Origin of the sequence: Sinorhizobium sp. 22678 (assembly GCF_052044265.1) — a bacterium.
GTDB classification, from domain to species: Bacteria; Pseudomonadota; Alphaproteobacteria; order Rhizobiales; family Rhizobiaceae; genus Sinorhizobium; species Sinorhizobium meliloti_A.
The window spans coordinates 54,851-109,926 of the sequence record NZ_JBQEMS010000009.1; the positions used below are offsets into that span (position 1 = coordinate 54,851).

Sequence of the window (55,076 nt, forward strand, 5' to 3'; positions counted from 1 at the left end):
CCGGAGCCGAAGAATTCGACGAACTTGGAGACGACGCCCTTCTTGCGCAGCATCTGCACGACGGTAAGCACGAGGTCGGTCGCGGTCACGCCTTCCTTGAGCCTGCCGGTGAGCTTGAAGCCGATGACTTCCGGCAGGAGCATGGAAACCGGCTGGCCGAGCATCGCCGCTTCGGCTTCGATGCCGCCGACGCCCCAACCGAGCACGCCCAGCCCATTGATCATCGTCGTGTGGCTGTCCGTGCCGACGCAGGTATCCGGATAGGCGGTGACTTCGCCGTCCTCTTCCCTGGTCCAGACGGCCTGGCCCAGATATTCGAGATTGACCTGGTGACAGATGCCGGTGCCGGGCGGCACGACGCGGAAGTTCTTGAAGGCCTGCTGGCCCCATTTGAGGAAGCGGTAGCGCTCGCCGTTGCGCTGGTATTCAAGCTCGACATTGCGGGCAAAGGCGGTCGGCGTGCCGAATTCGTCGACGATCACCGAGTGGTCGATCACGAGATCGACGGGAACGAGCGGATTGATCTTTTCCGGGTCGCCGCCGAGCGAAACCATCGCGTCGCGCATTGCCGCGAGGTCGACGACGGCCGGAACGCCGGTGAAGTCCTGCATCAGCACGCGCGCCGGGCGATAGGCGATCTCGTTCTCGGCCGTGCCCTTGTCGCCGAGCCATGCGGCGATGTTTTCGATGTCCTTCTTGGTGACCGAGCGTCCATCTTCATTGCGCAACAGGTTTTCCAGCAGAACCTTCATCGAATAGGGAAGCTTCGAGATGCCGGCGAGGCCGTTCGCCTCCGCCTTCGGCAGGCTGTAGTAGACATAGTCCACGCCGTTGACCGTGAGCGTGGAGCGACAATTGAAGCTGTCTAGGGATTTGGACACTGGATGATACCCCGTTCCGTCTGATCGCCAAAAACTGACGTACGAACGCCCGAGCACCTGTGAGGCGCGAAGTGGGATGCGGGTACGGTCATTTCCGCTGTCCGTACGTGGAAGCTCGTTCCATGTTCGGCGCTAGGATGAAATTCACGCCGACCGCTGGCGTGTTGGCCGCCTTATAGATAATTTCTCCAAATCGTGCCAGACCAACCAAGGTTCAATCGGAACTTTTTTTGCTCCGCGAAAAGACACGTCAAGGGAAGCTGGAAATTCATGCGCCTCATGGCTGAAGGTTTGAGTGCGAGGCGCGGCGAGGACCTGATTTTCAACGATATTTCGTTCGCGCTGGCTGCCGGCGAGGCGCTTGTGGTAACGGGTCCGAACGGTGCCGGCAAGTCGACCCTCCTGCGCGTCCTGGCGGGGCTCCTCGAGCCGGAATCGGGCCGCGTCCGGCTGGAGGACGGCCCATCGGGATACGAACATCCGCGCGAACTCAGCCACTATCTCGGCCACCGCAACGCGATGAAGCGCGAGCTGACGGTGGAGGAAAACCTCACCTTCTGGCAACGCTTCCTTGGCGATTCGCCGGGCGGCTCCGGCATCGGCCTCGTCGAAGCGGCGGAGGCAGTGGGGCTCGCCGACATCATTCATCTGCCCTTCGGCTATCTTTCCGCCGGCCAGCAGCGGCGCATGGCCATGGCGAAGCTCATTGTCGCCTTCCGGCCCATCTGGCTTCTCGACGAGCCGACGGCGGCGCTCGACGTCAGCGCCGACAGGCTTTTTGCCGGACTGGTCGCCGCCCATCTCGCCCGCGGCGGCGTCGTCGTCGCGGCCACCCACCAGCCGCTTGGATTCGCGGGGGCGAAAAGCCTTGAAATGACGGGATTCGTCCATTGATCGCGCTCTACTTCCGGGATCTCAAGCTTTCGGTGCGCGCCGGCGGCGGCGCGATGATCGGCGTGCTTTTCTTCATGACGGTCGTCGCGGTCATCCCCTTCGGCGTCGGCCCCGATCTGAACCTGCTCGCCCGCATCGGCCCGGCGATCCTCTGGATCGGCGCGCTGCTCGCGTCGCTGCTCGGCCTCGACAGGCTCTTTCAGGCGGAGCGCGAGGACGGTTCGCTCGACCTCATCATGATGCAGGAGACGCCCTTGCTCCTGGCCGTTCTCGTCAAGTGCGCCGCTCATTGGACCGCCACCGGCCTGCCGCTGGTGATCGCCTCGCCCTTTCTCGGACTGTTCATGAACATGGACGAAGGCGCCATCGGAGCCACCATGGTCACCCTGCTCGCGGGGACGCCGGCGATAACCTTCATCGGCGCGGTCGGCGCTGCTGTCGCGGTGGCGCTGCCGCGCGGCGGGCTGCTCGTCTCGATCCTCGTCCTGCCGCTTGCCATACCGGTGCTCATCTTCGGCGTCAGCGCGGTCTATGCGGCGATCGAGGATCCGGCCCCGTTTCTGCCGCCTTTCATGATATTGATGGCGATAACCCTGTTCTTCGCGGTGATCGGACCAGTGGCGGCCGCGGCGGCACTCAGGCACTCGGCCGACTGAGGAGACCCGGCACCTTAGGATGAATTGCGGAAGCCGGCCTTCCGCGTTAAAGAACCGTCATGAGTGAAAGCAGCCTGGCCATTCGGAAATTCAGCGATCTCGCCAACCCTACCCGGTTCCTGGCGCTGACGGATCGCGTGCTGCCCTGGCTTGCTGCTCTCACGCTGCTCGTCTTTGCGGCCGGGCTCTGGCTCTCCTTCACCACCGAAGGCGACTACCAGCAGGGCGAGACGGTGCGCATCATGTATGTGCATGTGCCTTCGGCCTGGCTTTCCATGATGTGCTACACGGTCATGGCGATCTCCGCTCTCGGCACGCTCGTCTGGCGTCATCCGCTCGCCGACGTCTCGGCAAGAGCCGCAGCGCCGATCGGCGCCTGCTTCACCTTTCTGGCTCTCGTCACCGGCTCGCTCTGGGGCAAGCCGATGTGGGGCACCTGGTGGGTCTGGGATGCGCGGCTGACCTCGGTCTTCGTGCTCTTCCTCATGTATCTAGGGCTGATCGCGCTGAACCGCGCCATGGATGAGCCGAGCCGATCGGCGCGCGTCTCGGCCGTGCTTATCCTCGTCGGTTTCGTCAACATCCCGATCATCAAGTTCTCGGTCGAATGGTGGAACACGCTGCATCAGCCTGCAAGCGTCATGCGCCTCGACGGGCCGACGATCGATCCGGAGTTCCTGCGGCCGCTCATCGTCATGGCGATCGCCTTCACGCTCCTGTTCTTCACCCTGCATATCGCCGCCATGCGCAACGAGATCTGGCGCCGTCGCGTGGCCTCGCTCAGACGCCAGGCGGCGCGCAATGCCGGCCGGGAGCAGCTTACGCCATGATGAGTCATGCCGCCTATGTCATTGCCAGCTACGCGGTTGCCGCCGCCACGGTAGCCGGACTCATCCTTTGGGTCCTCACCGACGGCCGCGCCCGCAGGCGCGAATTGCAGCAGCTCGAGGCCGCCGGGATCCGCCGCCGCTCCGCGGAACTGCCGGCCGGAGGGGCCAAATGACGAACGCTGAGACGCCGCAGGACGAGCGCAGGCCCGGAGCCCTCCGCTATCTCATGGCGGCGCTTCCGCTCCTCATCTTCGCGGTGCTCGCACTCATCTTCTGGAGCCAGTTGAACTCCGGCAAGGACGTCAGCGAAATTCCCTCGGCGCTGATCGGCACCAAGGCGCCGATGCTCGCCATGCCGCCGCTCGAAGGGGCTGCAACGCCATCGGGCGAACCCATGCCGGCTCTCGACGACACGGCAGTCAAGGGCAGGCTCACGCTCGTCAATGTCTGGGCTTCCTGGTGCGTGCCCTGTCGGCAGGAGCATCCGATCATTCTTCAGCTGTCGAAAGACCCGCGCCTCACCGTCGTCGGCATCAACTACAAGGACCGGAACGAAAACGCGCTGCGCTTCCTCGGCGAACTCGGCAACCCTTTCTCTGCAATCGGCGTCGATCCGAACGGAAAGGCGGCGATAGACTGGGGCGTCTACGGCATCCCGGAATCCTTCCTCGTCGCCGCCGACGGCACGATCCTCTACAAGCGTGCCGGCCCCTTCGACGAAAAGAGCCTCAGGGAAGGGCTGCTGCCGGCGATCGAGAAGGCGCTTGCGGGCTCGTAGGCCGCGACCGCCCTCATCCGGCCTGCCGGCCACCTTCTCCCCGCAAGCGGGGCGAAGGAGACTCGCGACACCTCACTTCCCTATCGAAGGAGCGGCTAAACGCCCGCCTGCCAAGCCTTCACCGCATCGAGCGGCCAGACCAGCATCAGCACGTTGAGCGTCAGGTTGTCGCGCACCATATAGCCGGTGAAGAGTTCGAAAACGATGGCGATCGCGACCGTGGCTGCGACCGGCAGCCGCAAGGCGATGAGAAAGCCGACAGCCATGGCGAGCGTATCCATGGCCGAATTCAGGATGCTGTCGCCGAAATAATCGAGCGAGATCGTCGCGGCCCGGTAACGGTTGATGACCACCGGCGTGTTCTCTGCGATCTCCCAGGCGGACTCGATCACGGTCGCGAGAAGCAGGCGGGCGCTCCAGGGTTTGCCGCGCATGAGAAGGTGACCGAGGCCGTAGAAGAGAAAGCCGTGGATGACATGGGACGGCGTGTACCAGTCGGAAAGGTGCTGGGAGTTGCCGCTGGATTTGACGACGCCTTCCCAGAGCTTGATGTAGCCGCATTCGCAGATCCATAACCGCCCCATCAGGTGCTGCACGAGGACCTGGATTGCCAGCACGCCGAGGCAGGCAAGCAACCAGAGCGCCGCTCGTCGCTGCTTGTCCTCCGAGGCGGCCGCGATCGTCACTCCGCGCTATCCTGTTCGAGCGAATGCTTCATGATCAGCGGCATCTGGGCGAGCGTGAAGAGGATGGTGATCGGCATGGTGCCCCAGACCTTGAAAGCCACCCAGAAGTCCGTCGAGAAGGAGCGCCAGATCACCTCGTTGAGCACGGCGAGAAACAGGAAGAACACGCCCCAGCGGATCGTCAGCTTCCGCCATCCCTCCTCGTCCAGCTTGAAGGCGGCGTGGAAGACGTAGCCGAGCAGCGATTTGCCGAAGAGGAGGCCGCCGAGCAGGATCGCGCCGAAGAGCGTGTTGACGATGGTCGGCTTCATCTTGATGAAGGTGTCGTTCTGCAGCCAGAGCGTCAGCGCGCCGAAGACGAAGACGACGATGCCGGAGACGAGCGGCATCATCGGCAGCGTGCGGGTCATGATCCAGGAAGCAATCAGCGCCGCCGCCGTTGCCGCCATGAACAGGCCGGTCGCGATGAAGATCGGCCCGCCGAGCTCGGCCAGCGCGGGAAAACGGCCAGCCAGCCACTCGCCCCGCGAATTGGCGAAGAAGAAGACCATCAGGGGGCCGAGTTCCAGCACGAGCTTGAGCAGCGGGCTTACCTCTGTCTTCGGCTTGGCGGCCTCGATCGTCGACATGTGCGGATCCTGTTCTGTCATCTTCTGCCGCTCATAGCATCAGGATTGCGGCAAAACCATATCAACCGCGGTTTTGGCGCAAACCTCCGCTTGGTCAAGGAGCAGCAACGCCGGCGATCGCCTCGGCGAAGTCCTTGGCTTCGAACGGTTCGAGGTCGTCGATCCCTTCGCCGACGCCGATGAAGTAAACCGGCAGCTTGTGCTTGGCGGAGATCGCCACCAGAATGCCGCCGCGTGCGGTGCCGTCGAGCTTGGTCATGATCAAGCCGCTGACGCCGGCGACGTTGCGGAATATTTCGACCTGCTGCAGGGCGTTCTGCCCTGTCGTCGCGTCGAGCGTCTGCAGCACCGTATGCGGCGCGTCCGGATCGAGTTTTCCGAGAACGCGCACGATCTTTTCGAGCTCCGCCATCAGTTCGGCCTTGTTCTGCAGCCGTCCGGCGGTGTCGATGATCAGCACGTCCGCCTTCTGCTCGCGGGCACGCTGGAACGCCTCGTAGGCAAGCCCGGCCGCATCGGCGCCGAGCTTCGAAGAGACGATTTCGGATTTCGTCCGTTCGGCCCAGATCTTCAGCTGCTCGATCGCCGCCGCCCGGAAAGTATCGCCGGCGGCCAGCATGACCTTAAGTCCCGCGCCGGAAAGCTTTGCCGCAAGCTTGCCGATCGTCGTCGTCTTGCCGGTTCCGTTGACGCCGACGACGAGGATCACGTGCGGCTTGTGGCTGAGATCGAGTTCCAGCGGCTTGGCGACCGGCGCCAGCACCTTGGTGATCTCGCCGGCCATGATGCGCGAAACGTCCTCGCCGGACACATCCTTGCCATAGCGCTCCGAGGCGAGCGTATCGGTGATGCGCATCGCCGTCTCGACGCCGAGGTCCGCCTGGATCAGCAGGTCCTCGAGGTCCTGCAGCGTCGCCTCGTCGAGCTTGCGCTTGGTGAAGAGGCTGGCGATCTGGCCGGTGAGTTGCGACGAGGTGCGCGCAAGGCCCAGGCGAAGGCGCTGGTACCAGTTGAGCTTGGCTGGCGGGGCGGGCGCTTCTTCCCTGGGGCGCCTCTCGGCGGCGGCGAAGCCTTTGGGAAGGCTGGGTGCGAGGGGCTCGGATGGAGGCTCACCCCCCTCTGCCCTCCCCGGCATCTCCCCCTCGAGGGGGAGGATTGGGAGAGGCACGCTCTCGTCCTCCGACGCTGCCGTTTCATCTGCCGAAGAGCCTGCGCCTTCCGCACGGTCGTCTGCGTCAATCTCCGCCTCTTCGACGTCGGCTGCGGCGGCGGCTTCGCGCTCCTCCTGCTCTCCACCCTTGCGGGGGAGATGTCCCGAAGGGACAGAGGCGGGTGCCGAGAGCTCGTCGACAGTCGTCGGGTGTTCGGAAGGCGGCTCACCCTCCTCTGCCCTGCCGGGCATCTCCCCCGCAAGGGGAGAGATCGGATGAGGGACGCTCTCGCCCTGCTCCACAGTGTTTTCATCTGCGGTGGCAGCAGTGCTTACTGGCTCTTCCTCACGCGTGGTTTCGGTCGTTGGCGTGTCTGGCGCGAAGGAAACATCGCGATCGTCCGTGCTAGCTTCCGTTGCCTCGGCTGCACTACGATCTTCCTCGACCGGTGCCTGGGTACCGCCCTGTTCTCCCGAAGGGACAGGGGGGGTTACCGCGACCTCATCGGCAGCGGCCGTCTCCTGCGGCGGCGCCGGTTTCTCTTCGACGGCATCCTTGCCGAAGGAGAAGATCTTCTTGATGAAACCAATCGCCATGGGAATGTCCGCTGTCAGGCCGCAGCCATCTGTTTGCGCTCGATCGTCAGATGCTTGCCATTGTGGCCGGTGATTCCGACCGTCACAAGCGACCGCGGCTCAAGGCCGGCCGCATCTACGAGCGTGAAGTTTTCCGTATGGGCCAGACCGTTCATTTCCACAAGGATCGTCTGGCTGCTGCCGATCATGCCCTCGAGGTGGCCCGCATGAAGCTCCGCCCCCTTCGCACGCAGGCGCGCGGCACGCTCCTTGACAAGCGCGCGGTCGAGTTGCGGCATGCGGGCGGCCGGTGTGCCGGGGCGCGGGCTATAGGGGAAGACGTGAAGATGCGCGATGCCGCAATCCTCGGCGAGCCGCATGGCGTTCTCGAACATCGGCTCGGTTTCGGTCGGAAATCCGGCGATCATGTCCGCACCTAAGCTGATCTCGGGGCGCAGGCGCCGGACCTCGTCGCAGAAGGCGCGCGCATCGGCGCTCGAATGCCGCCGCTTCATGCGCTTCAGGATCAGGTCGTCGCCGTGCTGCAGAGAAAGATGCAGATGCGGCATGAAGCGCGGCTCCTCGGCGATGAGGTCGAGGAGGTGGCCGTCCGCCTCGATGCTGTCGATGGAGGAAAGCCGCAGGCGCAGGATTTCCGGCACCTGTTTCAGCAGGGTCTTCCCGAGAAGCCCGAGGGTCGGCGTTCCGGGCAGATCGGCGCCGTAGCTCGTGGCATCGACCCCGGTCAGAACGATCTCGCGATAGCCGCTTTCGGCAAGGCGTCTCGCCTGGTCGACGACGGCACCCATCGGCACGGAGCGCGAATTACCGCGGCCATAGGGAATGATGCAGAAGGTGCAGCGGTGATCGCAGCCGTTCTGCACCTGGATGAAGGCGCGCACGTGCCCGTCTATGTGCTTCACCATCTGCGGTGCGGTGGCGCGCACGCTCATGATGTCGTTGACACGGAGTTTCTCTTCGGCCGAGACGCCGAAATCCGGCAGCGAGCGATAGGAGGCGCTCCTGAGCTTCTCCTCGTTGCCGAGCACCGCGTCCACCTCCGCCATTTCGGCGAAGGTTTCCTTCTCGGTCTGGGCGGCGCAGCCGGTGACGATGATACGGGCGTGCGGATTTTCGCGCCGCGCCCGGCGGATCGCCTGTCGGGCCTGGCGCACGGCCTCGGCGGTGACGGCGCAGGTATTGACGAGGATGGCGTTGTTCAGTCCCGCCTTTTCGGCCTCCGCCCGCATCACTTCCGACTCATAGGTGTTTAGCCGGCAGCCGAAGGTTATGACCTCGACCCCGCTCAAAGGGCTCTCGCTCCGTTGTCGCCGCTCTCCGGCTCATTGCGTGCAAAGATGCCGGTGACGGGATCGACGGTGCCGGACCATTCCCATTCGGCCGGCCCCGTCATGATGACGTGGTCGTCGCGCTCGCGCCATTCGATCTTGAGCGGACCGCCGGGCACGTTCACGGTAACCATCCGCTCCGTCCGGCCGGTTCTCGCACCGCTGACGGCGGCGGCACAGGCGGCCGAGCCGCAGGCAAGCGTCAGGCCGGCGCCGCGCTCCCAGGTCCGCAGGTCCATCTCCTGGCGGGAGCGGATGCGCGCGATCGAGATATTGGCGCGCTCAGGGAAGATCGGATGGTTCTCGAGCAGTGGTCCGAACCGGTCGAGCTCGTAGCTCCACACATCGTTCTCGACCCAGAAGATCGCATGCGGATTGCCCATGGATGCGACCGAGGGAGAGTGCAGCACGGGCGCATCGATCGGCCCGATCTGCAGCTCGATGCGCCGCGTGTCGTGGAATTCCTCCGCGAGCGGGATCTGGTCCCAGCCGAAACGGGGCTTGCCCATATCGACCGAGATCGTGCCGTCGTCGTGTTCCTTGGCTTCGAGAAGGCCCGCGACCGTATGGAAGAGGAAGGCTTTCCTGCCGGTCTCGGCCGCAAGCGCCTGGACGACGCAGCGGGTGCCGTTGCCGCAGGCCTGGGCCATCGACCCGTCGGAATTGACGATGTCGATCCAGGCATCGGTCCCGGCAGACTTCGGGTCGTGAATTGCCATGATCTGGTCGAACTCGGTCGCCGGGTCGGCATTGAGCGCGATCGCCGCCTGCGGCGTCACGCGGTCCTTGCGCCCGCGCATGTCGACCACCAGGATCTTGTTTCCAAGCCCGTTCATCCTGGCAAATTGCACCTGATCGGCCATGTCGCGACTGTCCAAACCCTGGCCCCCGCTTCGGAGGCGCCCTTCATTCGGGCTGTATATGGCGGAGAAGCCCGGAAATTACCAGTGCCGGCGTCATTCCCGTGCCGTCGGCGGGAGCGGGACGTCGAAGACTTCCCCCGGTCGCAGCGCCCGGAAACGGTTTCGATCGATACCGTGCTTGGCGAGCGCAGTCTCCAGCGCCCGGAGCGGCTCCTCGACCCCCTCGTTGGTCAACCGGAAGGTGCCCCAATGGTGACCCGCCGCGTATTCGGCGCCGCATGCGACCATGCCCAGGACCGCCTCTTCCGGATTCTGGTGCTGAGAGGCCATGAACCAGCGTGGCTCGTAGCTGCCGAAGGGCAGGTTGGCGAGGCGGAAGCATCCGTGTTTTTCGCGCGCCGCACGATAATTGATGCCGTCGTGAAAACCTGTGTCGCCGACATGATAGATCTTGCCGGCCGGCGTCTCGATGACGAAGGCGGCCCAGAGCGCCATGCGCCGGTCGTTCGAGCGGCGAGCCGACCAATGGTGGCATGGCTCCGCATGGATGACGACGCCATCACCGAGGTCGAGCCGGTCGCCCCAGTCGACGACGGAAATCTCGGCACCCGCGACGGCGCGGCGAATGATCGTGTCGTTGCCGAGCGGCGTTACGAGATGCGGCGCGTGCTTGGTGTGGAGCGAGCCGAGCGTGGCGAGATCGAGGTGGTCGTAGTGGTTATGGGTGACGAGCACGATATCGATCCGCGGCAGGTCGTCCATGAGAATGCCTGGCGGGTTGCGGCGGCGGGGTCCGGCAAACGTAAAGGGGCTGGCGCGATGCGACCAGACCGGGTCGGTCAGGATGTTGAGGCCCGCGACCTGGATCAGCAGCGTTGCGTGACCGACCATGGTGACGCGCAGCCGCTCGCCGTCGACACTGATATCCGGCCTCGCCTGCGGAAAGGGGCTGTCATAGTGGCGCGGCCATTGCTCGCGTCCACCGCCGGACTGCCAGCGCAGGAGGTCGGCGAAGCCGCGCGGCGGTGTGCCGCCCGGATTGTAGAAGCGAATGCCGTCGAAGTGGTCCGAAACGGGCCCGCTATAGTAGGGATTGCCGCTTTTCTTCATCACTGCCTCGGTTGAGGGACACCTGCAGAGAAATAGGCGCATTTGCCGCCGGATCACAGGGCTCGGGCAGGAGCGGCCGACAATTTCCTGATGATGCGACCGGACGGAGGTGGTGGTCCTGCTCGCGTGTGGGATCATAGGTGGAGCCCGAGCGCAGCGTCTCCGCGGTCGATCCTTGACTTTTCTCCCGGTTTCCTGTTTATCGCGACGAATTCCTTCGCAAGTGATGACTTCCGAAGCCACCGACCGGGCCCCGCAAAGGTATAAAGAGAGCCCGGAGGTCAACACCCGACAGCGCGCTGCGCCCTCGGGTGGTTTTTGGCTTTGCGCCTTGTTTTCCGCGCGAAGGGACCCACGTTTCCGGACGAGCCGATCTATCGCAATCCGGAGACAAGAAGGAAGAGAATATGTTCGAGAGCCTCCAGGACCGTCTTGGTTCCATATTGAATGGACTGACCGGCCGCGGCGCCCTGTCGGAAGCCGATGTTTCCGCAGCGCTTCGGGAGGTTCGCCGTGCGCTGCTCGAAGCGGACGTGGCGCTCGATGTGGTGCGGTCCTTCACGGAGAAGGTTCGCGAAAAGGCGGTCGGCGCCGAAATCGTAAAGTCGATCAAGCCCGGCCAAATGGTCGTCAAGATCGTTCATGACGAGCTCATAGCGATGCTCGGCTCCGAGGGCGTCACGATCGATCTCAATGCGGCGGCTCCGGTCGTCATCATGATGGTCGGCCTGCAGGGCTCGGGCAAGACGACGACGACCGGCAAGATCGCCAAGCGGCTGACCTCGCGGGACAAGAAGAAGGTCCTGATGGCCTCGCTCGATACCCGCCGCCCGGCCGCGCAGGAACAGTTGCGCCAGCTCGGCGTGCAGACCGGCGTCGACACGCTTCCGATCATCGCCGGCCAGTCGCCGACCGATATCGCTGCGCGCGCCGTGCAGGCGGCCAAGCTCGGCGGCCACGACATCGTCATCCTCGACACCGCAGGCCGCACCCATATCGACGAGCCGCTGATGATCGAGATGGCGGAGATCAAGCGGAAATCCAACCCGCATGAGATCCTGCTGGTCGCCGATGCGCTGACCGGACAGGACGCCGTCAACCTCGCCCGCAACTTCGACGAACGCGTCGGCATCACCGGCCTGGTGCTCACGCGCATGGACGGCGACGGCCGCGGCGGTGCGGCGCTTTCCATGCGCGCCGTCACGGGCAAGCCGATCAAGCTTATCGGCGTCGGCGAGAAGATGGACGAACTCGAGGAGTTCCATCCGCGCCGCGTCGCCGACCGCATCCTCGGCATGGGCGACATCGTCTCGCTCGTCGAAAAGGCGGCGGAGAACATCGACGCCGAAAAGGCGGCCGCCATGGCCGCCAAGATGGCCAAGGGCAAGTTCGATCTCAACGACCTCGCCGATCAGCTGCAGCAGATGCAGAAGATGGGCGGCATGGGCGGCATCATGGGTCTGATGCCCGGCATGGCCGGCATGAAGGACAAGATGTCCGCCGCCGGCCTGGATGACTCGCTCTTCAAGCGCCAGCTCGCGATCATCTCCTCGATGACCAGGGCGGAGCGCGCCAATCCGGATATTCTCAAGCATTCGCGCAAGAAGCGCATCGCCAGCGGCTCCGGCACCGATGCCTCCGACATCAACAAGCTTCTGAAAATGCACCGCCAGATGGCGGACATGATGAAGATGATGGGCGGCAAGGGCAAAGGCGGCATGATGAAGCAGATGATGGGCGGCCTCGCCGGCAAGATGGGCCTCGGCGGCCTGGGCGGCGGAATGCCCGATCTTTCGAAAATGGATCCGAAGCAGCTCGAGGCCCTGCAGAAGCAGGCCCAAGCCGCCGGTCTCGGCAAGCCCGGCGGCGGCCTGCCTGGCCTTGGCGGTGGTTTGCCCGGTCTGGGCGGCGGTTTTCCCGGCCTCCCCGGCCTACCGAAGAAGAAGTGAGGATCGCGACGAATGCTTGATCCCGAGATCAAAGAGGAATTGGCGAGCTACCGGCAGTCGATCGACAATATCGATGCCGCGCTCGTCCACATGCTGGCCGAACGCTTCCGCTGCACCAAGGCGGTTGGCGTGCTCAAGGCCAAGCACCAGCTGCCGCCGGCCGATCCGGCGCGCGAAGAATACCAGATAGAACGCCTCCGCCACCTGGCGAAAGACGCCAATCTGGATCCGGATTTCGCCGAGAAGTTCCTGAACTTCATCATCAAGGAAGTCATCCGGCATCATGAAGCCATCGCCGCCGATTGCTCGCAGAACGCGGGCAGCGCCGGCACCACCCATTCCGCTTGAGTCAAGCGGTCAAGAAAGCCTGCAAGGAGTAAATTGAAATGGCACTGAAAATTCGTCTCGCCCGCGGCGGTTCCAAGAAGCGTCCCTATTACCAGATCGTCGTTGCCGACGCGCGCAGCCCGCGTGACGGCCGCTTCCTCGAAAAGCTCGGCTCCTGGAACCCGATGCTTGCCAAGGATGACGAAAAGCGCATCGAACTGAACGCCGAGCGCGTTCAGCACTGGATCGCCCAGGGCGCCCAGCCGACCGACCGCGTCATGCGCTTCCTCGACCAGGCCGGCCTTGCAAAGCGTCCGGCCCGCAACAACCCGACCAAGGCGCTGCCCGGCAAGAAGGCACAGGAACGTGCCGCTGAAGCCAAGCAGAAGGCGGAAGAAGCAGCCGCCGCGGCTGCGGAAGCTGCCGCGGAATAATTTCCGGCGGAATGGCATTGAGAACGGGCGGCATTTCCATGCCGCCCGTTTTGCTTTATGTGCACCGGAAAATCGCATGTTCTCATCCCGATGTGGTTCGGGAAACATGCAGCAAGTTCACCCTGGATCCCCGACGATGACACAGCTGAAGAACCCTGTCCTGATGGCGACGATCGGCGCGGCGCAAGGGCTGCGCGGCGAGGTGCGGGTCAAGTCCTTCACCGACGATCCGGCCGCACTCGGCGACTATGGCAAGCTCCACAGCGAGGACGGCCGCGTCTTCGAGGTGCTTGAAATCCGCGAGGCCAAGAACGTCGTCGTCGTGCGGTTTCGGGGCATCAATGATCGGACTGCTGCCGAAGCGCTCAACGGTCTCGAACTCTTCATCGAGCGCGACAATCTCCCCGACGACGATCTCGACGAGGACGAATTCTTCTACGCAGACCTCGAGGGCCTGGAAGCGGTCGATCGCACCGGAAAGAGCTATGGTTCGGTGACCGGCGTCTTCGATTTCGGCGCTGGCGATCTCCTCGAACTGAAAGGCCCGGGCCTCAGGCCGGTGCTTATTCCCTTCACGGAATGGTCGGTACTCGAAATCGATCTCGAAGCGGGCAAGCTCGTCATCGACCCGACCGCCGCCGGGCTCGTCGACGACGAGAAGAGCGGGCCTGGCAAGCCCTTTCCGACCAAGCGCAAGTGAGCCCACGGCAATGCCCTATCGCGCGACCGTCCTGACGCTCTATCCGGAGATGTTTCCGGGGCACCTCGGCGTTTCGCTCGCCGGAAAGGCGCTGGAGCGCGGAGACTGGTCGATGGAGGCCGTGCAGATTCGCGACTTTGCCGGTGACAAGCACCGCACCGTCGACGATACGCCGGCGGGCGGCGGTGCCGGAATGGTATTGAAGCCCGACGTTCTTGCCCGCGCCATCGATCATGTCGCTGCAGACGACGGGCGGCCGCGGCTTCTGATGAGCCCGCGCGGACGGCCGCTGACACAGGAACGGGTGCGGGCGCTGGCCGCCTGTCCCGGCGCTGTCATCGTTTGCGGACGTTTCGAGGGCGTCGACCAGCGGGTCATCGACACGCGTGGACTCGAGGAAGTCTCGATCGGCGACTACATTCTTTCCGGCGGCGAGCCGGCAGCGCTCGTTCTGCTCGACGCCGTGGTGCGTATCCTGCCGGGCGTGATGGGCAATCAGCTGTCAGGCGTCCACGAGAGCTTCGAGGGAGGGCTCCTCGAACACCCCCACTACACGCGTCCCCAGATCTTCGAAGGTCACGAAATCCCGGCCGTCCTCACCTCCGGCAACCACGCGGCCATTGCGCAATGGCGGGAAGCGGCGGCGCGCCGGCTGACGGCGGAACGCCGGCCGGATCTTCTGGAGCGTGATCCGGCTCAGCCCGTGAAGAAATAATAGGCCGCGAGCAACAGACCCACCGCCACCACCACGGCTCGGATGACCGCCTGCGGGACGCGTCGTGCCGCCCAGACGCCCATGTAGCCGCCAAGCGCTGCGCCCGGCACCATGATTGCCGCGTGCAGCCAGGAGACGACGCCGCCCGCAGCGAAAACCACGATGGCGATTGCGGCGATGACGATGGAGATGAAGTTCTTGAGTGCATTCAGCCGGTGATAGCCGCCGCCGGTGGCAAGTCCGAGCACGGCGAGCATCATGATGCCCATGCCGGCGCCGAAAAAGCCGCCATAGACGGAGGTCGCCAGCTGACTCGCAACGCCCAGCGGTCCGATGCGATGCTCGTCACTGCGCGCCTTCGGCTTCAGGAGGGGGCCGGCGGCGAAGATCGCCGTTGCCGCGATCAGCAACCAGGGCACCATCGCACGGAAGGCCGGATTGGAGAGCGACAGAAGCAGGAGGGCGCCGGCGAGCCCGCCGATCGCCGAAATGATGCCAAGGACGATGGCGTTCTTCCGGTCGGCGCGGATCTCCTTGGCATAGGCAAGCGTCGACGTGACATAGCCGGGGAACTGGATGATGGACGAGGTCGCGTTGGCGACGATCGGCGGGAGCCCGCCAAGCGTCATCGCTCCGAAAGTCAGAAAGGTGCCGCCACCGGCAATGGCATTGACGACGCCGGACAGGAAGCCGGCGACGAAGAGCAAAAAGGCCTGGAGCAACGTCATGGCTTTCTCCCGAAACGTGTGAATCGGGATAGCCGGTGGCGCGGTCGACCGCAAGTCCGTAGGGAGGGGCATTCTTGAGGCGGGAGCGCGACAAAATCCGCTTTCGGGGATGACAAGGCCGGCCATATGGTGTATGTGCCGGCCCGGTTCGGGTTCCTTGCCCGTCGACCGTCAACAAAGAATGGCGAATACGCTCCTGCCGCAAATGCGGCAAGGCCTGAAGGAAAGTCCGACAGGCCGATAGAGAGCGCTCTGGCTGTTTCAGAAAAACGCAAAGGTTAGACCGATGAACATCATCCAGCAGCTGGAAGCCGAACAGGCCGCCAAGATCGCCGCAAAGCGCACCCTTCCCGAATTCTCCCCGGGCGACACCGTCCGCGTCAATGTACGCGTTGTCGAAGGCAACCGCACCCGCGTACAGGCTTACGAAGGCGTCTGCATCGCCCGCTCCGGCGGCGGCATCAACGAGAGCTTCACCGTTCGCAAGATTTCCTACGGTGAAGGCGTCGAACGCGTATTCCCCGTCTACTCCCCGCTCGTCGAGAGCGTCGACGTGGTTCGCCGCGGTAAGGTCCGCCGCGCCAAGCTCTACTATCTGCGCGACCGCCGCGGCAAGTCGGCTCGTATCGTCGAGAACACCGGCACCCGCGCCCGCAAGCTGAACGACGCCGAGCGTCAGGCCGTTGTCGAGGAGAAGGCACGCATCGAGGCTGAAAAGGTCGCAGCCGCCCAGGCTCTGGCCGCCGAGAAGGCAGCAGCCGAAGCCGCTGAGGCAAAGGCGGCGGAAGAGGCAAAAGCTGCGGAAGCTGCAGCAGAATAAGTTTTCAACTCTTCAGAGTTGTGCGGAAAGGCGGCCCTCGGGCCGCCTTTCTTTTTGGTTATCGGCCGCTTGTGTTCCCCATAGATTTTATGACATTTTCTGTCGCCACAATCTGGGAGTTCCTCAATGACAATTCTTCGCCGCGTGCTTGCGGGCATTGCCGCAGTTCTTGCCGTTCCATTCGCAGTCCCGGCGCCCGTTTTCGCCAGCGACCTGCCCGACCTCGGTGGCAAGACGGTCGTCGTGGTGACGGAAAACGCCTATCCGCCGCTGCAGTTCGTCGATCCGAAATCCGGCCAGGCCATCGGTTGGGAATATGACGCGATGAACGAAATCGCCAAGCGCTTGAATTTCAAGGTCGAGTATCAGAACACGAGCTGGGACGCGATGATCCAGGCGGTTTCCGACAGCCAATACCAGATCGGCATGACCGGAATCACCATCAAGGACGATCGCAAGGAGAAGGTCGATTTTTCGGATCCCTATATGCGCTCGCAGCAGTTCATGCTGGTGCGCGGCGACGAGACCCGGTTCGACGACGCCAAGAGCTTCGCAGCGCTCGAAAGCGGTCTGGTCGGCGCCCAGCCCGGCACTTCGCCTTTCTACACGGCCGTCTACGAGGTTCTCGACGGCAACGAGCAGAACCCGCGCATCAAGCTGTTCGAAACCTTCGGTGCGACGGTGCAGGCGCTGAAGGCCGGCGACGTCGATCTGGTCTTAACCGACAGTGTCGCGGCCAAGGGTTATGTCGACTCCTCCGACGGCCAGCTCAAGGTGGTCGGCGAGCCGCTCGGCACCGAGGATTTCGGCTTCATCTTCCCGAAGGGATCGGAACTGGTGGCGCCGGTCAATGCCGCCATAAAGGCGCTCAAGGAGGACGGCACCTTCGAGGCGCTCAACAAGAAGTGGTTCCTCGACTACAAGATGGGCGGCTGACCGCGGAACGGGATAAACACATGGGCGGCTTTCCGCCCATGTCCCGCTTCCCCTTATTGGAATTGCAATGACGCCGATCCAATCATCCGACACTTCCGGGAAGGGCGATTATCCTTGGTGGCTTATCGCCCTTCTCGTGATCGCTGCGGCACTGGCCGTGGTCATCGCCGCCAATGATATCTTCACGCAGGTGTTCACCGTCGTCCTGAAGGGTTTGGGCGTCACCGTTTTCGTCACTCTCGTCGGATTCGTGCTCGCAACGGTGCTCGGCCTCGGCGTGGCCCTGATGGCGCTTTCCGAGCACGTGGTCCTGCGTCAGATCGCGCGCTTCTATACGGAAGTCATCCGCGGCGTACCGATCCTCGTGCTGCTGTTCTATATCGCCTTCGTCGGCGCGCCTGCCCTGGTGACGATCGCGAATTTCCTGTCGGCGCCGCTGATTTCGGCTGGCTGGATCGAGCCGTTCGTCGTTCGCGACGTGTCGCTGATGTGGCGGGCGATCATGGCGCTGATGATCGGCTATTCGGCCTTCATCGCCGAAGTCTTCCGCGCCGGCATCCAGTCGGTCGACAAGGGCCAGGTGGAGGCGGCAAAGGCGCTCGGGCTCTCCCGCTACCAGCGCTTTCGCCTCGTCGTCTTTCCGCAGGCGATACGCGTCATCCTGCCGCCGCTCGGCAACGACTTCGTGGCGATGGTCAAGGATTCCTCCCTCGTCTCGGTGCTCGGCGTCGCCGACATCACCCAGATGGGCAAGGTCTATGCCTCGGGCTCCTTCCGCTTCTTCGAGACCTATTCCATCGTCGCCTATGTCTATCTCGTGCTGACGATAGGACTGTCGCTGGCCCTTCGGGCGGTCGAGCGGCGGTTGAGGCGGTCGCAAGTCCGGTAGGCAGAGGGGGTACTGCACCTCCGACGCTGCCGTCACAGTTCCGCCCGCTCAGCCCTCGATTTCCTCGCGCAGCATTTCCAGTTCGAGCCATTCCTCTTCCATGCGCGTGAGGTCCGTCCTGAGCTTCTCGAGCTCGGCGGCGAGCTTGGCAAAGCTGTTCGGGTCGCGCGAGAATAGGTCGGGATCCGCCATCCTCTCTTCTCGCTTCGCGATCTCCGCCTCCGATCTGGCAATCTCCTTCGGCAGGTTCTCGAGTGCGAATTTCTGCTTGAAGGAGAGCTTGGCCTTCGCCTTCTGAGGTTCGCTCGGCAAGGGTGGGGCGCCGCTCGATCTGGCCTTTTCGGCTTTTTCGCTCCGGCGCCTTTCCTCGACTGCGCCGCGGCGCTGCGCCATCATGTCGGAATAGCCGCCGGCATATTCGATCCAGCGACCATCGGGCGCCTCCGGGTTGGCCGGCGCGATGGTCGAGGTCACGGTACGGTCGAGGAAATCGCGGTCGTGGCTGACCAGGATCACCGTTCCGGAAAATCCGGCAACGATCTCCTGCAGCAGATCCAGCGTCTCTATATCGAGATCGTTGGTCGGTTCGTCGAGGATCAGGAGGTTGGTCGGGCGTGCCAGGATGCGGGCGAGCATGAGACGCGCGCGTTCGCCGCCCGACAGATCGCGGATGGGCGTTCGCGCCTGCTCCGGCTGGAAGAGGAATTCCTTCATGTAGCCGGTGACATGGCGTTGCTCGCCATTGACGAGGAGGGTCTCGCCGCGCCCGTCGGTCAGATAATGCGCCAGCGTCTCGTCGAGGTTCAGTTCCTCGCGTTTCTGGTCGAGCGTGGCGATCTCCAAATTGGTGCCCAGCTTGACGCTGCCCGTGTCCGGCGCGAGCTGACCGGTCAGGAGCTTCAGCAGCGTCGTCTTGCCGGCGCCGTTCGGCCCGACGAGGCCGATGCGGTCGCCGCGGTGGACACGGATCGAGAACGGCGCGACGATCGGGCGATCGCCATAGGCCTTGGTGATCTTTTCCGCCTCGATGACGAGCTTGCCCGATTCCCTGGCGTCGGCAACGGTGGCCTGGACCGTACCCTGCGGCCCCTTGTGCCCGCGATGGCGGGCCCGCATGTCCTGCAGCTCTCCGAGCCGACGCATGTTGCGCTTGCGCCTGGCGGTCACGCCGTAGCGCAGCCAGTGCTCTTCGCGCTCGATCGCCTTACCGAGCTTGTGCTGCTCGAGCTCTTCCGCCTCCAGCACCTCGTCGCGCCAGGCCTCGAAATGCGCGAAGCCGCGATCGAGGCGGCGCGATTGGCCGCGGTCCAGCCAGACGGTCGCCGTCGACACCTTTTCGAGGAAGCGCCGGTCGTGCGAGATCAGCACCAGCGCCGAACGGCTGCGGACGAGCTCGTCTTCCAGCCACTCGATCGTCGGCAGATCGAGATGGTTCGTCGGCTCGTCGAGAAGCAGAATGTCGGGTTCCGGCGCAAGCACACGGGCAAGGGCGGCACGACGCGCCTCGCCGCCGGAAAGGCGCGTCGGCTCTTCCTCCCCGGTCAGCCCCAGATGCTGCAGCAGGTAGGCGACCCGGTAGGGATCGTCGCCTGGCCCGAGGCCGGCTTCGGCATAGGCCTGAACCGTATCGAAGCCGTCGAAATCGGGCGCCTGGTGCAGGTAGCGGATCGTCACCGATGGATGCCTGAAGATCTCGCCCGACTGGGGTTCTGCAAGCCCGGCGGCGATCTTCATCAGCGTCGATTTGCCGGAACCATTGCGGCCGACGAGGCAGATGCGATCGCCGGCCTCGACCTGCAGGCCCGCACCCGCAAGCAGCGGCGTGCCGCCGAAGGTCAGTAGAATGTCGTCAAGCTTCAGAATGGGAGGCGCCAAGGCATCAGGCTCCGGAAAGATCATAGGGGCGGGCGAGAACGACGGCCCGGCCGGATTTCAGGGTCAAGCGGACCGTGCCATCCGCGATATTCGAAATGGTGCGCGACGAGCCGAAGGGCAAATGAAAATCCTTCAGCGGATAGCGCACGTTCTCGATCGAAAGACCGTCAAGGTCGGCAAAGCCGAGGATCGAGAAGAGGCTGCCTTTCGGCAGCTCGATCTCCTGCGAGCCGGGCAGCAGCGGATAGGCCTCCTCCTCGCCGGAGGTCATCATCACCGCAACGCCGCTCTGGGCAAGCGCGACGGTGCCGAGGAGATGCAGGAAAGCGTGATCGCTGCGCGCGCCGCCGAGTCCGCCCGCGAAGACGAGCGAGGTCGCGCCACGCTCGAGGGCTGCCTCGATGGCGATTTCCCCGTCGGTCGCGTTCTTGGCTGCTGGATGGCGTTCACGCGGGACGCCGGCAAACTCCGCCAGAAGCGCCTCATCGGTGGAATCGAAATCGCCGACCCAGAGATCGGGAACGATTCCCAGCGTCCTTGCATGGCGCATGCCGCCGTCGGCGGCGACGAAGCGGCTGCCTTCGAGCTGTCGAGCAAGCCGGTCTGTCGGCGTCAGCGCGCCGCCGAGCAGGATGGTGAAGGGTGATCGGGTCATGGCAGAAGCCCATAGCGCAAAGCAGCGGCGAAGGAAAAGGGCTCCGGCTGCTGTTTTGCGAACGCATGCTGCGCGGATCAGGTTCCGGACGCCGGATCCCCGGGAAAGAGCATGCCGTTGTAGATGCCGGGCGTCGACCCGGCGATCTCCACCGCACCCACCGCGCGAGCATAGAATTCGGCAGGGCCGACGCCGCCGATGATCGCATAGGCATAGCCGGCGGCGCGCATGGATAGCAGGCTTTCGACGAGCAGGGCCTCGCCGATGCCCTTGCCGCGCATGGTCGCGTCGACTCCGGTCGGACCGAAGAAGCCGAGCGCGGTTACGTCATGGCAGGCGAAGCCCACGATCCGATCCCGATGGTGAGCGATATGGATGCGCGGCGGCGTCGAGGAGAAGGCGGTTTCGGCCTCGCCGACCCACCCGGCCCCGAAGCGCTCCTCGATCCAGGGAATGACGGCCCGCCGCTCGGCCGCAAGCGCCCGGCGGATGCGGATGTCGGGGTCGAGACGCGATGGGCGGCCCTCGGGCAAGGCATAGAGGCGGACGAGCATGTCTGGCATGAAATTGTCTCCGCTTTCGGCGAACAAACGACGCCGGTAATTGTTTGACTTTTAATAGCGCGGCTGACGCGGACGGCAAACGTCCCTGCTGAAACTCAGCTTGCCTAAGCCGTCGCCGGAAGCTAAATCTCTTGCTGCTCTAACGGGGTGCCCTGGTCGGCTTTTGCGACCGTGGCTGAGAGGCTTCGAGCCAACCCGCGGAACCTGATCCGGCTCATACCGGCGGAGGGATTAGAAGCGATCGGACCGATACGCGCTTTTCCCATTGCAGCAACAACAAAGGGAGAGGTGCCAGAATGTCCAGTTCACTCCATCGAAAAATCCTTGGCCGGCTTGCGATCGCCGCAGCTTCGATCGCGGTATTTTCCGTGAGCGCGGCGGCCGCGGAAAAAACCCTGACGGTCTATACCTATGAGAGCTTCATCACCGAATGGGGGCCGGGCGCCAAGGTGGCGGAAGCGTTCGAGAAGACCTGCGACTGCAAGGTCGACTATGTAGGGGTTGCCGACGGGGTTGAACTCCTGACGCGGCTGAAGCTCGAAGGTCAGGCATCCAAGGCCGACATCGTACTCGGTCTCGACACCAATCTGGTGGCGGAGGCGAAGGCGACCGGCTTCTTCGCGCAACACGGCGCCGATACCGCTTCCGTCAAGGTCCCGGGCGGCTTCTCCGACGACACCTTCATACCGTATGACTACGGCCATTTCGCCGTCGTCTACGACACCGAGACGCTGAACGATCCACCGAAGAGCCTCAAGGAACTGGTCGAGGGCGATCCGTCGCAGAAGATCGTCATCGAGGACCCCCGGACCTCAACCCCCGGCCTCGGCCTCCTGCTGTGGGTGAAGTCGGTCTATGGCGACCAGGCCGGCCAGGCTTGGGCGAAGCTCAAGGACCGCGTGCTGACGGTCACGCCGGGCTGGTCGGAAGCCTATGGTCTCTTCACGAAGGGCGAGGCCCCGATGGTTCTCTCCTACACCACCTCGCCCGCCTATCACATGGTGGCGGAAAACACCGAGCGCTACCAGGCGGCCCCCTTCGCCGAAGGCCACTATATCCAGATCGAAGTCGCCGCATTGACGAAGAACGCGAAGGACCCGGAACTCGCCCGAAACTTCCTGACCTTCATGATCGGTCCGGAATTCCAGTCGATCATCCCGACGACCAACTGGATGATGCCGGTGACCGCAACCAAGGAGCCACTGCCGGAAGCCTTCAGCAAGCTCGTCGACCCGCAAAAGACGCTCCTCATTCCCTCCGAGGAGGTCGCCGCCAACCGCAAGGCCTGGGTCGACGAATGGCTGGCCGCCATGAGCCGGAACTGAGGCCGGATTGTCCGGCACGAAGGAAAGCAAGATGACAATCGCCGCCGGGGCCTTCGCCCTCGGCGGCATCCTGCTTTTCGTCGGCCTCGCCGGCGTGGCACTGCTTGCCCAGTCGGCCGGCAGCGCCGGCGCCGGTCCGCTTTTCGATGCCTATATCTGGCGCATCACACGCTTCACGCTGCTGCAGGCCAGCCTCTCGACGCTTCTTGCCATCCTTTTCGCCATACCCGTGGCCCGGGCACTTGCCCGCCAGGCTTCGTTCCCCGGCCGCATCTGGGTGCTGCGGCTTCTGGCGCTGCCACTCGGCCTGCCGGCGATCGTCGCCGCACTCGGGCTGATCGAAATCTGGGGCCGGCAGGGGCTCTTGAACAGGGTGCTTTCGGCAGGCGGGTTGGAGCAGCCGGTCAGCATCTATGGCCTCTCCGGCATTCTCATTGCCCATGTCTTCTTCAACATGCCGCTCGCCGCACGCTTGATGCTTGCCGGCATCGAGCGCATTCCGGCCGAATACTGGCGCAGCTGCGCCAATCTCGGCATGGGTTCCTTCGCCACCTTTCGCTTCATCGAGTGGCCGGTGATCCGTGGATTGCTTCCCGGCATCGCCGGGCTCATCTTCATGCTCTGCGCCACCAGCTTCACGCTCGTGCTGACGCTTGGCGGGGGGCCGGCCGCGAGCACGCTCGAAGTGGCGATCTACCAGGCGCTGCGCTTCGACTTCGATCCGCCGCGGGCGATCGCCCTTTCGGCACTTCAGGTCGCCCTTACCGGAGCGCTGCTTCTCGTCTTGAAATTGATCGCGCCGGCGCCGCTGGAGGGAGAGACGAGCGGCAGGGCCATCCGGCGTTTCGACGGCGCGAGCGGTCTGTCGCGGCTTGCCGACCGTATCTGGCTGGTACTCGCCGTCATCCTCATCGGCCTGCCCTTTGCGGCCATCGCCTATAGCGGATCGAAGGCCGACCTCGTCCGTCTTGTGAGCGAGCCGGCATTCCATCGGGCGCTCGCCATGAGCGCGACGATCGCCCTTGTCTCCGCCGCGATTTCGGTAATCATCGCGGCGCTGATGATCCGTACCGAACGCCTCGCGCTGGCGCGCCGGCGCCCGGGGCCGGCGGCTCGCCTCTTTGCAGGAGGGATCGGCGCAAGCACCTCCTTCATACTGCTCGTGCCTCCCGTCGTGCTCGGCGCCGGATGGTTCCTGCTCCTGAGGCCGTTCGGGGACGTCGCCCGTTTCGCGCCGGCCGTCGTCGTCGCCATCAATGCGCTGATGGCGCTTCCCTTCGTTCACCGGGTGCTGGCGCCGGCCATGGCGACGCATGCCGCTCGCACCGCGCGCCTTGCCGCGAGCCTCGGCATCGGGGGCTTCCACCGCCTGCTGTGGATCGACTGGCCGGGTCTGCGCAAACCTCTCTTCGTCGCCTTTTCCTTTGCCATGGCCCTCTCGCTCGGCGATCTGGGAGCCGTCGCTCTTTTCGGCTCCGAGGACATGGTAACCCTCCCTTATCTGCTCTATAGCCGGATGGGCAGCTATCGCACCGCGGATGCGGCCGGACTGGCGCTGGTTCTCGGCCTTCTCTGCCTTGTCCTGACGGTGCTCGGCACGGCGGGAGAGGAGAGGCGGCCGGAGGGTAAATACACATGAGTTCCACCGCTCTCGCCGTAAAGGGCATCGAGATAAGCTTCGAAACAACGACGCTCGCCTTCGACTGCACGGTTCCCGCGGAGCGGATCGTCGCCGTGGCCGGCGCCTCCGGCTCGGGCAAGTCGACGCTCTTCAACGTCATCGCCGGCTTCGAGCAACCGGAGCGCGGGGAAGTCCGCATCTTCGGCGAGGAAATGACTGGTCGCCCGCCGGCGGAACGGCCGGTATCGATCATATTTCAGGAACATAACCTCTTCGCACATCTCGACGCCGCAACCAATGTCGGCTTCGGCATCAGCCCGGCGCTGCGACTGGACGCGGCCGACCGCATGAAAGTGGAGGACGCACTGGCCCGTGTCGGGCTCGCCGGTTTTGGCAAGCGGCTGCCGCCGACGCTTTCAGGCGGCGAACGCCAGAGGGTCGCGCTCGCGCGCGCCTTCGTGCGGCACCGCCCGATCCTCCTGCTCGACGAGCCTTTCGCTGCGCTCGACCCCGGCATGCGCGCCGAGATGCGGACACTCATCAGCGATCTGCACGAGGAGGAAGGCAACACGATACTGATGATCACGCATCATCCCGATGACGTGAGGGCGCTCGCCGACAGCGTTCTTTTCCTCGACCGGGGCCGGATTGTCGCCCATGATGAGGTCGATCGGTTTCTCGGGCGCCGCGACATCACGGCCATCAACCGGTTCCTCGGCAAGGAGGGATGACGACCTGTTCGCGGCGACCGATCCGACGCCGGACGAACTAAATTCGCCGGACGCCACAATTTGACCGCCGCGCCGTGCGAGGCGCGGGAGACACCAGCGGGTATCTCGCAAAATTCGCGCATCCGTTGCTGCGATACCACGGGGCAACTATTTCTACTGGGGTCGGCTAGGCAGGCGGCGCTGAAATCGGATACAGCAGAATCCTGGCTGAAACACCCGCGCCGGTGCGCCGCATCCGGCTGAAAAAGTAGGACTTTTCGCCGATTGCGATGAATGGCTTCGAGCCGCGGGTCGCGCCGGCGGATGGGGACGGGCTGAGGCATGATAAGGCAGGCAGTCATGAATGGCTGGTTTCCGCGGCGGCATGGAGCCGTGCGCGCACGAGCGCTGGTCGCATTGGGTGCCACGACGCTGATGGCTGGCTGCCAATCCGTCATCGAGCAGACCTACGAGCCCACCGTTTCGCCATCTTCGAATCCGCAGATCGTCGAGGAAGTGCAGAAGAACGACCCGCGGGCCCAGCTCGGTGCGCGCGAGCATCCGCGCATCGTGGCGAGCTACGGCGGAGAATACCGCGACGCCAAGACCGAGCGGCTGGTCGCCCGGATCACCGGCGCCCTGACGGCAGTTTCGGAAAACCCGCAGCAATCCTACCGCATCACCATTCTCAACTCGCCGGCAATCAACGCTTTCGCGCTTCCGGGCGGCTATCTCTACGTGACGCGCGGTCTGCTGGCGCTCGCCAACGACGCCGCGGAAGTGGCCGCCGTGCTCTCGCACGAGATGGCGCATGTGACGGCCAATCACGGCATCCAGCGGCAGCAGCGCGAGGAGGCGGAGGTGATCGCCAGCCGCGTCGTCTCCGAGGTGCTCTCCTCCGATCTTGCCGGCAAGCAGGCGCTTGCCCGCGGCAAGCTGCGCCTTGCCGCCTTCTCGCGCAATCAGGAACTGCAGGCCGACGTGATCGGCGTCCGCATGCTGGGCGAGGCGGGATACGACCCCTATTCGGCGGCGCGCTTCCTCGATTCCATGGCCGCCTATAGCCGCTTCAGCGCGGTCGATCCGGAGGCGGACCAGAGCCTCGACTTCCTGTCGAGCCACCCCAACGCGCCGCAACGCGTCGATCTCGCGCGCCGGCATGCCCGTGCCTTCGGCCCCGAGGGGACGAGCGGCGATCGCGGGCGCGACTATTACCTCGCTGGCATCGATGGTATCCTCTATGGCGACAGCCCGCAGGAGGGCTATGTCCGCGGACAGACCTTCCTGCACGGCCAGCTCGGCATACGCTTCGACGTGCCCACCGGCTTCCAGATCGACAACAAGGCCGAGGCGGTGCTTGCCACCGGCCCAGGCGAGGTCGCCATTCGTTTCGACGGCATCGCCGACACGAGCCGGCGCAGCCTCACCGACTACATTGCCAGCGGGTGGGTAACGGGCCTCAAGCCCGATACGATCCGCCCTATCACCGTCAACGGCCTCGAGGCCGCAACGGCGCGCGCATCGGCCGACCGCTGGGATTTCGACGTCACGGTGATCAGGTTCGGCGAGCGCATCTACCGCTTCCTGACGGCCGTTCCGAAAGGCTCGAGCGCACTCGAGCCGACGGCAAACCAGTTGCGAACCTCCTTCCGCCGCATGACGTCCGGCGAGGTCCAGTCATTGAAGCCGCTGCGCGTCCGGGTGGTCACGGTCAGGTCCGGCGATACGATCGCGACCCTTGCGGCCCGCATGATGGGTACGGACCGCAAGCTCGACCTTTTCCGGCTGATCAATGCGATGCAGATCACATCGACGGTCAGACCCGGCGACAAGGTGAAGATCATTTCGGAGTGAGGCGGCGTAACGGCGCCGCAGCCGCGGCCTTCTCCCCGCTCGCGGGGAGAAGAGGACTCACGCCGCCGTTTCGCCTCTCAGTCGCTCAATTGAGCATTGGCGAGGCCGAGGCTCGTCCCCCGGACCCGCCTGCGGGGGGAAGGCGCCGGCAGGCGGATGAGGGGCAAATGGCGTTTCGAAGCATCGCGCTTCAATGCATCGCCGCCGTCAGTGCGGGCGCCTTGGCGGTGAGCGCCGCACGAAGCTTTTCGAGCGCGCGCGTTTCGATCTGCCGCACCCGTTCCTTCGATATTCCAAGCGCGACGCCGAGTTCCTCCAGCGTGGCGCCATCCTCCGTCAGGCGGCGGGCGCGAATGATCTTCATTTCACGTTCGCTGAGTTCTCCGAGCGCGATCTGCAGCCATCGGCGGGCGCGCTCGCCGTCGATCAGATCGCTCACCTGTTCGTCGGGCAGAGGTGCTTCGCTCGCCAGGAAATCCAGCCGGGCGCCGGCATCCGGGTCGCCGCCGCCGATCGGCGCCTGCAGCGACGCGTCGTTTCCGGAAAGGCGCGCATCCATTGTCTGCACGTCGGCAAGGCTGACACCGAGCGCCGCGGCTATCTCCTCGTGCATCGCCTGAGAGGTCAATTGTCTGTCCCCCTGGGCGAGCCTCGCGCGCAACCGGCGCAGATTGAAAAACAGCGCCTTCTGCGCCGAACTGGTGCCGCCGCGTACGATCGACCAGTTGCGCAGCACGTAATCCTGCATCGATGCGCGGATCCACCAGGTCGCATAGGTCGAGAAACGCACCTCCCGGCTCGGCTCGAAACGCGCTGCGGCCTCCAGGAGCCCTATATGCCCCTCCTGCACGAGATCTCCCATGGGCAGCCCGAAACTGCGGAACTTCGCCGCCATCGAAATCACCAGACGCATGTGCGACATTGCAATCTTGTTGCGCGCCTCCTGATCGTTATCGTTCCGCCAGGCCTGTGCGAGCGCATGTTCCTCGTCCCGCTCGAGATAGGGCGCTTCCATGGCAATCTTGATCATACGCCTGTCTGCTGTGAGGGTCTTCATCGATTGCTCCGTAGCTGGCGGCGAGCGCCATTTCACGATTGAACTCCAAACGCCGAGCGCTCTCTTGCTGCGTTCGGCAACGGGACGGATGGCGCTGGTTGACGAAATGACAGGGCGCCCTAGATGGAAGAATACGAACCTGAGGCGTGAGGAAATCACGGGGCCAAGATCGCTCGGCAGCACAGGCGAAGACCTCCCTGCCGGGAGTATTAAACGTACGCGGGCGCGAAAAGTTCCGCGGGCGACAGCGATTTTTGATTGTGGATACCGCCGCTGTACGCCCCAACGATTGTAACGCGGCTTCGCCGCGCCCCGGCTCCCGCCTTCTTGCGCAATCCAGCGCTCAGCATCAGGGAATATACGGCAACAAAAAAGCCCGGCCTTTGTGAAGGCCGGGCCTGTCTGGTTGATTGACGCAAGGAGCGCTTAAGCGGCTTCGTCCTGTGCGTCGTCTTCTTCGATAGCCTTGCCGCGCTTCGGGCCCTTGTTGAGATTGGCCTCGACGAGCCGAACGGCCTCCGTTTCCGACATCCTGTTCACGGCAGCGATTTCGCGCGCCATCCGGTCAAGCGCGGCTTCATAGAGCTGGCGCTCGGAATAGGACTGTTCCGGCTGGTTCTCGGCGCGATAGAGGTCGCGTACGACTTCCGCGATGGAAATAAGATCGCCGGAATTGATCTTGGCATCGTATTCCTGAGCGCGGCGCGACCACATGGTCCGCTTCACGCGCGCCTTGCCCTGCACGACCTTCAACGCGCGGTCGACGAAATCGGTTTCGGACAGCTTGCGCATGCCGATGCCCACGGCCTTCGCCACCGGCACCTTGAGACGCATCTTGTCCTTCTCGAAGTCGATGACAAAGAGTTCGAGCTTCATGCCCGCGACTTCCTGCTCCTCAATCGCGACGATCTGGCCAACGCCATGGGCCGGGTAAACGATCGATTCACCGGTCTTGAAGCCTTGGCGCGTTGAAGATTTCTTCTGCTGGGTGGTCATTCGTTTCAAACACTCCCTAGTGCGCACCCGGCCTTCACAGGGGCCGGGGCCGGGTCAGTCAGGCCCGGGATAGACGGGGGTACCGCCGGGTGGGTCCACCTGGTCCTCCAACGAAACGCAAACAAGCTCTTAGGGCGCAGTCACAAGCAACGGGCCGTTGCATATCTCAAAAGTGCCGCGCGGTGGAGATCGTTTGCTTTCGTGCTGGTTTTCGGGCGCGCAAAAGCACCCTCTGTGGATCAGTGCGTGAAAACTATCACAAAAAAGAGCGGAAATCAATAATTTGCTGCACGGCAACGATCAAGTCGCCGCGCTCGCAAGCGCGAAGTGCCGGCAGGATTTCCCCAGCTTTCCGGCCTCGCCATTTGTCGTCCGTCAGCAGCGACGAACCCAGCGACCGAAACCCGTCTCAGTCGCCCTGTCCCGGTTCGGAAGAAAAATACTTCTCGTATTTTTCTTCTACGCCATCCATCTCCTTGGCCTCCGGCAGCGGGTCGCGCTTAACGGTGATGTTCGGCCACTGCGTGGAAAATTCCGCGTTCAGTTTCAACCACATATCGAGACCCGGCTCGGTATCCGGCTTGATTGCACCCGCGGGACATTCCGGCTCGCATACGCCGCAGTCGATGCATTCATCCGGATGGATGACGAGGAAGTTCTCCCCCTCATAGAAACAATCCACCGGGCAGACTTCAACGCAGTCCGTGTACTTGCAGCGAATGCAGTTATCGGTCACGACATACGTCATGAGGTACTCCAGCCAATGCTCACATTTGATGGCAGACGGCAATCAACGGTGATACTCGATCGCCCGCGCATGCTAGGCATGTCCGGCACGCATAGCTGCCGATGCAGACCCGAATGCCATCCTCAGCATGGCTTCGTGAATCGGAATCGATCCGGTGAAACCACACATCGGTTCAAGCTGCTACACCAACCTTCGCCCCTCGAACTGGACGTTCGGCACTGTAGCGTTGCTTGTCACGTAAAGGCTTTGACTGGCCTTTGCAAGAATTATCCATGCGCGATTTGCCCCTGTGGGGGCACAGTTTTCCAGCCTCGGGACGGGCGTGCCGAAATCGGTTGCAGGCCGCCTGCGACAGTGTACGGCGCCCGGGTTCAAAGTCTGAAAATCAGTCGTCTTCGGGGTCCGGCCCCGGCCGCAAGCGGTCCGTCTCGCGGCGCTCCCGCTTTGTCGGCCGCCCCGCGCCGCGGTCGCGCGTCGCCTGCTCGAAAAGCGTGGGTCTGACGGCGGGTACGGCGGGGGTCAGATCCTCGTAGAGGAGGCGCGCTTCCTCATAGGGACCGCGGCGGGACCCGGGCAGCAGCACGCGCACGACGAGATCGCGCCGCTCCAGCGACACCTCGAGCATGTCGCCGGCCCTGATCTGGGCGGACGATTGCGTCTCACGCTTGCCGTTGACGGCCACATGGCCCGCCTCGATCGCCTTCTGGGCGAGCGAACGCGATTTGATCAGCCGGGCGAAGAACAGCCACTTGTCGAGCCGCTGGCGCATTGCAGGGGCGGACGGCGGCTGTTTTTCCATGAGCTTGACCTACTTCTTCATCTGCTCCTTCAGAGCAGCGAGTTTGGCGAAAGGCGAATCCGGATCGATCGGCTTTTCCTTGCGGGGCGGGCGCCCTTCGAACTTGGAGGGAGACGACTTGTTTCGATCGTGCCGGTCGCCGCGGTCCTTTCGCTGACCGCCCGGCCTTCCTTCGGACCCCTTGCCTTCCTGCGGCTTGCCTTCCCAGGGCTTGCCCTGCGACTTGCCATGAGGAGCCTGCCTGCGGCCGCCCTCGCGGCCTTCGGTCTGGCCATGGCGCTGGCCCCCTCGGCGCTGTTCGCCCTGGCGACCGCCCTGTCGCTGATTGTCCTGACGGGTGCCCGGACGCCACAGGAGCACCGGCTTGGCTTCAACCGGGGCCTCCGGCTCAGCCGGTGCCGCTGCATCGTCGCTTGCCGGCGCCGCCGGCGTCGTTGCAGCTGCGGTATCGGCGGCGGCTTCCGTCTCTGCGGCAGGCGTCTCGGCAGCCGCGGTTCCGGCGGTTTCCGTCTCTGCGGCAGGCGCATCCGCGGCCTCCGCCTCGACGCCCGCATCCGCTACGCTCGCACCGGCCTCTTCGGCAGGCGCCGTGTCCCCATTCTGGCTTGCCAGGAAAGCTGCCGCCTCTTCGGCCGGCACGGCGTCGGCGCGATAGCCGAGACCCTTGAGGATTTCCTCCATGTCATCCGGCGTCGCCCCGAGAATGGACAACATCGACGTCGTCGCGACGAAACGGCGGCCGTCATAGGCGCCTTCCGGACGCGGCGACGTCCCCGGCTTCCACTGCAGGAGCGGACGGATGAGATCGGCAAGCCGCTCGAGGATATCGATCCGCACCGCGCGCTTGCCGAGGAACCGGAAGCCCGCGAGCTTGTAGAAGGTCCGCTCGAAAGACGGATCGGTGACGACCGAGGTACGGCCGGCGGCAAGCATCGGGATGAGCTCGCCGTAACCGGGCTTGTCCAGCCCGTCGTTCTTCAGTGCCCAGAGAAGCGTGATCAGCTCCGCCGGAGCCGGCTTCAGAAGCGCGGGGAGGAAGATGTGATAGGCGCCGAAGCGTACACCGTATCTGCGAATCGATGCGCGGCTCTCCTGATCGAGCGACTTTACGTCTTCGGCGACGTCGCGACGGAAGAGCACGCCGAGATTCTCGACGATCTGGAAGGCGAGACCCTTGGCGAGACCCTCCAGATCCTCGGCGCGCGAAATGTCGTCCAGAGGCTTCAGCACCGTGCTGATGTGATGGTTCACGAAACGCTCGATCCGCGCCAGGACATGTTCGCGGGCATTAGCCTGAAGCTGGTCGTCGGCAAGCAGGATGACGCGGGGACGCATGACGTGGTCGCTCGCCGTGAGCCGCGCGACCGGATCGCCGAGCCAACGGACAAGACCGTCCGACGACAGAGCAAGGTCGCCATTGCCGGCCGCATGGAGACGAGCGGCGCGCGCTTCGAATTCCAGCGCGAGCGCCTTATGGGCGGCACCCTGAACGGCCTTCGCGTCCGTTCCCTCGCTGCCCGCGGCGAGCGTGAACCGGAAACCGGCTAGCTGACCCACATGGTGTCCCTCGACGAAGACATCACCATTCACACTGATTTCTGCTTCCAGCATCGCATTCTCTCTCAGGCGCTTCATGAGCACAGATGTCCTGCGATCAACAAAGCGTTTCGTCAACCTTTCATGTAGCGCGTCGGACAATCGATCTTCGATTTCCCGCGTCTTTTCTTGCCAGTGTGTCGGATCGGCAAGCCACCCGGGCCGGTTGGATACATAGGTCCAGGTCCTGATCTGCGCAATTCGCGCCGAAAGTGTGTCGATTTCGCCGTCCGTATGATCGGCGCGCCGGACCTGTTCGGCCATGAAATCTTCGTTGACCGTGCCATGGCGAACGAGGTCCGCATAGATGGTCGAGATCAGGTCCGCATGCTGAGCCGGCGTGATGCGGCGATAATCCGGGAGCGCGCAGGCTTCCCAGAGCTTCTCGACGCGCTCGGACGCCGTGGCGACGTCGACGATCTCCGGGTAGCGGGTCAGATGCTCGAGAGCCTGCTGATCGATGGCCGGGAGCGCCCGCGCTAGGCCGGATACCGCCGGTGCGGCCTCGAGGCTCTTTTTCAGTGCCTTCAGCGAAGAAAAGTCGAGCGCCTTGGAGCGCCATTGCAGCACGCGGACCGGGTCGAACTCATGCGATTCGATGCGGTGCACCAGCTCCTCGTCGAACGGATCGACGCGTCCGGTCACGCCGAAGGTCCCGTCCCGGACGTGCCTGCCCGCGCGCCCCGCGACCTGGGCGAGCTCCGCCGGATTGAGGTTACGGTACTGGTAGCCGTCGAACTTCCTGTCCTGAGCGAAGGCGACATGATCGACGTCGAGGTTCAGCCCCATGCCGATGGCGTCGGTCGCCACGAGGTAGTCGACGTCCCCCTCCTGATAGAGCGCCACCTGGGCATTGCGGGTTCGCGGCGAAAGCGCGCCCAGTACGACGGCCGCGCCGCCGCGCTGGCGCCGGATGAGCTCCGCGATCGCATAGACCTCGTCGGCCGAAAAGGCGACGATTGCCGAGCGGTTCGGCAGGCGGGTGATTTTCTTGGAGCCGGCATAGAGAAGCTGCGACATGCGCGGCCGCTCGACGATGGTGATGCCGGGCAGCAGATATTCGAGGATCGGCCGCATCGTCGCGGCGCCGAGCAGCAGCGTCTCGCCGCGGCCGCGCAGGTGCAGTATCCGGTCCGTGAAGATATGGCCGCGTTCGAGATCGCCCGCCAGCTGAACCTCGTCGATCGCCACGAAGGAGGCCGTGGTCTCGCGCGGCATCGCTTCCACCGTGCAGACCGAAAAGCGGGCGCGATGCGGGGCGATCTTTTCCTCGCCCGTGATCAGCGCGACATTGTGGTGGCCGACCTTCTCCACGAGACGCGTATAGACCTCGCGTGCGAGCAATCTCAGCGGCAGCCCTATGACGCCGCTGTCATGCGCGATCATGCGCTCGATCGCATAATGGGTCTTGCCGGTATTGGTGGGTCCGAGCACCGCGGTCACGCCGCGGCCGCTCAGGATCATGGATTGAAAAGACAAGGTCTCGATCCCGGACAGTCTCTACAGCACCGCGCTTCCTTGGTCGCGCAAAGCTCGCTGCAGTGCTGATTTGGCGTATGTATTATCCTTAAAACGGCTCCGATTTAAGGAACACGTATGGTGAGCCGGCGCGCGTTCACGCTCCGGCGGGAAACAGATGCCTATGCGACGTGCCAAACGCAAGGGTTCACGGGGAATAAATGCGCCAAGCGGCCAACCATATCTTGCGGCTCCCCTTTCAACTGCAGTTCAGGACTCTGGAACAGCGACGGAACGAATCAGAGACGAATCGCTGACTCCCGCTGATTCACTTTATGTTCACGGCTATATATAGATATCAACATCTAGTTACGCACCAGATGCTGAATCCAAGGGAGGATCACCCCTCAGAAGCTGCCGATCGGCTTCGGCTGTCGTCACTGCAGCCTTTGACCACGCAAAGGATTCCGAATCCAAGAGTCTGGAAAGATTGAAAAATTTTAACGGGATTCGCCGCCGATCGGCCGAGTCCGGGAATAGGAATCGCTTCACAGGCACCCGCTCCTGCCTGGGAAGAGCGACGCCGACTCGCCCGGAGGAACGTTTTCCCCTTTCGTTCGCCACAACATCTAGTGACACCTGTAGAGATCGGGGGGCGGCTTCAGGATGGACACGGATGCGAGATCGAAGGCCAAAACGAATCCGGCGCCCCGAAGGGCGCCGAAAAAAGCCGCAGGCACCACGCCTCAGGCGAAGTACTGGCCCCCATTGGCCGAAATCGTCGAGCCGGTGATGAAGCCCGCGTCGTCGGAAGCGAGAAATACGACGCAGCGTGCCACTTCCTCCGGCTCGCCCAGGCGTCCCACCGGTATCTGCGGAATGATCCGCTCGTTGAGCACCTTTTCCGGAACGGCGCGCACCATCTCGGTGCCGATATAGCCGGGGCAAATCGCGTTGACGGTGATCCCCTTCGCCGCCCCTTCCTGGGCCAGCGCCTTGGTCAGGCCGAGATCGCCGGCCTTGGCGGCGGAATAGTTCACCTGGCCCATCTGCCCCTTCTGGCCGTTGATCGACGAGATGTTGACGATGCGCCCGAAACCGCGGTCGCGCATGCCCGACCAGACCGGATGCGTCATGTTGAACACGCCGGTGAGATTTGTGCCGATCACTTCGCCCCACTGTTCCGGCGTCATCTTGTGGAACATGGCGTCACGGGTGATGCCGGCATTGTTGACGAGGATGTCGACCGGTCCGAGGTCCGCCTCGACCCTGGCGATGCCATCGACGCAGGCCTGATAACTCGATACGTCCCATTTGTAGACGGGAATGCCGCTTTCCTGCTCGAAGGCTTTGGCCCTCTCGTCATTTCCGGCATAGTTTGCGGCCACCTTGTAGCCCGCAGCCTTCAACGCCACGCAAATTGCGGCGCCAATGCCGCGGGATCCGCCCGTTACCAGTGCTACCCTGCTCATACTCGCCTCCCGCTCGGTTGATTCAAATTCGCAAAAGCACACCCCTGCAGCCCGGCGAGCCCGGGCCGCTGATCTCCATCGTCTGATCCGAAACTTGCCCGCATTGCAGGCGGCCGGTTACAGGCGTTCCACGCACATGGCGACGCCCATGCCGCCGCCGATGCACAGGGTGGCAAGCCCCTTGGAGACGCCGCGCCGCTTCATTTCGAAAAGAAGCGTGTTCAGCACGCGGGCACCGGATGCACCGATCGGATGGCCGATGGCGATCGCTCCGCCATTGACGTTGACGATCGAAGGATCCCAGCCGAGGTCCTTGTTGACGGCGCAGGCCTGAGCCGCGAAAGCCTCGTTCGCTTCCACGAGCTCGATGTCGGCGACCGACCAGCCGGCTTTTTCGAGGGCCTTGCGCGATGCGGGGATGGGGCCGGTGCCCATGATCTGCGGGTCGACGCCTGCCGTCGCCCAGGAGACGATGCGGGCAAGCGGCTGGATGCCGCGCCGGGTCGCCTCGGCCTCGGTCATCAAGAGCGCCGCGGCGGCTCCGTCGTTGAGACCCGAAGCATTGCCCGCGGTCACGGTACCTTCCTTGTCGAAGGCCGGGCGGAGCTTTGCGATCGAATCGAGCGTGGCACCGTGGCGGATGTACTCGTCCTGATCCACGGTTACGTCGCCCTTGCGCGTCTTCACGACGAAAGGCACGATCTCGTCGGCAAAACGCCCGGCCTTCTGAGCCGCTTCCGCCTTGTTCTGGGAGGCAAGCGCGAATTCGTCCTGTTCCTCGCGCGTCAGCTGCCATTTCCGCGCAACGTTCTCGGCGGTGATGCCCATGTGGTAGCCGTAGAAGGCATCCGTCAGGCCGTCCTTGATCATCGTGTCGATCATCTTGTAGTCGCCCATCTTCACGCCGCCGCGCAGGTGCGCGCAATGCGGCGCCATGGACATCGACTCCATGCCGCCGGCAACGATGACCTTCGCATCGCCGGTTGCGATCTGCTGCATGCCGAGCGCCACGGCGCGCAGGCCCGAGCCGCAAAGCTGGTTCATGCCCCAGGCGGTCTTTTCCTGCGGGAGGCCGGCCTTCATCGCCGCTTGCCGTGCAGGATTCTGCCCCTCGCCCGCCGGCAGCACCTGGCCGAGGATCACCTCGTCCACCTCGCCCGCTTCGACGCCCGCCCGCTCGAGCACCGCCTTGATGGCGGCCGCGCCCAGTTCGTGCGCGGGAGTGTTGCCGAAGGCGCCATTGAAGGAGCCGACGGCCGTGCGGGCCGCGCTGGCGATGACGATCGAGGGATTGCTCATGGGACGTTCCTCATATTTGCTTTGCCTGATGGAGGCAGACTGGCAAAGGGAGGAGCGCGAGTCAAACGGCTAGTTGCACTGCCGCAAAAGCTTCACGGTGACTTGTCGGCGCCTGTTCGCAGCTGCGTCGCCGCATTGCACAAAGAGATTGTCAGTGGCGCTCTTTTGCGGATACTCTGAAAAATACAATAAAGACGGGACCATGGGTAAGAGGAGACCCTGATGGGGAAAAACGAAGGCCAGATCGTCATCAAGAAATATGCGAACCGGCGCCTCTACAATACCGGTACGAGCACTTACGTGACCCTCGACGACCTGGCTGTCATGGTGAAGAGGGGCGAGGACTTCATCGTGCAGGATGCCAAGTCCGGCGAAGACATAACCCATTCCGTGCTGACGCAGATCATCTTCGAGCAGGAGTCGAAGACCGGCAACACGCTTCTGCCGATTTCCTTTCTCCGCCAGTTGATCTCCTTTTATGGCGACCAGATGCAGATGGTCGTACCGAGCTATCTCGAGCACTCGATGCAGGCCTTCACCGAACAGCAGGCGCAGATGCGCGAGCAGATCACCAAGGCCTTCGGCGACACGCCGATCGGCAAGAACCTGAAGGTGCCGCTGCAGCTCGTCGAGGAACAGGTCCGGCGCAACACCGAAATGTTCCATCAGGCCATGCAGATGTTTTCGCCCTTCATGGCCGCCCCGCCGGCCAAGGAAACCAGGAAGGCCGAGGCGAAGGACATCGACGAACTGAAGGAACAGCTTCGCGCCCTTCAGACGAAACTGGACAATCTGGGCTGAACTTCCGCGATGCTTCTCCGTGATGGCAGGGGCTCCAGCCCCTCGCCCCGCTTGCAGGGAGAAGGTGGGCGGCAGGCCGGATGAGAGGCGCGCTCGTCCAAGCCATCAGACATTCGCACCACAAGAAAAAGGGCCGGCAATGCCGACCCTTCGAACTTCATCCGCAGGCGGAAACGCTTATGCGTTTTCCTTCGGCGTCAGAACCTGGCGGCCGCGATACATGCCGGTCTTCAGGTCGATATGATGCGGGCGGCGCAGTTCGCCGGAGTTCTTGTCTTCGATGTAGGTCGGAGCCTTGAGGGCGTCAGCGGAACGGCGCATGCCACGCTTGGACGGGCTCGTTTTTCTTTTCGGTACAGCCATTTCATTCTCCACTTATCGGGCAAAACACTGTTCAGCAGCCGAAAATGGCCGGGTCAAACAGATGTCGATCTCGGAATTTCGCGCGCTTATACATGTCGAACCGCACTTTGACCAGTCCCCGCGCGCAAATTTTCGACTCCCCTCGGGAAGCCTCGATCCGCTTCAGGCCTCGTCCTCCGGCACGATCCAGGGTTCGGCTCTTGCGGCCTCCTCCCACCTGCGGAAGGCCGGATGCGCCTTGACGGCATCCATATAGGCGAGCGTCGCCGGGTCCGTCACAAGCTCATAGGTCTCGAAACGGTTGACGACCGGAGCGAACATCGCGTCGGCCGCGGTGAACCGGCCGAAAAGGAACGGCCCCCCTGATCGCTCGACCGACTCCCGCCAGATCGTCTCGATCCGCGCCACATCCTCGCTGACGCCATCCGGCAGAGCGATCGACTTTCTCGGCCGGCGGATATTCATCGGGCAGGCGCCGCGCAGCGCCCGGAAGCCGGAGAGCATCTCCATCGAGTAGCTGCGCGCACGGGCACGATCCGCGCGCTCCTCCGGCCAGAGACCCGCATCCGGGAAAAGCTCCGCCGCGTATTCGATGATCGCGAGCGACTCCCAAACGCGGTTTTCGCCATGGTGGAGCACCGGAACGCGCCCTGTCGGCGAGATTTCGCGGAACCGCGGATTGCCGGCCGCGAAATCGAAAGGAATAACGACATCCTCGAACGGAATGCCGCAAGCCGTGAGCGCGAGCCAGGGGCGCATCGACCAGGACGAATAGTTCTTGTTGCCGACATAGAGGACGAGCTTGGTCATGATCTGTCTCCGCTGAAACCGAGGGCAGACTTGCCACATCGGCACCGGACAAACCAATGAATTGGTTTCATCTTAATCATAAAGGCAGGTGATGTAACCGCCGGAGCGGCTGGCACGGCGCTCGATCACGCCGGCGAGGCGCCTGAGACCGCGCCCCGGCTTTCCCGCATTGCGGTCGATCGGGTTGGGCAGCGAAACGGCGAGGAGAGCGGCCTGCCGGCGCGAAAGCTTCGCCGCCGAAACGCCGAAATGATGACGGGCGGCGGCCTCGATCCCGTAGATGCCCTCGCCCCATTCGGCGACGTTCAGGTAAATCTCCATCAGGCGCCGCTTGCTCCAGGCGAAATCGGCTGCGATCGCCAGCGGCAGTTCCATCGCCTTGCGCACGAAGGAGCGGCCGTTCCAGAGGAACAGGTTCTTGACCGTCTGCATCGGGATCGTGCTAGCGCCACGCGTCTGTTCGCCGTCGAGCGCGTCCTCGACGACGCCACGCATCTGCGCCCAATCGATGCCGGCATGAGCGCAGAACTGCCCGTCCTCCGACATCATCACCGACTGGACGAGCACCGGCGCGATATCGTCGAATTCCACCCACTGCCGGTCGTAGCCCCGCAGCAGCACGAGGTCGCGCAGCATCAGTGTCGAGACCGGGTGAATGATCTCCAGGAGATAGAGGACGATCAAGGCATAAGGCAGGATGAGAACGGAGAGGACGACGAGAACGAGCCGACGCCACCGCGAGCGCCACGTCCTGCGCGTGGCTGTCCGGCGACCGGCGGACAACTCCGCCTCCTCGCGTTCTTCCGAAACGATCTCCACGCCCCGTCCGTCCACCTCTTTTCCGCCCGCCTCTTGTCCCATTCACCCTCTCATATGCGATGGCGAGCGAAAGTTGAACGGCCTTTCTCGCAAAAGGCAAGGCTCTGCAGCGCCGTCGTCCCCGGACCGGCCCTGTGCGCGCGACGCAAAACCCCGTTGAAAGCCGCTCCGCCGCATGTCAAAGAGCCTCTATGACAGACGAAAGATCATCCTTTCCGGCGCGCCTCAGGACCAACGCGGCCGCAGTCGAAGCGCTGCTCGAGACGTTGCTCGGCCCGGCCCCGGGCGCGGGCGAAATCGCCCGCCCGGAAAACCTGCTCGGCGCCATGCGCCATGGCGTGCTCAACGGCGGCAAGCGGCTGAGGCCTTTTCTCGTCGCCGAAAGCGCGGCCCTCCTCGGCGGCGATGCGGAAGCGGCGCTCAGAACAGGCGCCGCGCTCGAATGCATCCACTGCTACTCACTCGTCCATGACGACCTTCCGGCCATGGACGACGACGACATGCGCCGCGGAAAGCCGACGGTGCACGTCGCCTTCGACGAGGCGACGGCGATCCTCGCGGGCGACAGCCTGCTGACCTTCGCCTTCGACATCATCGCGGCGCCGGAAACGGCGCTTTCCGACCGCCAGAAGACGACGCTCGTTCTGGCGCTCGCGCGCGCGGCCGGGCATGGCGGCATGGCCGGCGGTCAGGCGCTCGACCTTGCCGCCGAAAAGAGTGCTCCCGACGAAGCCGGCATCGTCCTCTTGCAGTCGATGAAGACAGGGGCCCTCATCCGCTTCGCCTGCGAGGCGGGCGCAATCATCGCCGATGCGCCGGCAGAGGACCGCCGACGCCTGCGCGCCTTCGGAGAGAAGATCGGCCTCGCCTTTCAGCTCGCCGACGACCTTCTCGACCTCACCGCCGATGCAGCAATCGTCGGCAAGGCGACCGGCAAGGATGCGGCACGGGGGAAGGGTACGCTTGTCTCCCTGCACGGCCAGCCTTGGGCCGAGCGCCGGCTCGAAAACCTGGTGGCCGAGGCGGAAGGCCTGCTCAAACCCTACGGGTCAAGCTCGGCGATCCTTGCCGAAACCGCCCGCTTCATCGCCAATCGCAGGAACTGAGCTCATGAGCAAATTCTGGTCGCCGATCGTGGCCGCGCTGAAACCCTACGTTCCCGGTGAACAGCCGCGCATGGCCGATCTCGTCAAGCTCAACACCAATGAGAGCCCCTATGGGCCCTCGGAAAAGGCGCTGGAGGCGATCCGGGCGGCGGCGGACACGGATCTCCGCCTCTATCCGGATCCCGTCGCTCTCGGGCTGCGGGAGACGATCGCCGCGCGCCACAAGGTATCGGTGGGGGAGGTCTTCGTCGGCAACGGTTCCGACGAGGTCTTGGCACACGCTTTCGCCGCGCTGCTGAAGCACGACAGGCCGCTGCTTTTTCCGGACATCTCCTACAGCTTCTACACGACCTATGCGGGCCTTTTCGGCATCGAGGCGGTGGAGGTGCCGCTCGACGCCGCATTCCGCATCGACATCGCCGATTATCGCCTTCCCTCGGGCGCGGTCATCCTGCCGAACCCGAACGCCCCCACCGGCATCGGCCTGCCGCTTGCCGATATCGAAAGGCTGGTGGCCGAGCATCCCGATCAGCCGGTGGTGATCGACGAGGCCTATATCGATTTCGGCGGCGCATCCGCAATCGCCCTCGTTCCGAAATACGACAATCTGCTCGTGGTTCAGACCTTCTCCAAGTCACGCGCCCTGGCCGGCCTGCGCGTCGGCTTCGCGATCGGCCAGCGCCCGCTGGTCGAGGCGCTGGAGCGCGTCAAGGACAGCTTCAACTCCTATCCGCTCGGACGCACCGCCCAGGCGGGTGCAACGGCCGCGATGAAGGACGAGGCATGGTTCGAGACTACCCGCGGCAAGATCATCGCCTCGCGGGCGAAGCTGACGAGCCAACTCGAAAAGCGCGGCTTCGAGGTCCTGCCGTCGCAGGCAAACTTCGTCTTCGCCCGCCACCCCCGACATGCGGGCCAGACGCTGGCGGCGAAACTGCGCGAAAGGGCTGTGATCGTCCGCCATTTCGCCAAGCCCCGAATTGCGGATTTCCTGCGCATCACCATCGGCACCGACGCGGAATGCGCCAAGCTGGTCGCGGCACTCGACGAGATTCTGTAAGGCAGCACAAAATTGGGTGCTGCAGCAAAATGCTGCAGGTGGTTACGGCCAACCTCCCATTGGCATCAACGGGGGCCTCGGCTACTGTCCGCAAGGACAATCGGACGCCGTCATGCTGGACCTTACGCCCTATCTGCCGCAGCTCCTCGTCGCCTGGACGGCCTATGTCATCGCCGTTGCCTCGCCGGGGCCCGCGGTTCTGGCGATCATCGCAACCTCGATCAGCCGGGGGAGAAGCGCAGGCCTCGCGCTCGCCTTCGGCGTGCTGAGCGGCAGCTACACCTGGGCGATGCTGACGGCTTCCGGCCTATCGGCCCTGATCCGGACCTATGGCCAGGCGATCATCGTCCTGAAGATCGCCGGCGCCTGCTACCTGTTCTGGCTTGCCTATAATGCGTTGAGAGCGGCGATGCGGGGCGACGCCCGACCGTCCGCCCTTCGTGTGCCCCCGACTTCCTCGCTGAAGAAGCTTTACCTCAAAGGTCTCGGGATCCACCTGACCAATCCGAAGGCGATCTTCGCCTGGATGATGCTGGTTTCGCTCGGAATGCCGGAGGGAGCGCCGGTCGGCGTCACCGCCGCCTTCATCGTCGGCTGCATGCTGATCGGTCTCGTGACCTTCTGCGGCTTCGCGATCGTCTTCTCGCTCGCGCCGGTCCATCGGGCCTATCTGAAATCGCGGCGGATCATCGAGAGCCTGATGGCGGGCTTCTTCGCCTTTGCCGGCTTCAAGCTTTTGACGGCGCGGCTTTGATTGGAGCTCCTGCCCGGCGATTTCACCAGCAGCAGAAGCCGCCATCGACGAGAAGATCGACGCCGGTTACGAAGCTCGCCGCATCGGACAGGAGAAAAACGGCCGGGCCGACCATTTCGTCCACGCTCGCCATGCGCTGCATCGGCGTCTGCTCCTCAAAGAGCTTGGTCTGGTGCACCATTTCCGGCCGGGTGTTCATGGGTGTTGCCGTATAGCCCGGGCTGATCGTGTTCACGCGGATGCCGCGGTCCACCCACTCCATCGCCATTGACTTCGTCATGTGGATCACGCCCGCCTTGGAGGCGTTGTAGTGGCACTGGTTGAGACCGCGATTTACGATGACGCCGGACATCGAGGCGATATTCACGATCGAACCGCGGCCGTTCTTCAACATGGCGCGTGCTTCCGCCTGGCAGGAAAGGAAAACACCTTTCAGATTGATGTCCATCATAGTCTGGAATTGACCTTCCTCCATCTCCTCGGCCGGATTGGCATTGGCGATGCCCGCAGCGTTAAGCGCGAGGGTCAGCGGGCCCAGTTCCGCTTCCGTACGCGCAACCGCGTCGTTGAGCGCCGCACCGCTGGTGACGTCCGCGGCGATCTGGATGCTGCGACGTCCCGCCTTTTCGATGAAACCGGCGGTCTTCGCAAGACCATCATCGGTGCGGCGGTCGAGCAGCGCGACATCGGCACCGCACTGGGCGAGTCCCATGGCGATGCGTTGGCCGATACCGCTGCCCGCGCCGGTCACGAGAGCGACGTTTCCGGAAAGATCGAACAATCTCGGCGCGTCGAGACTGATTTGAGACATATGAATGGCTTCCTGCTTAAGTCGTTGCGAGTTCCATGACCGAGACGTCGTTCGCATCGTCGCGATTCAGGATGCCGGCTTGCCTGCCCTGTGCCATGACCAGGATGCGGCTGGAGACGCCGAGCACCTCCTCGAGATCCGAGCTGACCACGATGACCGCGACGCCTTCGCGAGCCAGATCGATGATGAGATCGTAGATCGACGAGCGGGCGCCCACGTCGATGCCGCGCGTCGGCTCGTCAAGCACGACCACCTGCGGCTTGCGCGCCAGCCATTTGGCGAGCACCACTTTCTGCTGGTTGCCGCCGGAAAGCTCTCCCGCACTCTGCCCGCCGCGGCCCTTTACCCCAAACTTCTTGATGCAGTCCTCGGCGAACTGCTGGACACGGCGCGACGAGATCCAGCCGCCGCGGGAGATTTCGCCGAGATTGGCATAGCCGATGTTTTCTGAAATCGAATGATCGAGCACGACACCCTGGAGCTTTCGATCCTCCGGCACGAGAACGATGCCATTGCGGATCGCATCGATCGGCGAGCGGGGCGTAACGGGCCTGCCGTGCAGCAGGACCTCGCCGCCGGAGATGGGGTCGGCGCCGCTGATGGCCCGTACGAGTTCGGTCCGGCCGGCTCCCATGAGGCCCGCAATGCCAAAAATCTCGCCCTTGCGAACCGAGAAGCTGATGTCTCGGAAGGCGTTGGACGGGGACGAGAGTTTTCGCACCTCCAGTGTCACCTGGTCCGTCGGCGCCGGAAGAGCCGGAAACATGCGCTCGAGGGAGCGCCCGACCATGGCCTCGACGATCGTGCGTATCGGTACGTCGCCACTCTCGAACTCCTGCACCTTGGCGCCGTCGCGCATCACGACGATGCGGTCGGCGATCTGGCGGATTTCCTCCAGACGGTGCGAAATGTAGATGATGCCGACACCCTCCGACTTCAGCCGTTCGATTTGCTGGAAGAGAAGCTGGCTCTCCTCGCCGCCGAGCGCGGCTGTCGGTTCGTCGAGGATGAGGAGGCGCGCATTGAGCGTCAGTGCCTTTGCGATCTCGATGAGCTGCTGCTTGCCGGTCGAAAGCCCCTCGACGAGGCGATCCGGCGAGATATCGAGACCCAGCCGGTGAAGGCCGCTGCGCGCCCGGTCTTCCATCGCCTTGCGATCGATCCGACCCGCCTTCATCGGGTAGCGACCGACGAACACATTCTCTGCGATGGAGAGCTTCGGAAGCAGTTTCAATTCCTGATGGATCATGCCCACCCCCTCGTTCAGCGCAGCACGGGGATCGGCGGGGGCATAGGCCCTCCCCAGCCAGGTCATCTCGCCCGCCGAGGGTTGCACGGTGCCGGAAATAATGTTCGACAGGGTCGATTTTCCGGCACCGTTTTCGCCAAGCAGCGCCACGACCTCTCCCGGATAGATATCGAGATCTACACCGTGGAGAACCTTGATCGGACCGTAGGACTTCTGGATTCGACGGAGCGACAGGATTGGAGAGCGGGTCGTCATGGCGCTGGTGCCTTTCGGCTATCAGGTTACGGGTGGTTCTTTACGAATTCCGGAGCGTTGTCGCAGGTCGTCAGCACGGCATTTGGCGTCTGACGTTCTTCGACCTTCTCGCCCGCCGCAACGGCAAGCGCGGATTCGACGGCAAGAACGCCCATCTTCTGCGTGCTCTGCGTGGCGGTGGCGATGAACGGCCCCTTGCACTTGGCGAGGTATTCCAGGGCCGAGACGTCGCCGTCATAACCGCCGATGATCACCTTGTCCGAGAGATTGGCGACGTCGACCGCCTTGGCCGCCCCCATGGCGAGACCGTCGGCCTGGCCGAAAATGATCGTGATGTCCGGATTTGCCTGCAGCATGTTCTGCGCGATCGAGAAGCCTTCGTCGGCCGACCACATGTTGCTCCACTGCTGATCGACCAGCTCGACACCCTTGTTCTCGTCGATGGCGCGCTTGCAGCCGGTGAAGCGGTCTACTTCGGGCGTCGTGCCCTTCTGTCCGTGGATGATCGCCATCTTGCCCGAGCCACCGGCCTTCTCGATGATGTGCTTGCAGACAGCGTAGGCCGATTCGACGCTCTCGCCGGCGATGAAGGTGTCGCCTGGTGCGCCATCCGGAACGCGATCGACGTTGATCACCGGAATGCCGGCTTCGCGGGCAAGGCGGGTCGGCACGGCAGCGGCTGCGGCACCGGCCGGGATATAGATGAAGGCATCGATGTCCTGGATCATCAGGTCCTGCACCTGGCTGACTTGCGTGTTGGTGTCGTTCTTCGCGTCGACGACGACTACTTCGAGGCCCTTTTCCCTGGCGTGCTTTTCGACCCCGAGCTTGATCTGGTTGAAGAAGTCGGCCTGGAGGTTCGGAACGGCAAGGCCGATCTTCTTGACCTCGGCGGCGGATGCGGGAAGCGCAAGGCCCGAAGCGGCGGCTGCCGCTATCAGCAGTGTGGAAAGTTTCATGGTTTCTCCTCCGAGTTGCCCGGTGGCGCCCTGCCCTCGCAGGAAGTCACCTTCTCCTTTTCCGGCCTGCACCATTGCTGGCCGTTTTCAGCACCCCGCCGCACCTCGGCAGCGGGGCGAAAGTCGTTATTTCCGCTTTCGGTAGGTTTCTGCCGTGACGGCGAGCACGATGACGGCACCGATGATCACCTGCTGCATGAACGGAGACACGCTCAGCAGGTTGAGACCGTTTCGCAGGACACCGATGATGAGCACGCCGATAATGGTGCCGCCGATCCCGCCGGTGCCGCCGGAAAGCGAGGTACCGCCGATGACCACCGCCGCGATGGCGTCGAGCTCGTAGGATACGCCCGACGACGGCTGGACCGAGTCGAGACGAGCCGCGAGCACCATACCGGAAAGGCCCGCGAGGAAGCTGCAGACGACATAGACGAGCACGGTCGCGCGCTGGACGTTGATGCCAGCAAGGCGTGCCACTTCGGCATTGCCGCCGATGGCGTAGAGCACGCGCCCGCCATGCCGGTAGCGCTGGTAAAGAAGCCCCACGATGAAGACCACGATCATCACGGCAACCGTGAGCGTCAGGAAGTCGCCAAAGCGCACGATGGCCATCATGTTGAACCAGGCCGGAAAGCCTATGATCTGCTGGCCGTCGGTAATCATGTTCGCAAGGCCGCGCGCGATCGACATCATCGCCAGCGTCGCGATGAAGGCCGGTACGTTGAAGCGCGTTATGAGGAGGCCCGCGATGAGGCCGTTTAGCGATGCGGCGGCGAGCGCCAGGGGAATAGCGAGCCACATCGGTACGCCGGCCACCACGTTGAGGTAGCCGAGCACCATCATCGCAAGCGCCATGACCGAGCCGACCGCAAGGTCGATACCTCCGATCAGGATGACGAAAGTCATGCCGACGGCCATGACGCCGAGCACCGTAATCTGGTCGAGCACATTGAGGAAATTCCGCGCCGATAGGAACTTGTCCGTTGCGAAGGTGAGGAAAAGGCACAGCACAATGAGCCCGATCAGCGGGCCGGTCGCGCCCTTCAGTGACGGAAGCTGCCTCACGGCAGTCCCTTGCTTCTCTTGCACTGCAGCCCGCATGCGTCGTCCTCCCGCATAATCCGCCTCCTGACTGGCGGTTGGCATATTTATTCATCACTGTGTGTAAATGCGTACATGACAGATCGTGGGCGTGTCAATACGACCACGCGGTGAATTTTCATGGGTTACGAAACGCATTTTCGCTTGACTTGCCGGATCGAAATGCAAGTATACGTGCAATCGCATAATTATTCATCAAGAGGATTTCATGCAGCCGAACGATCTCGACCGCATCGCTCGACAGATCCGCCTTCGCGATCTGCAAGCGGTTTTCGAAGCCGGCGCCGGCCACATCGGCGGGGAGATGTCCGCCATAGACATACTGACGGCACTCTATTTTCGCGTGCTGCGCATCCGGCCCGAACAGCCGAAGCATCCGGAGCGCGACCGTTTCGTGCTGTCGAAAGGCCATGTGGCGCTGGCGCTCTATGTGACGTTGGCCCGGCGAGGCTTCATTCCGGAGGAAGAGATCAGCACATTCCTGAAGCCGCATTCGCGTCTCAACGGGCACCCGAACTGTACCAAGGTACCGGGTGTCGAGACCAATACCGGCCCGCTCGGCCATGGCCTTCCGGTGGCGGTCGGCATGGCGAAGGCCGCAAAGGTAACAGGCGCGAAATACCACACCTATGTGTTGACCGGTGACGGCGAGATGCAGGAAGGATCCAACTGGGAGGCTATCGCGTCGGCCGCGCAGTTCGGACTCGACAATTTGACCCTGATCATCGACCACAACCGCTTCCAGCAAGGCGCGTCTCTGAAGGACACCAACAACCTCGCCCCATTCCCCGCCAAACTCGAAGCCTTCGGCTGGGATGTGACCGAGATCAACGGGAACGCGATGGACGAAATCGTTCCGGCGCTGGAAAAACGCGGCGAGCGCCCACACTGCATCGTCGCCCATACCAACAAGGGCCATGGTATTTCCTTCATGCAGGACAAGGTCGATTGGCACCACAAGGTGCCTAATGCCGAACAATACCAGATTGCCGTAGCTGAGCTCTCGGAGGCGCTGTGATGAAGGACGTGATGACCTCTCCCAAACTGCATGATTGCCGCGACGCCTTCGTTGCCGTGTTGGAGCGCCTCGGCGCGGAGAACTCCAGGATCGTGGCCGTCTGCAACGATTCCGTCGGCTCCTCGAAGCTCGGCGGCTTCAAATCCAAATGGCCCGAACGGCTGGTCAATGTCGGGATCGCCGAACAAAACATGGTTGGCGTCGGCGCCGGCCTTGCCAATGGCGGGCTGCTGCCCTTCGTCTGCGGCGCCGCATGCTTCCTCACTGGCAGATCGCTGGAGCAGATCAAGGCCGACATCGCCTATTCAAACGCAAACGTAAAGCTCATCGGCATTTCTTCCGGCATGGCCTATGGCGAGCTTGGGCCGACGCACCATTCCATTGAAGATTTCGCCTGGACCCGCGTATTGCCCAACCTTCCGGTCATCGCGCCATGCGACTCGATCGAGACCGCCGCGGCCGTCGAATGGGCCGCCCGCTATGACGGTCCGGTCTTCCTGCGCCTGTCGCGCGTCGGCGTTCCGGACCTGCTGCCGGCTGAACACACATTCGAAGTAGGCAAGGCCAACCTGCTGCGCGACGGCGACGCGATCACCCTCGTCGCCAACGGCACGGTGACACACCGCATGATGAAAGCCGCCGATCTGCTGGCGGCAGAGGGCATGGAGGCACGCGTGCTGAACATGGCGACGGTCCGTCCGCTTGACATCGATGCCGTCGTGGCCGCCGCTCACGAGACCGGCGCGATCTTGACGGCGGAAGAGCACTCCACCTTCGGCGGCCTCGGTTCGGCCATCGCCGAGTTCGTCGTGGCCGAAGCTCCCGTGCCGATGAAGATTCTCGGCGTTCCGGGCATCTTCGCGCCTACCGGATCGGCGGAATTCCTGCTTGACGAGTTCGGCATGTCCCCTGCCGCCATCGCCGAAGCGGCCGTTGCATTGATCGCACGGAAGCCTTCCCGCGCATGATCACGCGCGATTAGATTTTTCGTGCCGGGCGCGGCAATCCTCCTGCCGCGCCCACAATTCCTGCCTGCCGGAGCCGCCATGACGACTGCCATTCTCGCCATCGACCAGGGCACCACGAATTCCAAAGCCATGCTCGTTTCGACGACCGGGGAGATCCTTTCGCGTGGCGCATCTCCGGTCGGCATCGAACATCCGCAGCCTGGCTGGGTGGAGCAGAACCCGCTTCGCATCTGGGAATCGGTTCTGGAGGCGATTGCCGCGTGCCTGGAAACGGGACCTTGCGCCGACATTCTCGGGATCGCGATCTCCAATCAGCGCGAGTCGGTCACCGTCTGGGATGCCGTGACGGGCAAGCCGCTCGGCCCGGTGGTCAGCTGGCAATGCCGCCGCAGCGCGCCTGCTTGCGCCGAACTCACCGTCGCGGGCCATGCCGAACGCGTTCAGGCGCTCACGGGTCTCCCCATCGACCCAATGTTCCCCGGTCCCAAGATGAAGTGGCTGCTCGATCGCGTGCCGGCAGGACCCGAGGTCCGACTGGGCACGATCGACGCCTGGCTGATCCATTGCTTCACGGATGGCGCGATCCATGCCTGCGATGCCGCCAATGCAGCGCGCAGCCAGCTTTACGACCTCAACCACCAAGTCTGGAGCGACGAGCTTTGCGACTTGTTCGGCGTGACGAAGTCCGCCCTGCCCGAGGTGCGCGACAGCGCCGCCCGCTTCGGCGTGACGAAGAATGTGCCGGGGCTGAAGGACGGCATCCCGATCGCCTCAGCGATCGGCGACAGCCATGCCGCGCTTTTCGGCCATGGCGCCTTTAATCCCGGCGACGGCAAAGTGACCTTCGGCACCGGTTCGTCGGTCATGACGACTCTGCCTCGCTTCATCGCACCCCAGCAGGGCATCACGACCACGATCGCCTGGTCGATCGCCGGCCGGCCGACCTATGCCTTCGAGGGCAATATTCTCGTTTCGGCCGCAGCCCTCCCCTGGATGACCGAAATGCTCGGCCTTTCCGATGTCCAGGCCCTGATCGATCTCGCCGCCACCGCCGAGCCGGGAGGGCCGGGTTTCGTGCCGGCTTTCGTGGGTCTCGGTGCACCCTATTGGCAGGCCGATGCACGAGCACTGTTTTCCGGCATCACCTTTAACACGACACGCGCCCAGATGGCGCGTGCGGTCACGGATTCGATGGCCTTCCAGGTCCATGACGTCTTCAAGGCGATGTCCGCGCAATCGCCGACACCGCTCGGCCGTCTCTACGCGGATGGCGGGCCGAGCAAGAACACCTTCCTGATGCAATGCGTCGCCGATACTCTAAGCCACGTCATTATCCAATGCGACGCGCCTGAGGCCTCCGCTCTTGGCGCGGCCTATCTGGCGGGTCTCTCGCTGGGCGTCTGGCCCGATCTCGCCGCTGTTGCTTCCCTGCCGCGCGCCGGCAATCCCCTCCTCCCGCGCGCATGCGACGCCACAGATCGCCTTGTGATTTGGCAGGACGCAATCTACCGCTCGACCGTGCGAGGTCCGTCGATTATGAGTGAATAAAAATTCACTGCTGGAGGACCCCAATGGGACGGCTCAACGAGCTTCGACTGATCGCCCGCGTTGCCCAGATGTACCATATCGAAAGCAAGAGGCAGGCGGAGATCGCCGAGATCATGCACATGTCGCAGGCGACGGTTTCGCGCATGCTGAAGCGCGCCGAGCAGGAAGACATCGTGCGCACGACGGTCATCCCCCCGGCCGGCACCTTCGCGGATCTGGAAACCGCGCTGCGAGAGCGCTACGGCCTGACCGAAGCCATTGTCATAGACTGTTCGGAGGATCGCGATGGGGCGATCATGGCACGTATCGGCGAGGCGGCCGCCCATTTCCTCGAAGTCACTCTGAAGCAGGACGAGATTGTCGGCGTCTCGAGCTGGAGTCAGACCATTCTGCGCATGGTCGACAACATCCACCCGTTGAAGAACGCCAAGGCCAAGTACATCGTTCAGATCCTCGGCGGCATGGGCGACGCCTCGGTGCAGACCCATGCCACGCAACTGACCGCGCGCCTCGCAAGACTCACCGGCGGCGAGCCGAGACTGCTTCTCGTCCAGGGCATCACCTCCTCACGCGAGGCGAAACTCATCATGCTCGCCGACCCGGTCGTGCGCGAAACAATGGACCTCTTCGGCCGCCTTAGCCTTGCCATCGTCGGCATCGGCGCGGTGGAACCATCCGAGCTGCTCGCCCGCTCCGGCAACACCTTCTCCCGCCAGGAGATGGCGATGCTGCATGAGGCAGGGGCGGTTGGCGAGATTTCCTACCGGTTTTACGACAAGGGCGGAAAGCCGGTCGAAACTCCGCTCAACGACCGCGTAATCGGCATCTCGCTCGAAGACCTGCGCAGGACCGACCGCGTCATGGCGCTCGCGGGCGGAGAATCCAAAACTCAAGCCATCGCCGGCGCGCTTAAACTGGGCGTTATCGATGTGCTCGTCACCGACAAGTTCACAGCAGCTCGGCTCACGGCCTGATCCGGCGATCAGTCTTGGCCCGTTGCGCATATGGAGGAAAAAACCATGAGACGTTTCGCAGGCCAAACGGTTTTCGTCACCGGCGGCAACAAGGGAATCGGGCGCGGCATCGCCAAACGCTTTGCCGAAGAGGGAGCAAAGGTCGCCATCGCCGCAATCGAGAAGGATACGTCCGCGGCGGCCGAGACACTGGCTGAGGAGACCGGCACCGATGTGATCGGACTAACGCTGGATGTAACCGACGTCCGAGCGGTTCAGGAAGCCTATGGTGAAGCCGAGGCGAAGCTGGGCGCGGTATCCGTATCCGTCCAAAACGCAGGCGTCATCACCATCGCCAAGGTCGAAAACCTCACCGAGCGCGAGTGGGACCTCAATCTCGACGTGAACACCAAGGGCGTCTTCCTCTGCTGCCAGGAAGCCATTCGCCGCTTCCGCGCCAGCGGAACCAAAGGGCGACTCATCAACACCGCCTCCGGCCAAGCCCGCCAAGGCTTCATCTATACTCCGCACTACGCCGCCTCGAAATTCGGCGTGGTCGGCCTGACGCAGAGCCTTGCCAAAGAACTCGCTGGCGAGGGCATCACAGCCAACGCAATTTGCCCCGGTATCATTCACACCGAGATGTGGGATTACAATGACCGCGTCTGGGGTCAGATGCTCGGTGAGTACGGCCCCGGCGAACTGATGGCCGAGTGGGTCCGCGGCATCCCGATGGGGCGCGCCGGAACGCCTGCCGAAGTCGCAGCGCTGGTCGCATTCCTCGCCTCGGAAGATGCCGCCTACATCACAGGTCAGACGATCAACGTCGATGGCGGCTTGATCATGTCGTGACGTTGAGCCCATCCGATGGGATGACGGCGCGCGTCTGACGCGCGCTATCAGATCGTCGGAAAGCGAAGGCGCCGCCTGGTCACTCCGCGGCCGCCTGGCCGTGGCCGAAGCGTTTCTCGATATAATCGGCGACGAGAAGCTGAAAGTCCTCGGCGATCTTCGGTCCGCGCAGCGTCAGCGCCTTCTGCCCGTCGATAAAGACGGGTGCGGCCGGCATTTCGCCGGTTCCAGGAAGCGAGATACCGATATCGGCATGCTTGCTCTCGCCGGGGCCGTTGACGATGCAGCCCATCACGGCGACCTTCAGCGCCTCGACGCCCGGATATTTCTCACGCCAGACCGGCATGCTCGCACGGATATCCTCCTGGATCTTCTGGGCCAGTTCCTGGAACACGGTCGAGGTGGTGCGGCCGCAGCCCGGACAGGCCGCGACCACCGGAATGAACTGACGGAAGCCCATCACCTGCAGAAGCTCCTGCGCCACCTGCACCTCGCGCGTGCGGTCGCCGCCGGGTTCGGGCGTCAGGGAAATGCGGATGGTGTCGCCGATGCCCTGCTGCATCAGAATCCCGAGCGAGGCGGAAGAGGCGACGATGCCCTTGGTGCCCATGCCCGCCTCGGTGAGGCCGAGATGAAGCGCATGGTCGGAACGGGCGGCGAGCATCGCATAGACGGCGATCAGGTCCTGCACGCCCGAGACCTTGGCGGACAGGATGATGCGGTTGCGCGGCAGGCCCAGCTCCTCTGCAAGTTCCGCCGAGAGAAGCGCCGATTGCACGATCGTCTCGCGCATCACCTGCTGTGCCGTCAAAGGGGAGCCATTCGCCTGGTTCGCGTCCATCAGGCGCGTCAGCAGTTCCTGATCGAGCGAGCCCCAGTTCACCCCGATGCGCACCGGTTTGTCGTAGCGGATCGCCATCTCGATGATTTCGGCGAACTGCTTGTCCTTCTTGTCCTTGAAACCGACATTGCCGGGATTGATGCGGTATTTGGCAAGCGCCTCGGCACAGGCCGGATAATCGGCGAGCAGCTTGTGCCCGATATAATGAAAATCGCCGACGAGCGGCACGTCCATGCCGAGGCGCAGGAGCCGCTCGCGGATCTTCGGCACGGCCGCGGCGCTCTCGTCGCGATCGACCGTGATGCGCACCAGCTCCGAACCTGCCTTGTGGAGTGCGGCCACCTGCGCCACCGTCGCATCGATATCGGCCGTATCGGTGTTCGTCATCGACTGGACGACGACCGGAGCACCGCCACCGACGATCACGCCGCCGACATCGACGGCGACCGAGGCGCGGCGCGGCTGTGGCTCGAAATCGAAGGCAGAAGACATGAAGGCCTCTTCTTGGGTCCGTTGCTGCAGAGCGGAACGCGCACGGACCGCCCGATACTTTCACTTTTCAGGTGGCGAAGGAACGCCCGCTTGTCAACGGCAACATCACGCGCTGACGGCGAATTGATGGCAGCGGCTACGCGAGCAGTCGCTTGCGCCGGTCTGCGCCCCGCCCGAAGGACGATCACCCCTTGCCATGATCCGCATGAACGGCGTGATGCGAAAGCAGCAGCACCACGATGAACAGCACGGGGACACAGGCGAAGATGATCGCGAAGCCGCTGTGTTCCGCGATGAAGCCGATCAATGAGGGCGCAAACAGCATGCCGGAATAGCCCATGGTGGTCGCGACCGACAGCCCGATGCCCGGCTGCAGACCCGGCATATTGCCGGCGGCCGAAAAGGCGATCGGCACCATGTTGGAAATGCCGATGCCTGCAAGCGCAAAACCGAGGATCGCGAGAACGGCATTGGGAGCGAGACCGGCCAGCACCATGCCGACGAGAGCGGTCACGGTGCAGATGCGCAGGGTCAGAGTGGCGCCGAGCCGGTCGCGCACGTGATCGCCGGCAAAGCGCATCGCCGCCATGGTCGCCGAGAAGGCCGCAAAACCGAAGCCTGAAAGCTCGACGGAGGCGCCGAGTTCATCCTTCAGATAAAGTGCACCCCAGTCGAGAACGGCACCCTCGGGCACCATCGAGAAAAGCGCCATGATGCCGATCAGCCAGGGCAGCGGTGTCATCGGCAGCCTGAGCTTCTCTTTGGTTGCCGCAGGATGCGGTCGGTCGGCAAGGATCATCGGCCAGGCAACCGCGAGTATCGCAAGGCACAGACAGGTGACGACGATCGCATGCGGCAGCACGCCGAAGCGGGCCATCAGAAAGCCGCCGATCCCGGCGCCGATCAGCCCGCCGAGGCTCCAATAGGCATGGCACGAGGACATGATTGCACGGCGCATCGACTTCTCTACCTCGACGGCATTGGCATTCATGGCCACATCCATCGCGCCGACGAAGCCGCCGAGCAGGAACATGCCGAGTGCTGCCGTCCACAGATTCGGCAGAAGCGTCAGAAGGAGAAGCAGCGGTGAAAGGATGATCGCCGTGACCTTGACCACCTTCTGCGAGCCGAGACGGGCGATGAAGCCGCCGGCAATCGGCATCAGCACCAGCGAGCCGATGCCGAAACCGAGGATGAGAAGGCCCAGAACGCTCTCGCCGATGCCGAGGCGTTCCTTGAACTCCGGGATTTTCGGCGCCCAGCTTCCGGTGACGAAGCCGTTCATCAGAAACAGGAGAGACACGGCTAGCCGGTTTTTCGACATATAGCCCTGCCGGCCAACGGCTTTCTGGGCGGAATCTGTACGCTGATCCATGGGTTAACCTTCCGCTGCCGGATCGTCCGGCTCAATTGGTGATTTCGATGAGATTGCCGTCGGGATCGCGGATCACCGGATGGGCTCCTTCGCGAGAACGACGTTCGCCCCCCGCGCCGTGAAGGCCGCGACATGGGCTTCCGGCGCATCCGCCTCGAGAACGAGCGTGGAGGCACCGTCTATGGCGACCACCGGATGCGGCGCAGCGGTACCGAGCTTGTCGGTCGTGACGGCCGCAAGCAGGGCGCGGCTCCTGGAAGCGATCAGCCGCTTGAATTCCGCATCCTCGAAGTGGAACGCGGTCAGCCCTGCTTCGGCATCCGCACCGCAGGTTCCGAGTATCGCGAGATCGGGCCGCAAGAGCTCGGCATCGCGCTGCGCCCGCGCACCGACCGCCGCGCCGACAGCGCGGTTCAGCGGCCCGCCCACCAGAATGACTTCGATGCCCGGCTTCTCCATCAAGGCCGCCGCGACCGGCGGCGTATTGGTGATGATCGTCGCGGGGAGGTCCGGTCCGATCGCCTGCGCAATCGCCAGATTGGCGGAGCCGGCGTCGAGGAACACGGTCATGCGCGGCCTCAGAAAGGCGACCGCAGCCCGCGCCAGCGCCGCCTTCCGTTCGGGCGCGCGCGATATCCGGGCCACGAGCGAGCCCGCGTCGGGCGCAACCGGCAACGCTCCCCCATAGACGCGCTCGCAAAGACCGGCGGCGGCCATTTCGCGCAGGTCGCGGCGGATCGTGTCTTCCGACACGCCGAATTCGCGCGCGAGATCGGCCGCAAGCACCCGGCCCTCGGTTCTGAGCCTTTCCTGGATCAGACTCTTTCTCTCTCGCAGCAGCAGATCGATGGACATCCTGAAACCGTGCATAATCGTGCATGAATCGATGGAAACGTGATTATCACTCCCAACCACGGCTTTCAATCCCGCCTGCCGCAAAACCGCAGGCACGCAGCGGAACATTTCACGCCGCAGCGTTTTCGGGGGGAATCGGCCATCTGAGGAAAAATCTT

54 protein-coding genes and 1 riboswitch (1 of these 55 cut by a window edge) are annotated in these 55,076 nt (G+C 63.7%); of the genes, 26 read left to right on the forward strand and 28 right to left on the reverse strand.

Annotated features, from left to right (window positions below; all coding sequences use genetic code 11):
* Positions 1–881, reverse strand: the 5' portion of a protein-coding gene (acnA, locus tag ACTJKL_RS15260; RefSeq protein ID WP_127711467.1) for an aconitate hydratase AcnA. 1,810 nt of this gene lie to the left of the window's left edge; only the first 881 of its 2,691 coding nucleotides appear in the window; its start codon is at positions 879–881; the stop codon falls past the left edge of the window.
* Between the two features lie 279 nt (positions 882–1,160).
* On the opposite strand from acnA, the gene ccmA reads away from it, so the two are divergent.
* From ccmA to ACTJKL_RS15285, 5 genes are read left to right on the forward strand one after another with little or no spacing between them, the layout of a single operon-like run.
* Positions 1,161–1,775 carry a heme ABC exporter ATP-binding protein CcmA gene (gene ccmA / locus ACTJKL_RS15265; RefSeq protein WP_411926139.1) on the forward strand — a complete coding sequence of 205 codons (615 nt, stop codon included), beginning with the start codon at positions 1,161–1,163 and terminating at the stop codon, positions 1,773–1,775.
* Entirely contained in the window at positions 1,772–2,431 is a 660-nt protein-coding gene (gene ccmB, locus ACTJKL_RS15270) for a heme exporter protein CcmB (protein WP_338283715.1), read from the forward strand. The genes ccmA and ccmB overlap by 4 nt, the downstream gene beginning before the upstream one ends.
* 59 nt (positions 2,432–2,490) lie before the next feature.
* Positions 2,491–3,261, forward strand: a complete 771-nt coding sequence (locus ACTJKL_RS15275) for a heme ABC transporter permease (protein ID WP_100672704.1) — start codon at positions 2,491–2,493, stop codon at positions 3,259–3,261.
* Entirely contained in the window at positions 3,258–3,434 is a 177-nt protein-coding gene (gene ccmD, locus ACTJKL_RS15280; protein WP_100672703.1) for a heme exporter protein CcmD, read from the forward strand. Before ACTJKL_RS15275 ends, ccmD begins: the two co-directional genes overlap by 4 nt.
* A complete protein-coding gene (locus tag ACTJKL_RS15285; protein ID WP_338283714.1) occupies positions 3,431–4,039 on the forward strand; it encodes a DsbE family thiol:disulfide interchange protein in 609 nt (202 codons plus the stop codon). Before ccmD ends, ACTJKL_RS15285 begins: the two co-directional genes overlap by 4 nt.
* Before the next feature lie 95 nt (positions 4,040–4,134).
* Here ACTJKL_RS15285 and ACTJKL_RS15290 read toward each other — a convergent pair whose 3' ends face one another.
* The 6 genes from ACTJKL_RS15290 to ACTJKL_RS15315 all read right to left on the reverse strand — a co-directional run bounded on the left by ACTJKL_RS15290 (position 4,135) and on the right by ACTJKL_RS15315 (position 10,402).
* Entirely contained in the window at positions 4,135–4,725 is a 591-nt protein-coding gene (locus ACTJKL_RS15290) for a DUF2585 domain-containing protein (protein ID WP_127711463.1), read from the reverse strand.
* Positions 4,722–5,354 carry a septation protein A gene (locus ACTJKL_RS15295; protein WP_010970512.1) on the reverse strand — a complete coding sequence of 211 codons (633 nt, stop codon included), beginning with the start codon at positions 5,352–5,354 and terminating at the stop codon, positions 4,722–4,724. Before ACTJKL_RS15295 ends, ACTJKL_RS15290 begins: the two co-directional genes overlap by 4 nt.
* Positions 5,355–5,448: 94 nt before the next feature.
* Positions 5,449–7,101 (reverse strand): signal recognition particle-docking protein FtsY, encoded by a 1,653-nt coding sequence (ftsY, locus tag ACTJKL_RS15300; protein WP_440853218.1) that lies wholly within the window; start codon positions 7,099–7,101, stop codon positions 5,449–5,451.
* Positions 7,102–7,115: 14 nt separating this feature from the next.
* The gene (gene mtaB / locus ACTJKL_RS15305) at positions 7,116–8,390 is read right to left on the reverse strand and encodes a tRNA (N(6)-L-threonylcarbamoyladenosine(37)-C(2))-methylthiotransferase MtaB (protein ID WP_440853219.1); all 1,275 of its coding nucleotides are present in this window, start codon (positions 8,388–8,390) and stop codon (positions 7,116–7,118) included.
* Positions 8,387–9,292 (reverse strand): diaminopimelate epimerase, encoded by a 906-nt coding sequence (gene dapF / locus ACTJKL_RS15310; RefSeq protein ID WP_198516758.1) that lies wholly within the window; start codon positions 9,290–9,292, stop codon positions 8,387–8,389. Before dapF ends, mtaB begins: the two co-directional genes overlap by 4 nt.
* Positions 9,293–9,385: 93 nt before the next feature.
* Positions 9,386–10,402 (reverse strand): MBL fold metallo-hydrolase, encoded by a 1,017-nt coding sequence (locus tag ACTJKL_RS15315; protein WP_379938438.1) that lies wholly within the window; start codon positions 10,400–10,402, stop codon positions 9,386–9,388.
* Between the two features lie 407 nt (positions 10,403–10,809).
* Here ACTJKL_RS15315 and ffh point away from each other — a divergent pair, with 407 nt between their 5' ends.
* The 5 genes from ffh to trmD all read left to right on the forward strand — a co-directional run bounded on the left by ffh (position 10,810) and on the right by trmD (position 14,527).
* Positions 10,810–12,351 (forward strand): signal recognition particle protein, encoded by a 1,542-nt coding sequence (ffh, locus tag ACTJKL_RS15320; RefSeq protein WP_127711455.1) that lies wholly within the window; start codon positions 10,810–10,812, stop codon positions 12,349–12,351.
* 12 nt (positions 12,352–12,363) lie between these two features.
* A complete protein-coding gene (locus tag ACTJKL_RS15325) occupies positions 12,364–12,699 on the forward strand; it encodes a chorismate mutase (protein ID WP_003529740.1) in 336 nt (111 codons plus the stop codon).
* Positions 12,700–12,737: 38 nt separating this feature from the next.
* Positions 12,738–13,112, forward strand: a complete 375-nt coding sequence (gene rpsP, locus ACTJKL_RS15330; RefSeq protein ID WP_018097407.1) for a 30S ribosomal protein S16 — start codon at positions 12,738–12,740, stop codon at positions 13,110–13,112.
* Positions 13,113–13,248: 136 nt separating this feature from the next.
* Complete coding sequence (gene rimM, locus ACTJKL_RS15335; RefSeq protein ID WP_018097408.1) at positions 13,249–13,812, forward strand: ribosome maturation factor RimM; 564 nt, start codon at positions 13,249–13,251, stop codon at positions 13,810–13,812.
* A gap of 10 nt (positions 13,813–13,822) precedes the next feature.
* Complete coding sequence (gene trmD / locus ACTJKL_RS15340; protein WP_018097409.1) at positions 13,823–14,527, forward strand: tRNA (guanosine(37)-N1)-methyltransferase TrmD; 705 nt, start codon at positions 13,823–13,825, stop codon at positions 14,525–14,527.
* On the opposite strand, the gene ACTJKL_RS15345 is transcribed toward trmD, so the two are convergent.
* Entirely contained in the window at positions 14,509–15,255 is a 747-nt protein-coding gene (locus tag ACTJKL_RS15345) for a sulfite exporter TauE/SafE family protein (RefSeq protein WP_379938435.1), read from the reverse strand. The genes trmD and ACTJKL_RS15345 overlap by 19 nt on opposite strands.
* Positions 15,256–15,541: 286 nt before the next feature.
* On the opposite strand from ACTJKL_RS15345, the gene rplS reads away from it, so the two are divergent.
* The 3 genes from rplS to ACTJKL_RS15360 all read left to right on the forward strand — a co-directional run bounded on the left by rplS (position 15,542) and on the right by ACTJKL_RS15360 (position 17,900).
* Entirely contained in the window at positions 15,542–16,075 is a 534-nt protein-coding gene (gene rplS, locus ACTJKL_RS15350) for a 50S ribosomal protein L19 (protein WP_003529750.1), read from the forward strand.
* Between the two features lie 126 nt (positions 16,076–16,201).
* Positions 16,202–17,011, forward strand: a complete 810-nt coding sequence (locus ACTJKL_RS15355; RefSeq protein ID WP_440853220.1) for a basic amino acid ABC transporter substrate-binding protein — start codon at positions 16,202–16,204, stop codon at positions 17,009–17,011.
* Between the two features lie 67 nt (positions 17,012–17,078).
* Entirely contained in the window at positions 17,079–17,900 is an 822-nt protein-coding gene (locus tag ACTJKL_RS15360) for an amino acid ABC transporter permease (RefSeq protein ID WP_324762519.1), read from the forward strand.
* 48 nt (positions 17,901–17,948) lie between these two features.
* Here ACTJKL_RS15360 and ACTJKL_RS15365 read toward each other — a convergent pair whose 3' ends face one another.
* The 3 genes from ACTJKL_RS15365 to ACTJKL_RS15375 form a co-directional block, all read right to left on the reverse strand.
* Positions 17,949–19,775: an ABC-F family ATP-binding cassette domain-containing protein gene (locus ACTJKL_RS15365; RefSeq protein ID WP_440853221.1), complete on the reverse strand. Its 1,827-nt coding sequence runs from the start codon at positions 19,773–19,775 to the stop codon at positions 17,949–17,951.
* Between the two features lie 4 nt (positions 19,776–19,779).
* On the reverse strand, positions 19,780–20,430 hold the full coding sequence (locus ACTJKL_RS15370; RefSeq protein WP_440853222.1) for a thiamine diphosphokinase: 651 nt from the start codon (positions 20,428–20,430) through the stop codon (positions 19,780–19,782).
* Positions 20,431–20,507: 77 nt separating this feature from the next.
* Positions 20,508–20,993, reverse strand: coding sequence for a GNAT family N-acetyltransferase (locus ACTJKL_RS15375; protein ID WP_440853223.1), 486 nt, complete (start codon positions 20,991–20,993; stop codon positions 20,508–20,510).
* A 133-nt stretch (positions 20,994–21,126) separates the two neighbouring features.
* Positions 21,127–21,241: riboswitch (TPP riboswitch) on the forward strand.
* A gap of 48 nt (positions 21,242–21,289) precedes the next feature.
* Between ACTJKL_RS15375 and thiB the strand changes: the two genes are divergently transcribed.
* The 4 genes from thiB to ACTJKL_RS15395 all read left to right on the forward strand — a co-directional run bounded on the left by thiB (position 21,290) and on the right by ACTJKL_RS15395 (position 26,503).
* Complete coding sequence (gene thiB / locus ACTJKL_RS15380; RefSeq protein WP_440853224.1) at positions 21,290–22,318, forward strand: thiamine ABC transporter substrate binding subunit; 1,029 nt, start codon at positions 21,290–21,292, stop codon at positions 22,316–22,318.
* 7 nt (positions 22,319–22,325) lie between these two features.
* Entirely contained in the window at positions 22,326–23,957 is a 1,632-nt protein-coding gene (thiP, locus tag ACTJKL_RS15385) for a thiamine/thiamine pyrophosphate ABC transporter permease ThiP (RefSeq protein WP_440853225.1), read from the forward strand.
* The gene (gene thiQ / locus ACTJKL_RS15390; RefSeq protein WP_100672687.1) at positions 23,954–24,670 is read left to right on the forward strand and encodes a thiamine ABC transporter ATP-binding protein; all 717 of its coding nucleotides are present in this window, start codon (positions 23,954–23,956) and stop codon (positions 24,668–24,670) included. The genes thiP and thiQ overlap by 4 nt, the downstream gene beginning before the upstream one ends.
* A gap of 321 nt (positions 24,671–24,991) precedes the next feature.
* Positions 24,992–26,503 carry a M48 family metalloprotease gene (locus ACTJKL_RS15395; protein WP_448131173.1) on the forward strand — a complete coding sequence of 504 codons (1,512 nt, stop codon included), beginning with the start codon at positions 24,992–24,994 and terminating at the stop codon, positions 26,501–26,503.
* Positions 26,504–26,693: 190 nt separating this feature from the next.
* Here ACTJKL_RS15395 and ACTJKL_RS15400 read toward each other — a convergent pair whose 3' ends face one another.
* The 7 genes from ACTJKL_RS15400 to ACTJKL_RS15430 all read right to left on the reverse strand — a co-directional run bounded on the left by ACTJKL_RS15400 (position 26,694) and on the right by ACTJKL_RS15430 (position 35,928).
* Positions 26,694–27,560, reverse strand: a complete 867-nt coding sequence (locus tag ACTJKL_RS15400) for an RNA polymerase factor sigma-32 (protein ID WP_018097417.1) — start codon at positions 27,558–27,560, stop codon at positions 26,694–26,696.
* Positions 27,561–27,986: 426 nt separating this feature from the next.
* Entirely contained in the window at positions 27,987–28,556 is a 570-nt protein-coding gene (locus ACTJKL_RS15405) for a CarD family transcriptional regulator (protein ID WP_003535785.1), read from the reverse strand.
* A gap of 409 nt (positions 28,557–28,965) precedes the next feature.
* Positions 28,966–29,304, reverse strand: coding sequence for a ferredoxin FdxA (gene fdxA / locus ACTJKL_RS15410; protein WP_003535779.1), 339 nt, complete (start codon positions 29,302–29,304; stop codon positions 28,966–28,968).
* Between the two features lie 385 nt (positions 29,305–29,689).
* Positions 29,690–30,103, reverse strand: a complete 414-nt coding sequence (gene hslR / locus ACTJKL_RS15415) for an Hsp15 family ribosome-associated heat shock protein (RefSeq protein ID WP_411932404.1) — start codon at positions 30,101–30,103, stop codon at positions 29,690–29,692.
* Positions 30,104–30,112: 9 nt separating this feature from the next.
* Entirely contained in the window at positions 30,113–33,163 is a 3,051-nt protein-coding gene (locus ACTJKL_RS15420) for a helicase-related protein (protein WP_440853295.1), read from the reverse strand.
* 740 nt (positions 33,164–33,903) lie between these two features.
* The gene (locus ACTJKL_RS15425; RefSeq protein WP_018097420.1) at positions 33,904–34,629 is read right to left on the reverse strand and encodes a beta-ketoacyl-ACP reductase; all 726 of its coding nucleotides are present in this window, start codon (positions 34,627–34,629) and stop codon (positions 33,904–33,906) included.
* Positions 34,630–34,746: 117 nt separating this feature from the next.
* Positions 34,747–35,928 (reverse strand): acetyl-CoA C-acetyltransferase, encoded by a 1,182-nt coding sequence (locus ACTJKL_RS15430; protein WP_100672683.1) that lies wholly within the window; start codon positions 35,926–35,928, stop codon positions 34,747–34,749.
* Between the two features lie 222 nt (positions 35,929–36,150).
* Here ACTJKL_RS15430 and phaR point away from each other — a divergent pair, with 222 nt between their 5' ends.
* Positions 36,151–36,729: a polyhydroxyalkanoate synthesis repressor PhaR gene (gene phaR / locus ACTJKL_RS15435; RefSeq protein ID WP_003535770.1), complete on the forward strand. Its 579-nt coding sequence runs from the start codon at positions 36,151–36,153 to the stop codon at positions 36,727–36,729.
* Between the two features lie 177 nt (positions 36,730–36,906).
* Here phaR and rpmF read toward each other — a convergent pair whose 3' ends face one another.
* The 3 genes from rpmF to mtgA all read right to left on the reverse strand — a co-directional run bounded on the left by rpmF (position 36,907) and on the right by mtgA (position 38,763).
* Positions 36,907–37,092 carry a 50S ribosomal protein L32 gene (gene rpmF, locus ACTJKL_RS15440; RefSeq protein WP_003535764.1) on the reverse strand — a complete coding sequence of 62 codons (186 nt, stop codon included), beginning with the start codon at positions 37,090–37,092 and terminating at the stop codon, positions 36,907–36,909.
* Between the two features lie 162 nt (positions 37,093–37,254).
* Positions 37,255–37,902, reverse strand: coding sequence for a glutathione S-transferase family protein (locus ACTJKL_RS15445; RefSeq protein WP_127711437.1), 648 nt, complete (start codon positions 37,900–37,902; stop codon positions 37,255–37,257).
* 72 nt (positions 37,903–37,974) lie between these two features.
* The gene (gene mtgA / locus ACTJKL_RS15450; protein WP_411922119.1) at positions 37,975–38,763 is read right to left on the reverse strand and encodes a monofunctional biosynthetic peptidoglycan transglycosylase; all 789 of its coding nucleotides are present in this window, start codon (positions 38,761–38,763) and stop codon (positions 37,975–37,977) included.
* 149 nt (positions 38,764–38,912) lie between these two features.
* Here mtgA and ACTJKL_RS15455 point away from each other — a divergent pair, with 149 nt between their 5' ends.
* From ACTJKL_RS15455 to ACTJKL_RS15465, 3 genes are all read left to right on the forward strand, one after another.
* Positions 38,913–39,827, forward strand: a complete 915-nt coding sequence (locus ACTJKL_RS15455) for a polyprenyl synthetase family protein (protein WP_440853226.1) — start codon at positions 38,913–38,915, stop codon at positions 39,825–39,827.
* Between the two features lie 4 nt (positions 39,828–39,831).
* Positions 39,832–40,887 (forward strand): histidinol-phosphate transaminase, encoded by a 1,056-nt coding sequence (gene hisC / locus ACTJKL_RS15460; RefSeq protein ID WP_440853227.1) that lies wholly within the window; start codon positions 39,832–39,834, stop codon positions 40,885–40,887.
* A gap of 112 nt (positions 40,888–40,999) precedes the next feature.
* On the forward strand, positions 41,000–41,641 hold the full coding sequence (locus tag ACTJKL_RS15465; protein WP_018097426.1) for a LysE family translocator: 642 nt from the start codon (positions 41,000–41,002) through the stop codon (positions 41,639–41,641).
* Between the two features lie 22 nt (positions 41,642–41,663).
* On the opposite strand, the gene ACTJKL_RS15470 is transcribed toward ACTJKL_RS15465, so the two are convergent.
* From ACTJKL_RS15470 to ACTJKL_RS15485, 4 genes are all read right to left on the reverse strand, one after another.
* Entirely contained in the window at positions 41,664–42,452 is a 789-nt protein-coding gene (locus ACTJKL_RS15470; protein WP_440853228.1) for an SDR family oxidoreductase, read from the reverse strand.
* 16 nt (positions 42,453–42,468) lie between these two features.
* A complete protein-coding gene (locus ACTJKL_RS15475; RefSeq protein WP_018097428.1) occupies positions 42,469–43,956 on the reverse strand; it encodes a sugar ABC transporter ATP-binding protein in 1,488 nt (495 codons plus the stop codon).
* Between the two features lie 26 nt (positions 43,957–43,982).
* Complete coding sequence (locus ACTJKL_RS15480) at positions 43,983–44,915, reverse strand: substrate-binding domain-containing protein (RefSeq protein WP_440853229.1); 933 nt, start codon at positions 44,913–44,915, stop codon at positions 43,983–43,985.
* Positions 44,916–45,041: 126 nt separating this feature from the next.
* The gene (locus tag ACTJKL_RS15485) at positions 45,042–46,016 is read right to left on the reverse strand and encodes an ABC transporter permease (protein WP_440853230.1); all 975 of its coding nucleotides are present in this window, start codon (positions 46,014–46,016) and stop codon (positions 45,042–45,044) included.
* Positions 46,017–46,224: 208 nt separating this feature from the next.
* On the opposite strand from ACTJKL_RS15485, the gene ACTJKL_RS15490 reads away from it, so the two are divergent.
* From ACTJKL_RS15490 to ACTJKL_RS15510, 5 genes are all read left to right on the forward strand, one after another.
* Entirely contained in the window at positions 46,225–47,034 is an 810-nt protein-coding gene (locus tag ACTJKL_RS15490; RefSeq protein WP_440853231.1) for a transketolase, read from the forward strand.
* Complete coding sequence (locus tag ACTJKL_RS15495; protein ID WP_440853232.1) at positions 47,034–48,002, forward strand: transketolase family protein; 969 nt, start codon at positions 47,034–47,036, stop codon at positions 48,000–48,002. The genes ACTJKL_RS15490 and ACTJKL_RS15495 overlap by 1 nt, the downstream gene beginning before the upstream one ends.
* A gap of 78 nt (positions 48,003–48,080) precedes the next feature.
* Positions 48,081–49,550, forward strand: a complete 1,470-nt coding sequence (locus ACTJKL_RS15500) for an FGGY family carbohydrate kinase (RefSeq protein WP_440853233.1) — start codon at positions 48,081–48,083, stop codon at positions 49,548–49,550.
* A 23-nt stretch (positions 49,551–49,573) separates the two neighbouring features.
* Positions 49,574–50,524 carry a sugar-binding transcriptional regulator gene (locus ACTJKL_RS15505; protein WP_440853234.1) on the forward strand — a complete coding sequence of 317 codons (951 nt, stop codon included), beginning with the start codon at positions 49,574–49,576 and terminating at the stop codon, positions 50,522–50,524.
* A gap of 45 nt (positions 50,525–50,569) precedes the next feature.
* Positions 50,570–51,355, forward strand: a complete 786-nt coding sequence (locus tag ACTJKL_RS15510; RefSeq protein WP_018097435.1) for an SDR family oxidoreductase — start codon at positions 50,570–50,572, stop codon at positions 51,353–51,355.
* A 79-nt stretch (positions 51,356–51,434) separates the two neighbouring features.
* On the opposite strand, the gene ispG is transcribed toward ACTJKL_RS15510, so the two are convergent.
* The 3 genes from ispG to ACTJKL_RS15525 all read right to left on the reverse strand — a co-directional run bounded on the left by ispG (position 51,435) and on the right by ACTJKL_RS15525 (position 54,933).
* Positions 51,435–52,688, reverse strand: a complete 1,254-nt coding sequence (gene ispG, locus ACTJKL_RS15515; protein ID WP_338283698.1) for a flavodoxin-dependent (E)-4-hydroxy-3-methylbut-2-enyl-diphosphate synthase — start codon at positions 52,686–52,688, stop codon at positions 51,435–51,437.
* A 184-nt stretch (positions 52,689–52,872) separates the two neighbouring features.
* Complete coding sequence (locus ACTJKL_RS15520; protein WP_379938412.1) at positions 52,873–54,063, reverse strand: MFS transporter; 1,191 nt, start codon at positions 54,061–54,063, stop codon at positions 52,873–52,875.
* A 72-nt stretch (positions 54,064–54,135) separates the two neighbouring features.
* Positions 54,136–54,933: a DeoR/GlpR family DNA-binding transcription regulator gene (locus ACTJKL_RS15525; protein ID WP_324762531.1), complete on the reverse strand. Its 798-nt coding sequence runs from the start codon at positions 54,931–54,933 to the stop codon at positions 54,136–54,138.
* Positions 54,934–55,076 lie beyond the last annotated feature (143 nt).

Bases quoted from the DNA above. Each gene is read 5' to 3' on its own strand.
- ACTJKL_RS15355 (WP_440853220.1), top strand. From the start codon at position 16,202: ATGACAATTCTTCGCCGCGTGCTTGCGGGCATTGCCGCAGTTCTTGCC.
- ACTJKL_RS15480 (WP_440853229.1), bottom strand. From the start codon at position 44,915: ATGAAACTTTCCACACTGCTGATAGCGGCAGCCGCCGCTTCGGGCCTT.
- ftsY (WP_440853218.1), bottom strand. From the start codon at position 7,101: ATGGCGATTGGTTTCATCAAGAAGATCTTCTCCTTCGGCAAGGATGCC.
- ACTJKL_RS15285 (WP_338283714.1), top strand. From the start codon at position 3,431: ATGACGAACGCTGAGACGCCGCAGGACGAGCGCAGGCCCGGAGCCCTC.
- ACTJKL_RS15315 (WP_379938438.1), bottom strand. From the start codon at position 10,402: ATGAAGAAAAGCGGCAATCCCTACTATAGCGGGCCCGTTTCGGACCAC.
- ispG (WP_338283698.1), bottom strand. From the start codon at position 52,688: ATGTCTTCTGCCTTCGATTTCGAGCCACAGCCGCGCCGCGCCTCGGTC.
- mtgA (WP_411922119.1), bottom strand. From the start codon at position 38,763: ATGGGACAAGAGGCGGGCGGAAAAGAGGTGGACGGACGGGGCGTGGAG.
- ccmD (WP_100672703.1), top strand. From the start codon at position 3,258: ATGATGAGTCATGCCGCCTATGTCATTGCCAGCTACGCGGTTGCCGCC.
- ACTJKL_RS15510 (WP_018097435.1), top strand. From the start codon at position 50,570: ATGAGACGTTTCGCAGGCCAAACGGTTTTCGTCACCGGCGGCAACAAG.
- rpsP (WP_018097407.1), top strand. From the start codon at position 12,738: ATGGCACTGAAAATTCGTCTCGCCCGCGGCGGTTCCAAGAAGCGTCCC.
- hisC (WP_440853227.1), top strand. From the start codon at position 39,832: ATGAGCAAATTCTGGTCGCCGATCGTGGCCGCGCTGAAACCCTACGTT.
- trmD (WP_018097409.1), top strand. From the start codon at position 13,823: ATGCCCTATCGCGCGACCGTCCTGACGCTCTATCCGGAGATGTTTCCG.
- dapF (WP_198516758.1), bottom strand. From the start codon at position 9,292: ATGGCCGATCAGGTGCAATTTGCCAGGATGAACGGGCTTGGAAACAAG.
- phaR (WP_003535770.1), top strand. From the start codon at position 36,151: ATGGGGAAAAACGAAGGCCAGATCGTCATCAAGAAATATGCGAACCGG.
- ACTJKL_RS15325 (WP_003529740.1), top strand. From the start codon at position 12,364: ATGCTTGATCCCGAGATCAAAGAGGAATTGGCGAGCTACCGGCAGTCG.
- hslR (WP_411932404.1), bottom strand. From the start codon at position 30,103: ATGGAAAAACAGCCGCCGTCCGCCCCTGCAATGCGCCAGCGGCTCGAC.
- ACTJKL_RS15500 (WP_440853233.1), top strand. From the start codon at position 48,081: ATGACGACTGCCATTCTCGCCATCGACCAGGGCACCACGAATTCCAAA.
- rpmF (WP_003535764.1), bottom strand. From the start codon at position 37,092: ATGGCTGTACCGAAAAGAAAAACGAGCCCGTCCAAGCGTGGCATGCGC.
- ACTJKL_RS15490 (WP_440853231.1), top strand. From the start codon at position 46,225: ATGCAGCCGAACGATCTCGACCGCATCGCTCGACAGATCCGCCTTCGC.
- ccmA (WP_411926139.1), top strand. From the start codon at position 1,161: ATGGCTGAAGGTTTGAGTGCGAGGCGCGGCGAGGACCTGATTTTCAAC.
- ACTJKL_RS15520 (WP_379938412.1), bottom strand. From the start codon at position 54,063: ATGGATCAGCGTACAGATTCCGCCCAGAAAGCCGTTGGCCGGCAGGGC.
- ACTJKL_RS15485 (WP_440853230.1), bottom strand. From the start codon at position 46,016: ATGCGGGCTGCAGTGCAAGAGAAGCAAGGGACTGCCGTGAGGCAGCTT.
- ACTJKL_RS15425 (WP_018097420.1), bottom strand. From the start codon at position 34,629: ATGAGCAGGGTAGCACTGGTAACGGGCGGATCCCGCGGCATTGGCGCC.
- ACTJKL_RS15275 (WP_100672704.1), top strand. From the start codon at position 2,491: ATGAGTGAAAGCAGCCTGGCCATTCGGAAATTCAGCGATCTCGCCAAC.
- ACTJKL_RS15420 (WP_440853295.1), bottom strand. From the start codon at position 33,163: ATGATCCTGAGCGGCCGCGGCGTGACCGCGGTGCTCGGACCCACCAAT.
- ACTJKL_RS15465 (WP_018097426.1), top strand. From the start codon at position 41,000: ATGCTGGACCTTACGCCCTATCTGCCGCAGCTCCTCGTCGCCTGGACG.
- ACTJKL_RS15295 (WP_010970512.1), bottom strand. From the start codon at position 5,354: ATGTCGACGATCGAGGCCGCCAAGCCGAAGACAGAGGTAAGCCCGCTG.
- ACTJKL_RS15470 (WP_440853228.1), bottom strand. From the start codon at position 42,452: ATGTCTCAAATCAGTCTCGACGCGCCGAGATTGTTCGATCTTTCCGGA.
- ACTJKL_RS15370 (WP_440853222.1), bottom strand. From the start codon at position 20,430: ATGACCCGATCACCCTTCACCATCCTGCTCGGCGGCGCGCTGACGCCG.
- ACTJKL_RS15345 (WP_379938435.1), bottom strand. From the start codon at position 15,255: ATGACGTTGCTCCAGGCCTTTTTGCTCTTCGTCGCCGGCTTCCTGTCC.
- thiQ (WP_100672687.1), top strand. From the start codon at position 23,954: ATGAGTTCCACCGCTCTCGCCGTAAAGGGCATCGAGATAAGCTTCGAA.
- ACTJKL_RS15360 (WP_324762519.1), top strand. From the start codon at position 17,079: ATGACGCCGATCCAATCATCCGACACTTCCGGGAAGGGCGATTATCCT.
- ACTJKL_RS15400 (WP_018097417.1), bottom strand. From the start codon at position 27,560: ATGAAGACCCTCACAGCAGACAGGCGTATGATCAAGATTGCCATGGAA.
- ACTJKL_RS15525 (WP_324762531.1), bottom strand. From the start codon at position 54,933: ATGCACGGTTTCAGGATGTCCATCGATCTGCTGCTGCGAGAGAGAAAG.
- ACTJKL_RS15445 (WP_127711437.1), bottom strand. From the start codon at position 37,902: ATGACCAAGCTCGTCCTCTATGTCGGCAACAAGAACTATTCGTCCTGG.
- ACTJKL_RS15455 (WP_440853226.1), top strand. From the start codon at position 38,913: ATGACAGACGAAAGATCATCCTTTCCGGCGCGCCTCAGGACCAACGCG.
- ACTJKL_RS15495 (WP_440853232.1), top strand. From the start codon at position 47,034: ATGAAGGACGTGATGACCTCTCCCAAACTGCATGATTGCCGCGACGCC.
- ACTJKL_RS15475 (WP_018097428.1), bottom strand. From the start codon at position 43,956: ATGACGACCCGCTCTCCAATCCTGTCGCTCCGTCGAATCCAGAAGTCC.
- ACTJKL_RS15505 (WP_440853234.1), top strand. From the start codon at position 49,574: ATGGGACGGCTCAACGAGCTTCGACTGATCGCCCGCGTTGCCCAGATG.
- rimM (WP_018097408.1), top strand. From the start codon at position 13,249: ATGACACAGCTGAAGAACCCTGTCCTGATGGCGACGATCGGCGCGGCG.
- fdxA (WP_003535779.1), bottom strand. From the start codon at position 29,304: ATGACGTATGTCGTGACCGATAACTGCATTCGCTGCAAGTACACGGAC.
- ffh (WP_127711455.1), top strand. From the start codon at position 10,810: ATGTTCGAGAGCCTCCAGGACCGTCTTGGTTCCATATTGAATGGACTG.
- ACTJKL_RS15405 (WP_003535785.1), bottom strand. From the start codon at position 28,556: ATGACCACCCAGCAGAAGAAATCTTCAACGCGCCAAGGCTTCAAGACC.
- ACTJKL_RS15430 (WP_100672683.1), bottom strand. From the start codon at position 35,928: ATGAGCAATCCCTCGATCGTCATCGCCAGCGCGGCCCGCACGGCCGTC.
- rplS (WP_003529750.1), top strand. From the start codon at position 15,542: ATGAACATCATCCAGCAGCTGGAAGCCGAACAGGCCGCCAAGATCGCC.
- thiB (WP_440853224.1), top strand. From the start codon at position 21,290: ATGTCCAGTTCACTCCATCGAAAAATCCTTGGCCGGCTTGCGATCGCC.
- ACTJKL_RS15395 (WP_448131173.1), top strand. From the start codon at position 24,992: ATGATAAGGCAGGCAGTCATGAATGGCTGGTTTCCGCGGCGGCATGGA.
- ACTJKL_RS15375 (WP_440853223.1), bottom strand. From the start codon at position 20,993: ATGCCAGACATGCTCGTCCGCCTCTATGCCTTGCCCGAGGGCCGCCCA.